The following is a 57,671-nucleotide window of genomic DNA, read 5'->3' on the forward strand; positions in this document are numbered from 1 at the left end:
GAGTTCAAATCCATGGTCAAGGCCTACCACCGCGCAGGCATGGAAGTCATCCTCGACGTGGTCTACAACCACACCGCCGAAGGCAACCACATGGGCCCCACCCTAAGCTTCAAAGGCATCGACAACCAGGCCTACTACCGTCTCGTCGACAACGACCCATACCACTACTTCGACACCACAGGCACCGGCAACTCGCTGCTCATGCGCTCCCCGCACGCCCTGCAGCTCATCACCGACAGCCTGCGCTACTGGGTCACCGAAATGCACGTCGACGGCTTCCGCTTCGACCTTGCAGCCACCCTCGCACGCCAGTTCCAGGAAGTCGACAAACTCTCCGCCTTCTTCGACATCGTCGAACAAGATCCCGTCATCAGCCGCGTCAAACTCATCGCCGAACCATGGGACCTCGGCTCCGGCGGCTACCAGGTCGGCGGATTCCCCTCCAGCTGGTCCGAATGGAACGGCCGCTACCGCGACTGCGTACGCGACTTCTGGCGCTCGCAGCCGTCCACGCTGCCGGAGTTCGCGTCCCGCCTTATGGGCAGCTCCGACCTGTATGAGGTGAACGGCCGCCGACCGGTCGCGTCGGTGAATTTCATCACCGCGCACGACGGTTTCACGCTTAACGATCTGGTGAGCTACAACGAGAAGCACAATGATGCGAACGGTGAAGGCAACCGCGACGGTGAAAGCAACAACCGGTCGTGGAACTGCGGCGTGGAAGGCGAGACCACCATCCGCGATGTGAACGAGCTTCGCCAACGTCAGATGCGTAACATGTTCTCCACGCTGCTGTTCAGCCAGGGCATTCCGATGATCTGCGGCGGCGACGAGGTGGCGCGCACCCAGCAGGGCAACAACAACGCCTACTGCCAGGACAACGAGATCTCCTGGACGCACTGGGATCTGGATGACGACCGCAAGGATCTGCTCGCGTTCGTGTCGAAGCTGATCCACTTGCGTCTGGAACATCCGGTGCTGCACCGCCGTAGGTTCTTCACCGGGCGTACCAGCGGCGACGATCCGGATGCGATCCCGCAGATCGAATGGTTCGACCATACCGGTTCCATCATGGATATGAACGACTGGCAGAACACGCATGCGTTCTCGATGATGGTGTACCTGAACGGCGCCGACATTCCCGAGATGGATTATTACGGCAACGCCACGGTCGACAACGACTTCATCCTGATTTTCAACGCCCACTACGAGCCCATCCAGTTCACGCTGCCGGACGAAAGCTACGGCAGTCGGTGGAAGTTGGTGGTGGACACGCATAACCCGGATGGCCCCGAGCTCAACTACGAGGCCGGGTTCGCGATCACCGCCCAGTCCAGGAGTTTCATGCTGCTCATGAGCGAGGACAAGCCGGAGCAGCGTCACCTGTTCTGATCTTCGTTTCTCCGGTTGGATATCGGCGTGTTGCCGGTCCGGGAGCACTCCCGGACCGGCAACACGCCGTTTTTGCATGTTTTTGCATGTTTGCGCGTATGTTTGTGTGAACGTCTATAGGCGTAACTTGACGGTTTTAGATGCGTCCTGCCGCTTTGCCGACGCGAATCCGTATGCTTTCGTGGTATGGCGCGCGGGCTGCTCCGGCTTGAATTGTCGCGGTTTTGCATGCCGGTTATTGACATAATACATTGAAGTGTTCATTTCACGACAGCTTATGTGAAGATTCTGTGAAGGGGGCGTAGGGATTGACGTTTTGTCCAGTTCTCTCTGAACGTCGTGATAAAAGGCGATTTGACGTCTTTCGGACGGCAAACGTTCACACCCCTCTGCTCTGTGGGGACGCGCGGTATATATCCCGTGTCGGTTTAGTGATTCGATAAACAGATAAACCATGTCATGATGTTCAGTATCGTCCGGATTATCGCCGGACTTTGAGCCATCGGTCTTTTGCTACGTTGGGAGCGTCCATACAAGGGACAAGGGATTGCCGACACCGGACAAAATCGGGATCAGCGTAATCATCATAATCATCACAATTCGGGTATTCATGGGAGAAGACTATCCAGACAGGCATTGCAGCCTGCAAGGACACGGTTCTCCGGTGGCCGCCGGCATGCCCATTACGAATAAGAAGTCGTCCGGAACGGATTCCGACCATGATGGCACGGCCGTCCCGGGTGACACACAACGGAAGGAGGAGATCATGGCGAAGCTGAGGAACACGGGCTTCGGCAGAGCCGAAAACGGTCCGAGAACGGCCGGAACGGTACGACGAAGGTCCCTCAGAACCTACGTGGGAGTCGTGATCACGCTGGGCATGATCGTGGGATTCCTCGCACCCACTTGCGCGTATGCCGTCGGTAACGGCACCGTGGGCACCGCGCAATACGACGACGAATCCGTTTCGGAGGTGTCCATCCAACAGGGGGGAGGGGAATGTCGCGGCAACGCCCCAAGGCTCCGGCCCCATCGACGGTACGAGCGGTGTGAACGCCGTAATCAGCACGAACGGCACAAACAATGGCGCCATCAAGGAAGACGGCGCAAGCGATACGCCCGTCGCAGGCAAATCCGAGGAGAACGGCGGAACCGCCGATAGCCAACGGAACAACGCCACCGGGGAAACGGTCAACGCCGCGACGAATGAGGTGGCCAGCGGCACGCAGGCCGGTGAAGCGGACAAGAAAAACGATGACATGAAAACTGCCAGCACGGTAGTCATCGATAACACGAAAATCATGTTGGCCCCACGCATCACCACGGCCGCCCAGGCCAATGCCGTCAATGGCGAGGTCATCCTGCCTCCCAGCTGGGATGATGACATGAACCACATCTTCTATGACCGGGTGCTGCGCTTCCTGATCGATCAGGAAATCAAGAGGGAATTTAGGGGTGTGGATCTGTCCGACAGTGCAACCTTGGATATTCTCTCCTGGATGACCGGCGATGACAATGCCAACAATACGTGGGACCTGTACAGTGCCTATGATGCATGGAGGAAACAGAAGATAGCCGCGGGGACGTTCAATGAGAAGGAAGACCGCATCAAGCTCCTTAACGGCATCCAGCACCTGACCAATCTGGAAACGATCACCGCGAAGAACACCCCCAGAGGGGAAGGTGTAGGCTTACAGACGTTCGCCTTCCCTGGCATCGATGCCGGGGCCAGCATTCCTGATTTGGAATTGACGTATAACAACCTTCACATTTTCCCGAGCATCATTTTCCCGGAGAGGCAGGGGAGATCCTACAATTTGCCAAAAACCCGACGTAGTCCTATTCCGTCACGCAGGATATGTGCCATCACGCAACGGTCACCTATGTGCGTGACGGCGAAGGTGGCAAGAAAGTGAAATTCCTCGGAGACATCTACAAGCTGTGCAATGATAACGGCTCGGCGAATGACATGGACGCGTGTACGGTGCCGATTTTCGACGAGTCTGCCGACAAGGATAAGGAAAACTACAATACCGTCAACGGGCTGACCGTGGGAAGCAAAACCCAGATAGGCTTCACCGCCACCGCTGGAGGCAACGAAGCGGCGGACGGCCAATTGTACCGGCAAGTAGGTTATGAATACATAGTCATCAATGCCGATAGCCAGCATAACCGCGATGTTTACTCCTTCAGCTACGGCTATCACCTATCGGTGAACTATCTGAGCACGGTCAAGCAGAGCGGCACCACCAAGGTACTGGGCGATTTCAAATTCAAGAAAACCAGCTCCGGCAATCCCGCCGTCGTTCTGAAGAACGCTGAATACGTGTTGAAGACCACCGACGGCAAGTATCTCACCGGCACACACCGTGATGATGCCTATTGGATCGACACCGACGACAATGGCGCATTGGTCACCACCACCGACAAGTCCAAGGCCCTGCGACTCGTCACCAACAGGGAAGGCACCTTCACCGTGCGTGGCGTGCCCGGATCCAAGGACGGTGTGGACTCTACCTGCTCGAAGAGACCAAGGCCCCGGCAGGCTACACGCCGTCCAACAGCGACGTGCACGTCAAGGTGCGCGTGGCGGCCGACCTCGTCACCCAGGTGACCGGCGGTGAAGGCGCGCAGCAGACCGTTACCGCCGATTCCATCAAGGCCGATGCCTCCGACAGCGACGAATGGGTGCATTCCACCAGACGCCTGACGCTGCCCAGAGGCCAAGCCAACCCGAATGCAAATCGCAGTCAATACGATTACGCCAGATCGGGCGATCCGATGCTTCTCAGAGGCACGGATGGCAGCACCGCAAGCGCGCAATCCACCAGAAACGCCTCCGACTACGACGGCGGCGCCGACCTGTTCATGAAGAACGGCGGCAACCAGGTGACCTTCTCCGCCGTCGCAAGCGAAGGCGCCACGCTGCCCGAAGGCTATCAACTGGAACGACAGGAATCCACACTCACCGACGGCACCGGCACAACACTGCTGAAAAGCAGCGACGCCAACGCCCTCGGTAAGGTAAGCGACTACGTCAACGACATCATCGACAACTCGAAGATGACCAAGACCACCGACTACTACAACGTCAACACCGTCGCCATCTACCACGATTCCACCAGCGCCGACACCCTCAACAACTTCATCGTCTCCAACGACGGAAACGGCGACCAGAACGTCCAACGAGACGAAGTGAAACCGCTCCAAGTCACGTTCAACGCCACCAAGAAACTGCTCAGGAACGGCGAGAAGCAACAGGTGAAAGCCGGCGAATTCAAGTTCAACTTGGAACCGGACGCCGCCTCCGCGGCAAAGGGCGCCACCACGTTCAGCCAGGCCACCGTCGAGGTGGGAGCCGACGGCACCGCCACATGGTCGCCGCTCACCTTCACCGCCGACTGGTGGAAGAGCCTGAGCGAACAAGCGAGAAAGAACCCCGAGGGAGTCCTCTACACCTATAAGATGAGCGAAGTCAACACCGGCAACCCGCGGTACGACTACGACACCACGACCTACAGCATCCGTTTGCGTATCACCGAAAAAGAGGAATACCAATACGGCATAACCAACGGTCTGACCTTGCGCGTCTACGTGAACGGAATAGAGAAACTGCACGCCTACAGCGCCGAAACCGACCCGGAGAACGTGCCCGTCGTGGCAGTACGATCGCAAACCGACCGCGACGCCACCTTCACCAACACCGAGAAGACAACCGACTTCGAATTTACCAAGAAAGACGGCGAAAGCGGCGACGCGCTCGCCGGTGCCGAATTCCAGCTGTACCGCTACGACGGCGACTGCGATGAGACCTGCAAGGCCACACCACTCGACCGGCTCAGCCCCGGCAAGTGGCAGCGCATCGACATACAGACCAGCGGTGGCGACGGCAAGGTGAAATTCGGCGGGCTCATGGAAGGCGACTACCGTCTCCTCGAGACCAAGACCCCAGACGGTTGCCTCAAGCCCAAGGGCCAATGGAACGTCGTCATTGATATGAGCAAAACCGAAAAGGAACAGCTCGTCATTACCGCGGTCACGGACGGCGCCAAACCGCCGGCATTCGAGACCAGTGAGGAGCAGGGCCTTTCCGTGGTGAACTATCATGCTACGTCCGTTCCGTCGACGGGCGGACGAGGGCTGATGATCTTCACTCTGGCAGGTGCGACGCTTGTGCTTGCCGGAACCGTGATAACAGTCAGGAGGATGCGCGACTCGCAGGAACCGGCTGCCACGGTGTAAGCCGATACACCAGTCGACGCGGGCCCGGTCCGCCTCGGTGCGGCTCGTGCACCGGTCGGACCCGCGTCGACCGAACCACCATCAAACAACCATCATCGACAGAAGCCGGCGGGAGAAACGCCGGGTGCAATAACCACGAATACAAGTCCGAAGGAGGGCATCATGCCAGTAGAACAGTTGAGAAAAGGCATCGTCGCCGCAGTAGCCATCGTCACCGCAGCAACGGTAGGTGGTCTCGGAATCACCTCTGCCGCGAGCGCTTTGGAGGAAACCTCCACCGGCAGCATCACCGTCAGCAACCTTGCCGACTCCGGTGAGAGCGTTGACGTGACCGCCAAGGCGTACAAGATCATCGACGTGAACTATGACTACGACACCGATCAGCCGGAGACCCCGGAGTTCACCTGGAACTTCGCTATCACTGGATGGGTCAAGAGCAACTTCCCCGAGTACATCGGAGCCGATAACTCCGTGACCGGGGAATATGAAGGTCTGCCGAATGTCGAAGGCGAAACCACCTCCGGCATCGCCAACAACGAGACCACCGGCGAAATCGCCGAGTTCTTCGACAAGCTGGGCGCCAGCGGCAAGCTGGCCACCGTTGCCGGAAGCGCGAAGAACACGGGCAACAGCGTCACCATCAACGGTCTTGCCATCGGCGGCTACTACGTCGAGGTCACCAACAACAGCGACGAGTCCACAACCGCCAACGGTCTGTACGTGTATCGTGCGGTTGACGCGAACGTGCTCCCGAAGTACGTCGACAAGCAGTGGGTCGTGGACAACGCGACCATCGTCGCCAAGCGTTCCAAGCCGAGCATGGATAAGTCCATCAACGAATAGCGCACCAGCAGCGAGATCAACACCGGTCTCGACAAGCGCGACCAAGGTTCCGACACCGCATACATCGGCGAGAACGTCAAGTTCGACCTGCGCACCGACGTGCCCGCCTACCCGTCCAATGCCATCAGCAAGTCGTATTGGATCTCCGATGCGATGGATGAGGCGCTGACCTTCAACGACGACATCACGGTCGAAGGTGTCAAGGCCGACGGTTCCACCGTGGACCTGACCGGCACGGACGCGTATGTCAAGATCCTGAACACCAAGGACATGGGCGACCATGACGTCACCTTCCTGCTCAAGTTCGACTACGACAAGATCCGCGCGTACTCCAAGATCCACGTGAGCTACTCCGCCATCGTGAACGAGAAGGCCGTGGTCGGCACCGCCATCGTCAACCACGCCGAGCTGCAGTACAACAACAACCCATACAACGGCAACGACTACACCACCATACCGGACGATACCAAGGTCTATGTCTTCGGCATCAAGGTGAACAAGATCGCCGCCGGCACGAAGACCCCGCTGTCCGGCGCCGAGTTCAAGCTGCAGCGCAACGGCGAGACCTCCAAGTTCGTGGAAGTGAGCACCGGCGTGTACCGCAAGGCCCTGAACACCGAAACCGGCAGCGAGACCCTGGTGACGGATGCCAACGGCAAGCTCACCGTGTACGGTCTGAAGGGCGCCGACGATGACGGCAACCAGCTGACCTACCAGCTGGTGGAAACCAAGGCTCCCGGCGGCTACAACAAGCTGGGCGCGCCGATCGACGTCACCCTCACCCCGATCCAGGACGAGGCCAAGGACTACACCGGCCACCTCGAGGGCGAAAGCGAAATCGGCTACGTGGCCAAGGACGTGGAGAACAAGACCGGCAAGCTGCCGAAGACCGGTGGCATCGGCACCATCGTATTCAGCGTGTTGGGCGTACTGATGATCGCCGGTGGCGTGATGCTGGCCGCCTCCCGCAAGAAGGCGTGAATCGCATCGCATAAGCCGAAGCCGCACGGGCATGGCATGCGAAAAGCATGACATACGAAGTGCGGCGCCGGCATCGGCGAAACGGATGACGCTCCCACAGGAAAACGGGGGATGATTTCAGCAGAGTGGATCGGGTCGCATACCTGCAGCGTATGCGACCCGATTTTCTACATTCGACGGCATGTCGGTCCGGCGATATTCGCCGGGCCCGTGAAGGAACGAACAGAGGCTTTCCATCATGGCAGACAACGAATCAGGGCACACAGGTACAGGCGAGCGCGCAGGCGAGCGCGGCGGCGGAACCGGCGGCAAGCTCGGCAAGGCTCGCGACAAGGATCGCGCTAAGGGACGAGGTAAGGCCGGCCGTGTGTGGACCAACATCCTGGCCGTACTGCTCGTCATCGGCGGCATCGCGATATTTGCATACCCGAGCGTCGCCGACCTGCTCGCATCGAGGGAACACACCGAGGTCATCGACTCATACCAGAAGAAGACGGCCACCATGCCGTCGGATAAGGTCAAGGCGGAACTGGGTGCGGCGCGAACCTACAACGAGGACCTGAACGGCGATCCGGTGCACGATCCGTTCGTGAGCGACAGCGGGTACGTGCTGCCCACCAACTATTCCAACGTGCTCAACGTGAACCATGACGGGGTGATGGGATACCTGAGCATCAGCAGAATCTCGCTGAAACTACCAATCTACCACGGCACTTCGGAGGACGTGCTCGCCAAGGGCGTGGGACACATGAGCCAGACATCGTTGCCAATCGGTGGCAAGGGGACGCACGCCGTGCTGACCGGCCATAGGGGGCTTCCCTCGGGCGAGCTATTCACAAGACTCGGGGAAATGCGCAAGGGCGGCCTGTTCCGCATCGAAGTGCTGAACCGGACGATCACATACAAGGTGACGGATATCCGCGTGGTGGAACCGGATGAAGTGAATGAGCTGGTGATTGAACCGGGACGGGATCTGGTGACGCTGCTGACGTGCACGCCGTATGGCGTGAACACGCACCGTCTGCTGGTGACGGGGGAGCGCACCGCGAATGTGCCGGAAGGCGAAAGCGTGGGGGATTCCGCGGCGATCCCGACCTCACCGGACTGGTGGGTGAGCACCTGCCCGCTCGTCGGCGGGGCGGTGCTGGTGGGAACGCTGGGATTCGCCGCATGGCGCAGACGCCGTCGCAAACGTGCCGTGCGGGAACGCTGATACGCGCACAGCGGTAAAATCAGGCAATCGAATCGCAAACGTACGCGCCGAACGTAGAATCGAAGAAGCGTGGTTCCCGAGCATGCGCGACGGCGCATGCGTTCGCGGAAGGCGCCGCACCGAATCCGAAACACGGGTCCGGGATACGCGCATGGCGTTGGCGGAGGGAGAAACATCATGGTTCAGGGACGCCATCAACGTGCGGAAACCGGCGGCTTGATCTCATTCATCATCTGCGCAGCCGTGGGTGCCATCTCCATGAACGTCTACCTCGAATACGCGCCCGCCATCTGGCAGCTCATGCTGCGCCGCTTCATCGTCTGCTCCGGCATCGGCGCCGCCTGCGCCGTCGTCTCCTTCCTCATCGGCTACCTGAGCCAGTCGCGATCCATGAACCTGAAGCACGGTTGGCTCGTCATGCTGCGCAGGCTCATCGAATCCCTCGCGCTATCCGCGGTGTACGCGGCCACCACGTTCCTGACCTCGTTCGCATTGTTTAGCGTGATCAACGAAGTCATGGGTCCGAAGATCTTCGTAGGCTATATGTCCGCCATTTGCGCCGCGGTCTCCGGCGTGGTCGGCTATATGACCTTCGTGCAAGCGCGCATGATGAACGCGAAGACGCTGGCATCACTGCTCCCGTTCTTCATCATCTCCGGCGTATGCGTGGCCGGACTGACCACCGATGACCCCTACTGGTATCACAACAACTTCTCGCAACTGGGCGATCGCACCACTTTCGCCGCCACCATGTTCAACTCCACGCTCATGCTCGGCGGACTGTGCATCATCATTATCAGCTACTTCGCGGTCTCCGAACTCGTAACCACGGAACGGCTCACGCGCCTGCGCGGCAACGGCACGGGCGCAGGCGCGGGCGCAGACGAAGATGCCAGCGAAACGTCCGTCGGCGATTCCGGCAGGAATACCGGCAAGCGATTCAGAAGAACTCCCCGCAAAGCCGATGATCCGAACCATGGGTTCCTCATCCCGCATTACCGGTTGCGCACCGGCATCCTCAGCGTCATGCTCACGCTTTCCGGTATCGCCTTCGTCGGCATAGGCGCGTTTCGTTACACGCCGCACCCGATCCTGCACAACGTATTCGCGCGCGGCCTGCCGGTGCTCATGCTCATCCTGTTCCTGCTGCTGCCATGGCTCGCGCCGCGCCTGATCCGCACCGTGATGGTGATCTCCGACCTGATGCTCATGGTGTGCGCCGCGTTCGGCGTCGACTGGCTGATGGGCAACGTCACGCTCACTGACGTGGAAGCCTTAGCATGCATGGTGTATCTGGGATGGTTCATCGTGTTCTCCAGGCAGATCGCCGCACTCGAGGCGGACCGCATCGCATTGCAGGTCACGCAAACGCAGATTCGCCCAGAAACGAGCGAACAGGTACGCAAACTCGAATCGCGCATCGCCTCGGACCGATAAGTCACCGTTACCGAACGGTTTCTTCTGCTATCAGTTCGACGGGCCACGGCCGGGACGCGGATCGTACCGGTAAACCCGAGGATCGGCGTGGGACACGATATCGATCACCTGATTCTGCGTGCGTACGCCGTAATGCCTCCACCGGTACGGGAAGAACCCGCCATCATCCCACTGCTGCGCATCGGTCGAAACCGAAAGATAATCGAGCAGAGCCGACTTCTCGAACACAACCAGATACTTCCCGGTGCGGCTCTCAGGCGGATCGGGAGCGCAGTAGGACTCGTTGCGCACCTGGTAAATGATGTAATCCTCGAATACGAGCTCGATCCACGGACCGTCGCCCGGCTCTATAGGCCTGCAATCCCGAAGTATGCCCTCAAGCGCCGCATTGCCGCCATGCGAAGGCGAGGGATGCGGGGCAGCGGCGTCGCCGTCAACGTTGCCGAGTCTCGAACCGTTGATGACGATGCGCAGCTCGTTATCCCCTTACTCACCAAGCCCGCACAGAAAGGGAGCATGATCGTCCCGATCAACCAAACGGGCGGCATCCGAAAACGATATGCGTGCCTTCTTTCCTTCTGTCGTTTCTTTTGCCATTTCTTTTCCTATCGCGACCGCAGCTCCGATTTCCCTCTAGCATAATGGCGAAGTGGGCAAGGGCGTAGTTGTCGTGCCGATTCCGACAGGGCAACCTAGTGAATTCGCCGACAAAGCCGTTGTCGTCGGATACGACGCTTGCACCCCGACATCGAAGCCGGAACGCCGGATGGAAAAATAGGAGGAGGGGACATGTCGAAGAAGGGCAGGAAGCCGCATTGGACAAGTTCAACGTGATTAAGAAACCAAACTTCCAGGAGAGCCTGATATGAACAGCGAGTGCATCAAGCCTGACAAGCTCATCGAAGAGTACGGTGAATGGCTCAAGCGTGAGGCGTCCGCCAAGGACCTTGGAGATTGGAAGGAGATCACGCTCCCGATGCTCGACGGCTCCAACGACGGCCTGATCTTCTACGCCAAGACCGACGGCCACGGCATCATGTTCACCGATGACGGGTACGCGCTCGAATCGTTCCACCAGAACGGCGTCACACTCACGGATGCGAGGCGTGAGCGCATGGAGCGCATCGCGCACAAATACGGCGCCGGCATCAGGAACGGGCAGATCGTGCTCGAGTCCGAGGGGAGCTGCGCGGACGCGATGAACCGGTACGCGCAGGCGCTCCTCGGCGTCGGCTCCATGATGGAGGCCGTGCAGCACAGGGTGGCAGAGTACTTCGCCGACGACGTGGCCGCCGTGCTCGACGAATGCAACGTGTTCTACACTGCGAGCGTTGGAATCCGCGGCGTGTCCAAATACGAGCACAACTTCGACTTCATCTTCCAGCGTAGCGCAAACCATCCGACGCGCTTTTGCCAGGCGCCGAACAAGTTCGACAAGAACGCGGTGAGGGACATCATGTGGGGATGGGAGGACACCCGCAAGGCCAAGGAGCGTGCAGGGGCGAGGCTCGTGGTGATCGGCGATGACAGGGAAGGCCCGTTGCAGGACGGCGCGCTCGACGCGTTCACGAACTGCGGGGTGAGCGTGATCCCGTATTCGAAGCTCGCCGAGAGGGCGCCGCGGGAGCTCGCCGCGTGACGGACGAAAACACGGAACCGTCGCGAGGAAACCACGGAAACTGGGGGAAATATGTGAAAAACAGGATTCCCGACATGAAAACACGAATCGGCAATCGTCAAAGAATCTTCGACAACCCAAAAACGTTGGAAACACTAGGAAATGAACATTTTGCTGACGCCAGCAAAATGTTCGCAGCGAGAAAGAAGGAAATATGGACAAGGAAACCATCGCACAGCGGTCGTCACAGCTCGACTCCATGTCGAATATGGATCCGAACGGTGTTGAATTCTGGTACGCCAGAGACCTTATGAGGCCGTGTAACCATCGCCAACGGCGGAATCCGTTCCATCGACGATGTGAGGCTGACCCGTTATGCCTGCTATCTGGTGGCTCAGAACGGCGACCCGCGTAAGGAGGAGGTCGCACTGTTGCAAAGTTATTTCGCGGTACAGACGCGCACCGCAGAACTTCTGGAACAGCGCATGGGCGAGATTCTGCGCATCGCGGGCAGGCACGCATTGACCGCCGAGGAGAAACAGCTCAGCTCGCTTGCTTACAAGCGCGGAGTCGGGGAGAAGGATTTCGGTGTGATTCGCTCGCGTGGCGATCAGGCGCTGTTCGGTATAAGCACGACGGAGATGAAATTCAAACTCGATGTGCCGAAGGGGCGTCCGTTGGCCGACAAACTCCATCCGATCGCGGTAACCGCGAAGCAACTTGCCACACAGATGACGAACTATGGAATCCAGGAACGTGACTTGCATGGGGCTCCATCGATCACCAATGAGCATGTGAGCAACAACAAAGCGGTGCGGAGGAGTCTTATCGACCGCGGCATCGCACCGGAGGACCTTCCGGCGATGGAAGACATCAAGAAGGTCGAGCGCAGGGCGAAGCGCGACGAGAAACGTATCGAGGGGACCGGCTTCAGGAACGAGGACACTGAAGCCGGTGAATGAAGCATCCGGTATGCGAGCGTCTATGTGGGCGAGTCTGTGCACAAAACATACAAGTTGTCCATGATTCTTTGACAACTGATGGAAGGCTTGGAATTTAGGGGAATCAACGAGAGAACCATATCCGGGTGTGGTAATCGGTATCGATTGTCGCGTACCGAACATGCTGTTGGCCGACGTGATGGATGTGTGCGTGGATGCAGCCGAGGTGCTGCGCGAGCACATGCTGGAGGACTGACCTTGCGGAAGGGAGAGGGAAGAGGCAGGAATTAGCGGGAGGTTGCTCCGTGTTTGTACGGTTTTGTACCGGAAAATACTTCAGGAACGGGTCAAACCGTTCGAAACGCCTTTGTTCCCAACGGTTTTCGTCGGGCTGACAGGATTTGAACCTGCGACATTCTGCTCCCAAAGCAGACGCGCTACCAAGCTGCGCTACAGCCCGTTGCAAAAAGCAACATCAGCCATTGTACATGAGCACCCGACCCAACCACGACGCACGACACCCAAACCCACACCACACAAACCACCACAACACCACGCCCAAACCAACCACCCACCACGAAAACCACCAACCCCCACGACAAACACACTGGTAGGGTAAACACCATGAAGCGCATCGTAACCGGAATCCTCGCACACGTCGACGCAGGCAAAACCACACTCTCCGAAGCCCTCCTCTACAAAACCGGACAACTGCGCAAACCAGGCCGCGTCGACCATGGCGACGCCTTCCTTGACACCAACACCATGGAACGCGCCCGCGGCATCACCATCTTCACCGAACCAGCCATCATCCACACCAACGACACCACCATCACCCTCCTCGACACCCCAGGCCACGTCGACTTCTCCGCCGAAACCGAACGCACCATACGCGCCCTCGACTACGCCGTCTTCGTCATCTCCGCCACCGACGGCATCCAAGGCCACACCGAAACTCTCTGGCGACTCCTCACACGTTACAACGTGCCAACCATCCTCTTCGTCAACAAAATGGATGCACCAGGCGCCAACGCAACCACCATCCTCAACCAACTCCAACACCGCTTCCACGACGCCTGCATCGACTTCACCAACCCCGCGCTCGCCGACACCATGGAAAGCATCGCCATGCAGTCGGAACAGGCCATGGACGAATATCTCGACACGGGAACCGTGAACACCGCCACCATCCGCAACATGATTGAACGGCGTGAACTGTTCCCATGCTTTTTCGGATCCGCGCTCAAAATGGAAGGCATCGACGAATTCATCCACGGCTTCGCGACATACACGCAGGAACCGCAGTACGCCGACGAATTCGGTGCCCGTATTTACAAGATCTCCCACGATGCCCAAGGCAACCGCCTGACATGGTTGAAAGTGACCGGCGGGGAACTGCACGCGAAGACAATGCTGAACGGCGGCAGCGGTGAACTGGCCTGGAACGAGAAGGCCGACCAAATCAGAGTCTATTCCGGCGCGAAATACTCCACGGTCGGATCCGTCCCCGCGGGAACAGTATGCGCGGTGACCGGCCTGACCCGCACCTTCCCCGGCGAAGGCTTGGGATTCGAACAGTCGGCAGAAAACCCGATCCTGCAACCCGTCCTCACCTACACGCTGCTGCCCGGTGGCAATGACACCCACAAATGCCTGCTCGCCTTGCGTGAACTGGAAGACGAAGACCCGCTGCTGCACGTCGTATGGCATGCGCGCCTGCAGGAAATCCACCTGCAGCTCATGGGAGCCGTGCAACTCGAGATCATCCAGCAGATGATGCATGACCGGTTCGGTTTGGACGTTGAATTCGGCCCCGGCGCGATTCTGTACAAGGAAACCATCACGGAACCGGTCGAAGGCGTGGGGCATTACGAACCGTTGCGCCACTATGCCGAAGCCCATGTTCTGCTTGAACCGTTGCCGGCCGGCAGTGGTATGCAATACGCGACTGATTGCAGTGAGGACATCCTCGACCGCAACTGGCAACGACTCATCCTCTCGCATTTCCAGGAACGCGAACACCTCGGCGTGCTCACCGGCTCACCCATCACCGATATCAGACTCACGCTGCTCACCGGGCGTGCACACCTGAAGCATACGGAGGGCGGTGATTTCAGACAGGCAACCTACCGGGCGATCCGACAAGGGCTCATGGAAGCACGTGCCGGTGTACCAGATGAGACAGGAGCGTTCGATGTCGCGCAACGATTCGCGGGCGACGGCGACGATCACGACATCGAAACCGCTGACATCGACAGTATCGGCAGCGCCGATGCCGATAGCATCGATAACATTGGCGAAACACCGCAATGCCGCATCCAAGGCATGGGCAACTGCCGTCTGCTGGAACCTTGGTATCGGTTCCGTCTGGAAGTCCCGCAAGACATGCTCGGACGCGCCATGAGCGACATCCAACGCATGAGCGGCGAATTCGACCCGCCGCAGAACGACGCCGACGGCGAATACGCCGTACTGAACGGTACCGCGCCGGTCAGCGAAATGCGCGACTACGCCATGGATGTGAACGCCTACACGCACGGACGTGGCCATCTCGGCTGCACATTCGCGGGATACCGTCCCTGCCATGACGCCGAAACCATTATCAAGCAAGCGAACTACAATCCCGAATCCGATCTCGACCACACCACGGACTCCGTACTCTGCGCGCACGGTGCAGGTTATCCGGTGAAATGGTACAAGGTGCCCGAATTCATGCATCTGGACTACGCATGGGACGGCATGAGCTCACCTGATCAGCGCTCTTGAGTAGTGAGAAAAACCGGACGTTTATCGCACGCAGGCAATAAGGTGAAACGCAGCCGAACCGTGGCATGCTGGGCGGCGCTTTACGCCTGAAACACCTGACACCGTGCCACGGCGCAACACGCGACATTTACGACAACAGACAGAGGAAACACCCATGAGCGAAACCACCGCCACCGTCTGGCCCGCGCCCACGGCCGCCAAGCCGCTCGACGCCACCGTCGAAATCCCCGGCAGCAAATCCCTGTCGAACCGTTACCTCATCCTCGCCGCACTTGGCGGCACTCCCATCACCCTTACGGGTCTGCTGCGATCCCGCGACACCGACCTCATGATGGACGCGCTTACGGCGCTTGGCGTCAGCTGCGACATCGACCCTCATGTTCCCACCACCGTGCGCGTCACCCCGCCCGCGACGGGTCGGTTCACCGGCAACACCAGCGTCTACTGCGGTCTGGCGGGCACCGTCATGCGTTTCGTCCCCGGCCTCGCGTTGTTCGCGGACGGTCCGGTTCGGTTCGACGGCGACCGTCAGGCGTACGCGCGTCCTATGAAGCCCGTGCTCGACGGCTTGGAACAGCTCGGCGCGACCGTCGAATACCACGGCGAAACCGGCGGACTGCCCTTCACTATCACGTCGCCCGCCGAACTTGTGACAGAGCGCTGTGGCGTCACCATCGACTCCTCCGGCTCCTCCCAGTTCATCTCCGGACTGCTGCTGATCGCCTCCCGTCTGCCGGGCGGCATGACGCTCACGCATGTGGGCGGGAAGACCCCGAGCCTGCCGCATATCCGCATGACCGTCGCCGACGTGACCGCGGCCGGTGGCAGCATCACCGCCGACGAGAATGCACATACGTGGACTGTTGAGCCGCGCCCGCTGCAGCTGCCCGAACACATCACCGTGGAACCCGATTTGTCGAACGCGGCCCCGTTCTTGGGTGCGGCGCTGATTGCGGGCGGTACCGTGCGCGTGCCGAACTGGCCGGAAACCACCACGCAGCCGGGCGGACTGCTGCCCGGATACTTGGAACGCATGGGTGCGAAGGTGACGTTCTCCGTGGAGAACGGTGTGCGCTACTGCAATGTGACCGGTGGGGACGTGATTCATGGTCTGGGTGATTTCGACCTGACCGCCGCGGGTGAGATTGCGCCTTCGCTGGCCGCGATTCTGGTGTTCGCGGACGCACCGACCAACATGATCGGTATCGGGCATCTGCGCGGGCATGAGACGAACCGTCTGGAAGCGTTGGTCAACGAGATCACGCGCGTCGGGGGAAAGGCTTGCGAACTGGCGGACGGCATCCGTATCGAACCGGTGGCGGAGGCCGCGTTGCACGGTGCCGAAATGGAAACGTATGCGGATCATCGTATGGCGACCTTCGCGGCGATGCTCGGCCTGCGCATCGACGGCGTGACCGTGCGCGACGTGGAGACCACGCGCAAGACGCTGCCCGACTTCGTGGGCATGTGGACCGGCATGCTGGGCTGATATATCTGATACATCGGCTGGCTCGGCTGGTTCGCTTATTGCGATCGGTGCCCGCTACTCCGCGGCTGTGAACGGCTACGGAGCAGCGGGCACCGTCATACGGGTGTCGCCGTATCGCTGATGTCCGCATAGTGGTCTCGACATGTGAAACGCTGAATGCCATGGAACCTTGCAACGGCGCAATCGTTCCCTCGCGGTAACCAAGGCACAATAATGTGCCGTCCTTACAAACCGGGGCCACGGTGATACGGTGAAGCCAAAGTCGGTGGGAACGCCGGTACGGAGAAAGAGGTGCGGCATGAATCAGGATGAGCGCAGGCGACTGCTGCTTCAAGGCCTGCTGGACGAGCGTCGGTCCTGGATGGGCGATGATTCCGCTGATGACGCTTCGGGCATCAGCATCCCGAACGATCCGGACCAGCAGCGCATACTGCTGCGCGCCCTGATGAACGTGCGCGAGCCGTACCCCGTCGACGAACGTCTTCTGCGCATTCAAGACGACTATCTGCATGCGGAAACCGCAGTCAAAGGCATCACCGACATCGCCGATCTCACACCGATCCGGACGGTGCCGAGTGCCGGGACGCAGACGGAACTCTACCTTTGGCAAGGTGACATCACGACACTCAGGTGTGATGCCATCGTCAACGCGGCGAACAGCGGCATGACCGGCTGTTACGCGCCGAACCACCGGTGCATCGACAATGCGATCCACACCTATGCCGGCATGGAACTGCGGTTGGCGTGCGCGGAACTGATGGAACGGCAAGGGTACCCGGAGCCGACCGGGCAGGCGAAGATCTCGCCGGCGTTCAACCTGCCGTGCCGATACGTGCTGCACACGATCGGACCAATCGTGGACGGGCGCGTGACCGCCGAGCACGATCGGCTGTTGGCATCCTGCTACCGTTCCTGCCTGAGGCTGGCGGCGGAACATGGGTTGGAAAGCGTGGTGTTCTGCTGCATCTCGACCGGCGAATTCCATTTCCCCAACGAGCGGGCGGCAGCAATCGCCATACATACCGTTGAGGAATTCACGGCAGAACGAACCAGCGTGAGGAAAGTGGTGTTCAATGTTTTCAAGGATACGGATTACGAAATCTACGAACGGCTGCTCCGAACCGAGCGATCAGCCGACCGGCCAACCGGCTGACAAGCCGACCGGCAGATGGGCTGATCGGCAGATGGGCTGATCGGCTTGGTTTGACCAACGGATTCGGCCGGAACGAGTCGATGAATCGGTTTGAAGTGTCGAACGACCCTGATTTCGCCCTACGACTTGACCTGCTGAAAACGGCGTGGCATGAGGCCGACGCCGTGATCATCGGTGCGGGATCGGGACTGTCCACGGCGGCGGGCTTCACCTATGCTGGCGAACGATTCGAACGGTACTTCTCCGATTTCGCCGCGACCTACGGCATTCGCGACATGTATTCGGGAGGCTTCTACCCGTTCGCCTCGCTGGAGGAATACTGGGCGTATTGGAGCCGATTCATAACCGTCAACCGCTACCACGACGTGCCGAAACCGGTGTACGCCGATCTGCTGAAACTCGTGGCGGGCAAGGACTATTTCGTCATCACGACCAATGTGGACCACTGCTTCCAGAAAGCTGGGTTCGCCCGCGAACGCCTGTTCTACACGCAGGGCGACTATAGCCTGTTCCAATGCAGCGTGCCATGCCGACAGGAAACCTTCGACAATGAGGCGGTTGTGCGGGCCATGGTCGAACGGCAGGAACATATGCGGATTCCGACGGAACTCGTGCCATCCTGCCCGTACTGCGGCAGGCCCATGACGATGAACCTGCGTTGCGACGATACGTTCGTGGAGGACGAAGGCTGGCATAAGGCCGCGGAACGATACGATGATTTCCTGCGCACACGAGTCCGCGCAGAGCGCAAGGTGCTGTTCCTGGAACTGGGTGTGGGCGGCAATACGCCCGTCATCATCAAATACCCGTTCTGGCAGATGACGGCGAGCAGCACCGACGCCGTCTACGCCTGCAGCAACCTGGGCGAGGCGAACTGCCCGGCCGACATCCGGCGGCAGTCCATCTGCATCAACGCGGACATCGGCGACGTGCTGGCGCGACTGCGGTAGGGGAGAAGCGCTCTTCCATATACGTTGAGGCCCCTGTGCGGTTCAGTTTGCTGAACCGCACAGGGGCCTCAACATCAGCGTTTGGTTACACGCTATGACATCTTCGCCAACAGGGCAATCACTCGAACTCTACAACAGGACCCATTTCTTAAACAGTTTTGTTTAGAAGATATGTATTCCTGTTCTTCTGATTATTTGTGGTATCCATATTATCCTGAGTATCACAGCTATTGTTATCAAAATGTTATCAGCCGTGATAACACGGGATTGTCCCCTGCGGATAATATCAATTGGCTTGGGTGTATTATAGCATCCAGAGGGGTAAATCTCAACATCCGATTTGATCCGGATGAGCGATTAAACTGAAATTTATCGAAGTTTCGCTTCAATTTCTTTATCTGGCCAATAGCCCCATGATTCAACAATCTTGCCGTCCACAACCCTAAAGTTCTCCAATGCCTCAAAGCTAATATGCTTTCCGGTAGCCGGTATTCCCATACAAGTTCCGGCATGAATACCCTGATAGAGAATTCTGGTTGCAACCATATCCTCCTCACCAAATACATCAAGCACCTCAATTTTCAGGTCAGAGAATTGTCCCTCCACAATTTTCAAGATGCCCACGGCATCAGCATTACTTCTTGCTCCGGCAGGACTGTGGTCTATGTAGTCCTCCGCCATACATTCCATGATAAAGTCGTAATTGTGATTGATATATCCTTCCACAAAAAAGTGACTTACCAGTTCTTTGTTATCCATAACTGTTGTTCCTCCTTGTCGTTAAGATTTATATGTTTATTATCATTGTAGACGCAAATTCAAATTTACTGCTGATTCTTCTTGCTTCTCCAATATAAAATTGCGGCTATACACAGTTCCAGTATTCCTATTGCCAGCCACACAATTCCCATGGCGATATTTCTGACCCATAAGAACCAGATCGCGGAACAAAGTATAAATGTTATTCCCAATATGATAAAAGTTTTGCCATTCGTTTTCATAACTCACATCTCCTTATCGTTACTCTTATGATTTGATTGCACAGATCAAGCGTAAAGACAGTGTTCTACGTAAGCCATCATCTGATTATTCTGATAGCCATATTCAACAAGTGCCAACAGGGGGACAAGTCCGACAAGCCACGACCTGTCAAATACGAACGGCAGCACAGCGGCTGCAATTAGAAGAAGCCCAAGCAAAACAAACAGCGCTGTATGTTCTTTGCGCCATTTCTTTTTGAAATAAGCTTTTCTTTCCTCGAGGGAAAACGCGCTCGATTTGGAAACAGCGATGACATTTTCATCCGCCTTTTTCCTGAATTCTTCATCCGATAGGAACTCGCCTGCCAGCAGCTCGTTAACGCTGACGTTCAGCTCTTTTGACAGCAGTTGGAGCATCTCAATGTCAGGCATATAATTTGCGTTTTCCCAGCGGGATACAGTCTTGTTGGTGACACCGAGTTTTTCGCCCAACGCCTCCTGTGTAAGGTTGTGCTGTTTACGTAGATAAGCGATAAATTTTCCTGTTTTAATCTGATCCATGTTGTTCACCTCCGTAAACAATATATCCCTACCGGTGTGAGAACTCTTCCCCACAAACAGCGAATTCGCCAAATGACACATTGTTTTGAATCTTGCAGTTACAAATTCAAATTTATCATCTCTTGCAGTTTGTCAACTTCTTCCGGTGTTAGCTGGAGACTGCTCTTATAAATACAAAATCCATGAACCAATAACTCTCCGTTTATATATGGATTGTTTCTATAAAGTCGCGAATAATTGCGTTGACTTTGTCCGGTTGATCGTCATTTGCATTATGCGCTGCCCCCTGAATCATGATGAGTGGAAAACCGGTGCGCTGCTCCCATCTCTTGGGATGTTTCTCCCTCTGCGCTGGCAGTTCCCGATATAGACACCAATATTGGCCTGATGCATACATTGTTTGCCCTGGAAGATCTGAGAGGTCTTAAAGTAGGTCAGATTGACGGAGAGCTTTGCCTCCGACTCGACAAACACAAAGGTCTCGAATACATTTCCATGTTTGATATGCTTTCTGCCTGGTATGAGCAGGAAGAGAAGTACCGTAATGGTGAGATCACCAAGGAAGAGTACGACCAGTGGAGATACAACTATCCAAAGTATGACACCTATAGCCGCCGGGCAAAGGTTCCTTCTCAGGAGATTTCAGATCTGTTCACCAAGTAAAACTCTATAGACGCAAAAAATCCCTTGCCGAGATTTCTCTCAGCAAGGGATTGCTTTTTAATATGGATACCTTTCGAACACCTTTTGAAATCATTCTTTACTCCAAAACCACTTGGTACGAAGAATGATGCTCCTTCAGAGTTCTGTTATCAAATTGTTATCAGAAGAGATTTTCAAATTCAGAAACCCCAGTGTTTTTCAAGGCTTCCGGGCTTTTCGCTATTATTCCCACTCAATGATTCCCGCGCTTGCGGGAATTGCATTCTCGTATTGTTTCATATCGTCTCGTCTCACTCGTTGCTTCTCGTGCATGGTGAGTATTTACATTGTAGCCTAGTTGTTGGAACTCACTTGGAACTCAGTCGGGTGAGTTCCAGTTGGAACTCACTTATGGGGAGTATTTTGCCCGACATGGGGAGTATTGCCCCTGACCTGCGGTTTTGCCGCTCCATCGTGATGGAGTGAGTTCCAGTCGGGTTTTCGGCCCTTCCGGCTGATATGGGGAGTATTGTTTTTCGACATGGGGAGTATTGCGGTTTACCTGCGGAAACGCCATCTTCTCCCCTAGCGGGTGAGTTCCAATCGATTGCGTGCAATGAATAGCAACACTTCAAGGATCGCTCGCAAAGCTAATTGCAACGCATGATTGCTTGACGTGCCCGTCTTGCGAAGTCCAAAGGTAAAATGTCGAAAAGCAAGGACAGTTCATTGGAGAGCAAAATGGCCGAAGGCGAAATACTAATCAACCAACTCTTCGCTGGCAGGTATTTGAGCGAAGGTGGCAACATCGGCCATGAGGTTATCAATCTGTTTGAAGACGACAATGGAGACAGGTACCTCTATGTCACGCCAAGCGGGATAGTGAAGGGTCACGACGTCGACACGGTTATCTTCGTCCGGAATGTACGGGCCAGAAAGACCGTCGAGGTAATCGCTATAGGTCTTGGCTTATCAACTGTCTCCGACAGAGACGTCGAGAGGATTACCTACGGCGGGGCAACGCTGGACCAGATCTTCCGGGGCAATACGTATCACGGTGGCCAGGACGTATTCTCTGGCAACGTGACATACAAGGCCGAACAGGTGCTCGTGCCCGCCGGAGAAAAGCGAGTGTTCATAACCATCGACCCCGAAAACGAAATCTCCATTCGGGAGGGTTTGACGCAACTCGACTCTACCAGGAAAGTCATCATCCCCCAGGGAATGCGTACGTACTACTCTCAATCCAACGACCCCAAGGCGTATGGGCAACTGCGCAGCATGGTTGACAACGCGTCGCTCTGGCAGCAAGCCGCGCCCGGAAAGCTCGTCGCCGACAGCGCCGAGAGCTCCATGGCACCGACTTTCCTTGAGATAATCGGCAAGGAAGATGACGAGCTGGCGTTCTCGAACCTTTTGGCGCACTACTTCGACTACAGCCACGCCTCCTTCAGAGAGTTCGCAGAATCCGACGATCTTCTCGGTATAAGCGGAATGGACCCCGACTTCGAAATCGTGCGCGAAACGAACCACAACATCGATCTTTGGATCGAAAGCGCGGCCCATGTCATCGTCATCGAGAACAAGGTCCGCTCCGGTGTCAACGGGATCGACGAAAACGGGAAATCACAGCTGGACAAGTACCGGTCTAAGGCGGAGGAATACGCACGCGAGGCGGGCAAGTCGCCCCACTTCTACATTTTCGCGCCGGATTACAGTGGCATAGATTTTGCTCAATACGACCCTGAGGGCGCCTACAAAGTCATCCCCTACAGCGCAATACACGCGTTCTTCGCACGGAACTGCTCGGCCTACATCGCCGATAGGTATTTCCCGGAGTTCCTGCGTGGGCTCGAGAGACAGGCAATGACGATGTCCGAGCTCAATTTCAGGACGATGCGCTCGCGCTTCATGAGGAAGATTTCGGAAGCGCAGTAGCAGGCGATCCCAAAAGCAAAAAAGGCTTAGACGGGCTTAGCAGGGCTTAAGTCCTGACGACACGTTGCACCGCGTCAAATCCACCGATATAAGCATCCCCATCGCCGTCGACTCGGCGGCAATGCAGGGAAAGCAGGCGCTTCGGTGCCAAGAGGTGCGATTCGCGGGGTGCGCAATGATTGACGAAATTCTCGAGATGACCCGTTCGGTGGGACAAACACGGGACACACGTTTTGACAAATCGGAAGATAATGAAAACCTGGTTCACCAGATTTACGAGACGGTGGCGATTGGAGATGCTGGAGAAGCAGGCGAACAGGGCACCGAGGGAGAGGCCAGGCTCCTTGACGCGGCCGAGGTCGCCGAGCGCCTCCACGTCTCCCGATCCCTCGTCTACAAGATGATAGAGCGCCGCCAAATCCCCGCCATCAAGATAGGTCGTTGCGTGCGAGTGGACCCGCGCGCCCTAGAGGCGGTCCTTCAAAGTCAAAGCTGGGCAAGGTAGGCGGATGGCCATGCTCAACGCAGCAGAACCACGTCCCGCCGCCGAAACCGAGCAGGCCCCCTCCGACAGCCCGCAGGAAGTACCAACTGCGAGCAAGAAGAGGAGTGAGACGGCGATGACGAACAACAAACGCACGACGCCGCAAGTTCCCATGAAGGACTATTACACGGTTCAAGACGTAGCGGCCCTGCTCGGCACGAGCCAGGACCGTATAAGGGAGTACGCGAGCAGGCCGGTCGACCCGATGCCGTTCAGGCTGCTCCCGGGCCTCACGAGAGGCATGTTCATCAACAGGATGGACCTTGCCGACTGGGTTTGGAAGAACACCGTGCTGGCATACAAGGCGAAGGCCAAGGGGCCCGAGGATGACAGCCGATGAGGAGAACGCCAGGGGCAAGGAGTTCGTAATAGCGCACCGCTTCATGTGGCGCGATCTAAGCCTCTCGGGCGTGACCCTGCTGGTATATGCGCGCATCTACGGGTTCTGCCGCGACGGCGGCGGGTTCTACGAGTCGCGCGCCTCGACCGCGGAATTCCTGGGCACGACTCCCAGGACGGTCACGCGCGCCATAGACGAGCTCCTGGCCGCAGGCCTCATCCGAGAGGCCGGCTCCCACGAGACGGGGACAGGCCGGAAGACCAGACGCTACGTGCTCGCGGGCGCATCGCCCCCTGAAGACCCCCATGACGACGCGTCACCTGACGAGCCGTCACCCGACGAAACGTCACCCCAAGCATCCGCTTCCCCTGACAAACGGTCGGGGGAAGCGGCCCTCAACCCTGACGGATCGTCAGGTCTACCGGTGACGGGTTGTCACCCAATAAGAAAGGTGGATAACAAATGGTTCTGAAAGGAAAGGCCGGCGACGGGCTCGTGACGCCCGCGGAGGCCCGCGCGGCAGGCCTATCCTTCGAGGAGCCGAAGCCCGTCGCCTGCCATTTCTGCGGGAGGGAGCTCGAGCCTTTGGGCGCGGTGCTGCTCGGGCAGGTGCGCTGGGTCTCGCACGCGCCGTGCGGGTGCGACGGCGAGCTCGAGGCGGAGCGCGAGCGCGAGCACCGTGAGCGCGAGGAGGCCGAGGCCGAGATGGCGCGCAGAATCGCCGCATCGGGCATCAAGAGGCGCTTCAGAAACGCCCAGACCTCGATACCGGCGGCGGTGAGCTACCTCGGCCGCTTCGGCGACATACAGGGCCGCGGGCTCTACTTCCGGGGCGGCGTGGGCGCGGGCAAAACCACGGCGGCGTGCGCCATCGCGCGCGCCCTCGTCTACTCGGGATACTCGGTCGTGGTCACGACGACGCTGGAGATGCTCGACTCGATCCAGGACACGTACGGCACCGGCGCCAAGAGCGCCGAGGGCGTGGGGCGATACGGGAGGTGCGACCTGCTCGTGCTCGACGACCTCGGCAAGGAGGGAGCCAACAGTTGGGCCATGACCACGCTCTTCCAGGTGGTGAACCGCCGCTACGAGGAGATGCTGCCCACCATCGCCACGTCTCAGTACGGCATCGACGAGATCGAACGCCGGCTCGCCCGGGGCGGCGAGCGCGAGACGGCCGCCGCCATTGCGTCGCGCCTGCGCGAGACGTGCGAGGTCGTGGACCTCGGCAACAGGGACCGAAGACGCAGGGGCTAGGGGTAATTCGGCTTCCTGGGGCTTAGGAGGGCTTAGCGGCCATCGCCGAAAGAAAGCACCGCTTAGATGCGCGTATAAACGCCCCAGCGGGCCGCCGGAGGCGAAAACACGAACCCCGAAACGATGGCCGTCGCGGCCCGCGCAATCCGTTAGACACGAAGGAGGCGCGATGCTGCCCGGTTCCAGGGAAACGCTCTTTAGCGCAATCAGGGAGAACCCGTGGATCGCCGAGAAGGCCGACGTGTGCAGGATCCACGAGGCCGTCGGGCCCAAGGGCCTGAAGAAGCTCCTGCACGACCGCTGCGAGACCGGCGACTGCGCCGTGCTCGACGACGTCGCTTTCGCGAAGCAGTCCGCCGGAGAGCTCTGGCTCGCCCTCAAGCGCGACGGCGACACATGGCACGGCTTCGAGTCGATGCCCGCCGCGCGCATCGCCGAGGAGGACCCGGCCCGCTTCGACGCGCTGGTCGAATCCATGAGGTACGCGACCCCCGAGCAGTGCAGGCGCCTCCAGTACAGGCCGCTATCCGACAGGTCGGAGTCCGCGCGCGCCGCCGCCGACCGCGGCGGCGAGGCCAGGCCCCTGCCCGGCGAAGCGCGCTAGGGACCGGGAGGCACAGCCATGGCAAGCGACTTCGGCGACGAGTCCGGCGAGAAGATGCTCGACTCCAACGCGCGCATCGTGGAGAGATGGGGCGAGAGCGCCCTGAGGCGTCGCGCCTGGGAACTCAAGGGCGCCTGCGAGCAGGCGTCGGAGCAGGCGGAAACCGCAGCGAGCGCAATCGAAGTAAGCGACGAGGATCCCACGCCCGCATGGGCCAGACTCGACATGTCCGAGTTCAAGGACGCGGGCGACTGGGAGGAAACCAGGCCGCGGATCGAGGAGGCGCTCCGTGCGCACCGCATCGAGCCCGTGTGGCTCGACGACGCCGAGGCCGGCCGCACCGAGCTGCTCTTCCGCATCGAGGACGCCAGGCAGGTTTCCGACGCCTTCGACGAGCTGGGAGACAGAATCGGCCGCGATGCCCCGCACCCCATAGATGACCGCCCGCTCGACGAGCGCGCCAGGCAGGCAAGGCAGGCCTCAGAGGCTCTCGAGGCGCAGCGCACCGCAACCCGCGAGCGCGAGATCGGCGAGGTCGCCCGAGAGGTCGGCACCCGATGAGCGCCCGCCCATCCGGCACCGTCGCCGCAACAGTGCTGTCCGTCGCCGCGTTCGCCGCGGCCGACGCGTACGCCGCGTGCCTCATGTCGCTTCCCGGCAACGCCGCCATGAACCTCATGGCGGCCGCCGAGGCTCTGCCCGCATACGTCGCCTCGCACGGCCTGTCCTCAGAGCCCGCAGCGCTGGCCACGGGGCTCGTTGCCGCATGCGCGGTCTGGGTCGCCTGGGCCTACGCGATAAGCCACGGGCGCGCGGAGAGGAGCGGCGAGGAGCACGGGTCTGCCAGGTGGGGCACCCGCCGCGAGGGGCGCAGGTTCATGGACCTCAAGGACCCCCGGAACAACATCATCCTCACCGAGCACTACGGCATGGCCATGGGCAGGCCCGACCACGACAGGCGCTACGAGCGCAACCGGAACGTGCTCGTCGTCGGCGGCTCCGGATCCGGCAAGACCCGCGGCTACGTGGAGCCCAACATCATGCAGATGAACGCGAGCTACCTCGTCACCGACCCCAAAGGCGAGACGCTGCCCAGGATGGGGCGGATGCTCGAGGCGAACGGCTACGAGGTGGCCTCGTTCAACACCGTGGACTTCTCGGCGTCGATGCACTACAACCCGCTCGCCTACATAGAGGACGAGGCCGACATCCTCGAGTTCGTCACCTGCCTCATCGAGAACACCACAGGCGAGGGCAGGCAGGCGCAGGACCCGTTCTGGGAGAACGCGGAGCGGCTGCTCTACGTGGCGCTCATCGGCTACCTCGTGTACCACTGCCCGGCGCGGGACCGGTCGCTCTCGGGCCTGGTGACGCTGCTGTCGCTCGCGAAGGCCAAGGAGTCCGACGAGGACTACAGGAGCCCGCTCGACCTGCTATTCGAGGAGATCGAGACCGGCGTGCGGCTCGTGGCGTCCGACGAAGGCGGACAGGCGGGCTTCGACCCGGCGAGGCGGGGGTCCTTCTCCCCTAGCGGGGCGGGCGTGAGGCGCGTGCGCGTGGCGGACCCCGTCGACGTCGACTCCGACTTCTGCCTGCTGCACTACAAGATGTTCAAGGACGCGGCCGGCAAGACCCTGAAGTCGATCCTCGTGTCGTGCAACACGCGCATGGAGCCCTTCGCCATACCGCAGGTGCGCGAGCTCGTCTCCTACGACGAGATGGCGCTCGACCGGCTCGGCGACCCCGGCGCCAGGCGCGCCGTCTTCGCCGTGATGTCGGACACCTCCAGCCTCTACTCGTTCCTGTTCGCCATCATGCTCTGGCAGACCATGAACATGCTCTGCGAGCGGGCGCTCAAGGAGTACGGGGGCTCGCTGCCGACGCCGGTCCACCTCGTGCTCGACGAGTTCGCCAACATCGGCAAGCTCCCCGACGTCGAGCGCATGGTGGCGGTCATCCGCAGCCGCAACATCTCCATGTCGGTGATCCTGCAGTCGCTCTCGCAGCTCAAGGCCCGCTACGAGGACGACGCCGCGACCATCGTCGACTGCTGCGACACGACGCTCTTCCTGGGAGGCAAGTCCACCGAGACCGTCAAGGAGATCTCCGAGACGGTCGGCAAGGAGACCGTGGGCACCGTCACCTGGAACGAGAGCCGCGGCGCCATGCCCTCGTCCACCCGCAACTGGAACACCATCGAGCGCGACCTGGTGCAGGGCGCCGAGGTCGCCAAGCTGCCGCGCGACGAGGCCATCGTCCTCATCACCGGCACGGACCCCCTGAAAGACAAGAAGTACGACATCGCATCGCACCCCATGTGGCCGCAGGCGTACCCGGGGCATCCGGGCGCGCTCTTCGCGGAGCCCTACGACTTCGCCGCGCGCCTCGAAGAGATGCGCGAGGGACGTGGAGACGGCGGCGACGATGCCGCCTCGGACGCATAGAGAGAAAGGAACCGGATGCTTCAGAACATCATCAGCCTCGTGTCGGGGTGCGTCACCTTCCTGGGCGGCTTCCTCATCGTGTGGGGCGCCGTGAGCCTGGGCCTGGCCATCCGCGAGCAGCAGGGCGGCGCGCAGATCGCGAGCGCCATCTCGACCATCGCGGGCGGCGCGATCATCGTCGCCGCGGCGGTCTACTTCGGCATGCTCGACACCTCCTGGCTCCCGGCGTAAGGGGCCCCGAGATGCTCAGCGTGACCGTCCACAAGGACATCGGCGAGTACACGGAGAAGGTCGTCGGCAAGCTCTCGGCCCGCACGCTCGCGTGCACGGCCGGGGGGCTCGCCGCCTCGGTCGGCGCCGCCGCCGCGGTCCACCTCGGCCTCGGCGTCGAGGTGGCCGACGCGACGCTGCCCGTCATGGCGGCGTCCATGCCGTTCTGGCTCATGGGCTTCTGGCGCCCGAAAGGGCTGAAGGCCGAGGAGTACGTGCCCATGAGGCTCTCGCACGCGCTCTCCGACGGCGTGCTCGCATACGAGACCGGGGGCGGACTCATGGCGGCCGTCCTCCCCGACGAGAGACCCAAGGCAGACAGGCGCGCGAGGCGCGCCGCGAAGAGGAAGGGAGCCGAGATTGCTGAACCCTCTAGGCAAGAAGGCGAAGAATAAGGCCGACGACGCGGAGGCGCCCGCGAGGCGCAGGCCGCGGTCGGTGGAGAGGCGCATCCGCGAGCAGGAGAAGCAGCTCACGGACCAGACGGCCGCGCAGAGGCGCAAAAGGCGCGCGGCGCGCGACGTCTACTCGGCCGTCGGATTCGACCTCATGTACAAGGACGGCATCTGCCAGGTCGAGGAGGGCCTCTTCTCCCAGACCATCGCCTTCGACGACATCAGCTACCAGTCCGCGCGCGAGGAGAGCCAGCAGGCCATCTTCAGCGGGTGGTGCCAGCTGTTCGACTACTTCGGCGCGGAGACCTGCGTGCAGCTCACCGTGACCAACACCCCCATACCGGCGTCCGAGATCGGGCGCATGAAGTTCTTCGAGGAGGGCGCGCCCGAGACGGCGGAGTACGCCCGCGAATACAACCGCATCCTCAACGACAAGATGCGCGAGGGCGTCTCCAACCTCGTGCGCGAGCGCTACCTGACCTTCAGCACGCTCGCGCCCGACGTCGACGCCGCCGTGCCCAAGCTCGCCCGCATGCGCTCCGACGCCGTGCAGACGCTGAACAAGATCCGCAGCTCTGCGAGGCCGCTTTCCGGCGAGGAGAGGCTGCGCGCCATCCACAGCCAGCTGAGGCCGGGGAAGCCCTTCAGCTTCTCCTGGGACGCCGTGGGCGCCACACGCGGCCTCACCGCGAAGGACCTCGTGTGCCCGATGTCGCTCGACTTCAAGCCGGAGGGCTCCGGCACCTGCTACAGGAGCGAGGGCGTCTGGTGCCAGGTGCTCTCCCTGCACCGGTTCGGGAGCGAGCTTTCCGACCGCTGCCTCGCCGAGATCATCGACCTACCCATACCGCTCAACGTGACGCTGCACGTGCAGGCCATGGACAAGGCCAAGGCCGTCGCCTACGTGAAGAAGCGCCTGGCGTGGATGGACAAGGAGATCATCGACGAGCAGATGGGCGCCGTGAAGAAGGGCTACGACTTCCAGATCCTGCCCAGCGAGCTCAAGTATTCCAAGGAGGAGGCCGAGGACCTGCTCGACCACCTGCAGAACAAGAACCAGCGCCTGTTCGTCTACACGGGACTCGTGTTCACCTACGCGGCGACGCGCGAGGAGCTCGACGACCAGGTCATGCAGATCGTGTCGACCGCCCGCCGCAACTCCATCGAGTGCGACACGCTCGACTACCGCCAGCGCGAGGGCATGAACTCGATCCTGCCGCTCGGCCACAACCACGTGCAGGTGTGCCGCATGATGACGACCGCGCAGGTCGCCATCCAGATGCCCTTCGCGACCCAGGAGCTCGCCCAGGAGGGCGGCGGCTACTACGGCCAGAACAAGCAGTCCTCGAACCTGGTGCTCTGCAACAGGAAGCGCCTCGCGAGCCCCATGGGGTTCGTGGCAGGCAAGCCGGGCTCGGGCAAGTCCTTCTCCGTGAAGCGCGAGATCGAGAACACGATCCTTGCTTACCCCGACGACGAGGTCATCATCCTCGACCCCGCGGGCGAGTACGCGCCGGTCGTGGAGGGCAACGGCGGCGAGTGCATACGGTTCGCCCCCGACTCCGGCACGCACCTGAACCCCTTCGACCTCTCCGACGTGGCGCACCAGTCGACGGCGGCGCAGATGGCGTTCAAGATCGACGCGTTCCTAGCGCTGTCGTCGGCCACCATGGCGGAGGGCAGCCAGGGGCTTCCCGAGGCGGACAAGTCCATCATCAGCAGGTGCGTGGAGCTCGCGTACTCCGAGTGCGCCGACGAGGGGCGCCTGCCGCTTCTGGGCGACTTCCACCGCATCCTCTCGGAACAGCCCGAGCGCGAGGCCCGCGACATCGCGCTGCGCTACGAGCGCTACGTGAAGGGGGCGCTCTCGTTCTTCAACCACGAGTCCAACGTCACCTTCGAGAAGCGCGTGACCAACGTCGACTTCAAGGACCTCTCGGAGAACATGCGGGCTTTCGGCATCGTCGCCGTCCTGGAGACGGTGCGCAACCGCATGTACTACAACTTCGAGCGCGGCGTGACCACCTGGCTCTACATCGACGAGGTGCAGAGCCTGTTCGGGCACCCGGCGGTAATCACGTACTTCTCGAAGTTCTGGGCGGAGGGCCGCAAGTTCAACCTCGTCTGCACCGGCATCACGCAGAACAGCGTCTACATGCTGGAGCACGAGGAGGCCCGCAACATGGTGCTCAACTCCGACTTCATCCTGCTACACAAGCAGTCCCCGCTCGACCGCAAGGCATGGGTCGACCTGCTGGACCTCTCCGCACAGGAGGCCGGGTACATCGACGAGTCGATACGCGCCGGCGAGGGCCTGCTCGTCGCCGGCGGCGCGCGCATCCCCATAAAAGACGACTTCCCCAAGGGCGCGCTCTACGACCTCTTCAACACCAAGCCCGAGGAGATCGCCGCAATGAAGAAGGCCTCCGAGTTCGCCGCGAGGGCGCGCGAGCGCAAGGGGCCGGCGGCCCACGCAACGCTCGCGGAGCGCTGCGCGCGGCTCGCGAGGGAGTCCGGAGGCGCCTGGCGGGGCACGGCGACCGAGCTCGCCAACGCCCTCGGCATGGCGGGCGCCAACCCCTCGAAGCTCTCCAAGGACGTCGCTGCATGCGGCCTGGAGTCCGCAGGCGCGTCCATGAGGCGCGAGGCGCGCGGAAAGCGCACGACGATCGTCATCTCCGCGAAGGCGTGATCCGACCATGCCTGCGAAGGACGTCGCATACGAGACCCACGCGCCGACGCTCGCGTCCGACGCCGCATCGGCGGCAAGGGACGCGGGAGAGGCAGCGCGCACGGGCAGGACAGACGCCGTATCCGCGGGCATCGTCCGCGCGTCCGAAAGGCGCGGGTTCGGGGCGAAAACGGCCGGCAGGTCGCCCGCAACTCCATCGAAACAGCAGGTCGGCGCTGCAAAGGCGTCGAAGTCAAAGCTGGATTTGACCTCAGAGGAGCAATCCAGGACGGCATTGCACAGGGCGACCGGGGCGGCATATGCGGGCGCCGCATCGGTCGCGAGGGCGGCCGACGGGGCAGACGACGGCGACGAGGACGAGAGCGTCGCCTACCCGCCGTCGAGGAGGCCGGCATCGGCCAGGGCGGCGGAGCACGCGGCAGACGCCAAGGAAGCAGCAGTGGCTGATCAGCAACAAGCCGCCCGGGCCTCCGCCGCGAAGCACGCCGACAAGGCGTGGTCCGCGGGCAAGGCGGGAAAGGCCGCCAAGGCCGACCGCGAGCGAAGGAGGGCATCGGCCGCGAAGGCGCGCATGCAGTCGAGGCGGACGTGGCTCAAGGCGCGCGCGTCCCAGGAGGCGCAGGCGAAGGCAGCGGGCGCCGTCGCGAAGAAGGGGGTGCGGGCCAGGCTCGCCGTCGCGGCGTCGTCGATGGCGGCGCCGGCTGCGGGCGCGCTCGCGGGGATCCTGTTCTTCGTGCTCGCCGCGATCCTCGTCTCGCAGCTCGTGAGCGCGCTGTTCGGCTTCTGGGACAACGAGGCCAGGGCCCAGGCGGTCGAGGGCCTTCCTCCCTACATAACCGCCGACATGGTCGAGGCGGCGCTCGAGTGCCAGGAGCAGTACGGCCACCCGGCCGGGTGCACGCTCGCGCAGATCATCTGCGAGTCGGGGCAGGGAGACCACCTGTCGGGGCTCGCCACCCAGGACAACAACCTCTTCGGCATCAAGTGGGCGGCGAGCTTCGCCTCGTGCCCCGAGGTGTCGGGCAAGTCGTCATGGTCGACCGGCGAGGAGTACGGCGGCGAGTACGTGACCATCATGGCCGACTTCACGAGCTTCAGGTCCCACAGGGACTGCATCGTCTTCCGCTCCCGCGTGCTGCTGCAGAGCGACCGATACGCCGGAAACGAGCTCATTCAGCGGGCGATCGCCGAGCACGACTCGGACCTCATGGCCGAGGGCCTCAAGGACGCCGGCTACGCGACGAGCTCGAGCTACGTCGAGTCGCTGAAGTCGGTCATGGACACGTACGGCCTGCGGCGCTTCGACGGCATGAGCGTCGAGGACTGGAAGAGCGGCACCGCCTCCGGCAACGCCGTCGTCGCCGCGGCCACGAGCCAGCTCGGCGTTCCCTACGTCTGGGGCGGCTCCACGCCGGGCGTGGGCCTGGACTGCTCCGGGCTCACGCAGTGGTGCTACGCGCAGGCCGGCATCGCGATCCCGCGCACGGCCGACGCGCAGGCCGCGGCGGGCACGCACGTGCCGCTGTCCGAGGCGAGGCCCGGCGACATCCTCTGGCGCCCGGGCCATGTCGCCATCTACGCCGGCGGAGACGAGTACATACACGAGCCCCACTCGGGGGCCGTCTGCGAGAGGTCGAGCGGCATCGCGTACTTCACCTGCGCGGTCCGGTTCCGATGAGAAGGGAGATACGAGATGGACAGGAAGAACAGGGTGATGCTCGCCGCCGCGATCGGCGCCGTGGTCGTGCTCGTCGCGAGCAGCGCGGTTAGATGCGCGGTGTCGAGGTCGGCGGACACGGCGCCCGAGCAGCCCGCCGCGGAACAGTCCCAGGAGGCCGACATGGGCGCCCGGGAGAAGGCCATGGGGGCGCTGCGCGGCCACGCGTGGCGCTCGGAGACGGACGCATCCGCGTCCGTTGAGTTCCGCGAGGGCAGCTTCGTCGAGACCAGGGGCGGGCAGGCAACCGTGACCGCGTTCGAGGTGACGGGCTCCTCGGAGGGAGACGACTGGGCGAGCCTGGACGTCTCCTTCGTGCGCGACGGCGCCTCCGGCGACGCCGTCGTCATGCTCGAGGGGCGCGAGGGGTCGCTGCGCGTCGCGAGCGACGCCTTCGCCAACGCCGACGCCTACGTCGAGGGCAAGGCCTCGGCGGGCCCCGTGGCGGTCTCCGGCGTCACCGAGCCCTACGCGTCCCTCATCGACGGCAGGACCGACGAGCTCGCGGGCGCCGTCGCCGACCACTGCCGCAAGAAGGTGCCCGCCGCGACGCGGGCGGACTTCGACGGCGAGGTCTTCGTCGACGTCAAGGGAGGGCGCGTGAGCGCGACCTTCACCTGCGACGACCCGGCCCGCACGATCCTCAACGTCACCTACGACGGCGCGACCTTCAATGTGGAGGGCTAGCCGTGGGCGCGATAAGACAGGCCCTCTCCGACTGGCGCTTCGCGTACGGCTTCGCCGCGGCCGTCGTGCTCCTGACGGCCGCGCTGGCGCTGCCGGAGCCCGCGTTCGCGGGCATAGCCGAGGACATCAACGCGTGGATCTGCGGCGTGCTGCGGGACACCTGCAACTGGATCTTCAACAGCCAGGTGGACATGCTGCGCGGCATCGGCGTTGACGGCGTCCTGTCGGCCGACTTCACGCAGATGCTCGGGTCCGCAGGCTCCGTCACGATGTACGACGTCGTCCGCGCGGTGTGGCAGAACGCGATCCTGCCCATCGGATGCGGCGTGCTGTCGTTCGTGTTCACCGTGCAGCTCATCAAGGTGAGCCAGCGCATGGACGGAAACGCCAGCATGCCCGGCGTCAAGGAGGTCGTGTTCCTGCTGGTTTTCTTCGCGGTGTTCCTTTTCCTCGTGCAGAACAGCTTCGAGATCATGCAGGGCATCTACGGCATAGCCAAGATCGCCATATCCCGCACCGCGGGGCTGTTCGGCACGGGCGGCGAGCTCGACCTCTCCACGGTCTCGATCGCCACCACCGACGACGACGTGGCGGCGCTGCTCGCGATGCTCGTCATCGCGCTCATCAGCTGGGTCGTCGTAATCGTCGCCTACGTGGTGGCGCTCGTCGTGAGCTGGGCGCGTGCGCTGCAGATCTACATCATGGCCGCCTTCGCGCCGATCCCGATATCGCTCCTGGCGCTCGACGAGACGCGCCAGATGGGCGTGGGCTACCTCAAGAACTTCGCGGCCGTGTGCCTGGCGGGCGTGATCATCCTCGTGCTCCTCGTGAGCTTCCCGATCGTGCTCGGGGGCCTGAACGCCGCCACCGTGGGCGTGCCCGTCGTCGACTCGGTCGTAGGGGGCCTCAGCTACGCACTGCAGTACCTGGCCATGTGCATCCTGCTCATCATCTCGCTCGTCAAGAGCGGCTCGTGGGCGCGCGACGTCATGGGCGGCTAGGGAGAGGAGGCCTGCGATGGCGAGGGGCCCATAGGGGTCCCGGCCGCCGACGGCGGCCGGCCCCATCCGTAACAAGCCAACCCGAAAGGAGGAGGAAATGGCCGACAAGGCTGAGAAGAGGAACGTCTACATCTCGCTGCACAAGCTCTACGTGCGCGAGGGCATCGAGTACGCGGACCCCGCGACCGGCGAGGCAAAGTCGTTCAACATGGCGACGCTGCCCAGGGGCACCGTCATCGACGGCAAGGACGTGAGCGGCTACCAGTTCAGCCCGCTGTACGTGAACCCGTCGAGGTTCAAGGGAGAGGACTGGCGCGACATACCGCTCCTGGCGGACCGGGAGGTGTGGCTCCAGAAATCGGTCCTCGACCCCGAGGGCAACCCCGTCATCGGCGAGGACGGGCGCCGCCAGAGGGACACCATCGTGGTGACGCCCCAGCAGATCAAGGACGCGATAGCGGAGTCGAGGCGCGCATGGCTCGCCGAGCACTCGCGCGACGACCGGGGGCTCGCCGACAGGGCGCAGCAGGCGCGGCACGCGTCCGAGGTGGCCTCGAAGGAGGCCCCCGAGCGCCCTTTGTCCCGCGACGCGGCGAGGGGGTGAGCGGCCATGAGGACAGCGGCTCGTGAGGCTTCCGCCTCCAAGCTCTTCAGGGTCGTCATGGCGGCCGTGCTCGCGGTATCCATGTGCATCCCCGCGACCGCGCTGCAGGCGCAGCGCGCATTCGCGGCCTCGGACTCGCTCTCCCAGGTCACCTGGGAGGAGGCCAAGCCGCAGATCGAGCAGTACATGGGCGTGCCCTACGTGTGGGGCGGCCGTTCGACCGACGGCTGGGACTGCTCGGGCTTCGTGTCGTTCGTGATGCACGACATCTACGGCACCGACTGGCCGGGCGGCACCTGGGGCGACTCGGGCACGGGCTCGATCTACAACTACTGCGAGCCCTACCAGGTGTTCTCGGGCGACTCGGCGGAAGACTACAACTCGGCGTTCGACAACGGCACCGTGAAGCCCGGCGACATCATCATCTTCCTGAACTCGCAGGTCGTGACGGTCCACGCCGCAATCGCAGGCGAGGACGCCACGGTCTACCACGCCTGGCACGAGGGCTTCGGAACCGGCAACTGCCGCTTCGACTACATGTGGGGCATCAACGGCGGGCATGGCAAGGTCTACAGCTCCTTCGTCGTCTACCGCGGCCTCACCGAGGGCGGCTACGTGACCATGGACAAGTCGTCCGCAGACGTGAAGGTCACGGGCGGCAACGCGCAGTACTCGCTCGCGGGGGCCGTCTTCGGCGTGTACCGCGACGGCGCGCAGGTGGCCACCATCACCACCGACGGGGACGGCCACGGCTCCACATCCGACAAGCTCCCGAACGGCTCCTACACCGTGAGGGAGATCGAGGCGCCGGCCGGATACGCGCTCGACGGCCGCACCTTCCCGGTCACGGTCTCCGGCTCCGACGCCGGGGCGGAGATGGCCGAGCAGCCCGTGACCGTCACCCTCACCGTCGCGAAGTTCGACGACGGCACGGGGCGCCGCGAGGCGCAGGGCGACGCCACGCTTGACGGGGCGGTCTACGAGGCGAGCTACGCCTACGACGGCGGCACGAAGACCGTCACGGGCACGACGAGCAACGGCACCGTGACCTTCGAGGGCATCCCGCTCGGCGACGTCACCGTGCGCGAGCTTGAGGCGCCCGAGGGCTACCTTCCCGACGCCGAGAAACACACCCTGACCGTGAGCGCCGGCATGGCCGGCCACGACCCCGTCTTCTACTACGAGCCGGCCGACGAGTTCGCGGAAACCGTCATCCGTGGCGGCATCACTGTGGGCAAGGCCGACTCAGAGGAGTACGACCACAGGGACGGCGACTACGCCAACTACGCCCAGGGCGACGCGACCTTCGCGGGCGCGGAGTTCGCGATCGTTAACCGCTCCGAGGGATTCATCTGGTACGACGCCAACAAGGACGGGAAGCACCAGACTGAAGAGGACTTCGAACCCGGCGCCGAGGTGCTTCGCATGACCACCTCCTACGACAAGGCGCTCGACGCCTACGTCGCCAAGACCGGCGAGCGGGCCCTGCCGTACGGCACCTACGGGGTCGTCGAGACCAAGTCGCCCGAGGGCTACACCGAGCGCGGCAAGGTCGACGTCACCTGCGAGATCCGCGAGGACGGCCAGGTGGTGGAGCTCACACGGGACTCCGGCATCGAGAACGAGGTGATCCGCGGCGGCGTGCAGGTCGAGAAGGACGACTGGGAGCTCGGCAAGTCCGAGGCCATCGGCGGCGCGGGCCACTCCGCGCTCGACGCGCAGGGCTACCTCGGGACGTCGCTCGAGGGCATCGAGTTCACGGTCACGAACGCCTCCAGGCACGGCGTGATGGTCGACGGCGAGTACGTTGGCAAGGGCGAGGTCGCGGCGACCATCTACACGTCCTGGAACGAGGAGCTCGGCGCCTACACGGCCCAGACCGGACCCGACGCGCTCCCGTACGGCACCTACACCATCATGGAGACGGCCACGAACGACTCATACATGCTCACCGACGGGAAGGCCCGCACCTTCGAGGTCCGCACCGACGGCGAGACCGTGACCTTCGACAAATCCGGCGCGGACCTCACGTGGCGCGACCGCGTCGTGCGCAACGACGTCCACCTGCAGAAGAAGGGCGCCGACGACTCGCACAAGTTCGCCTACGTGCCGTTCCTCATCACCAACGTCACCACGGGCGAGGCGCACGTGGCAGTGACCGACCGCAACGGGGCGCTGAACACCTCCGCCGGCTGGAACAGCCACATCCGCGACGCTAACGCCAACGACTCGCTCATCGGCAAGGAAACCATCACGGCCTCCGACGTCGACGAGTCCTGCGGCGTGTGGTTCGGCCTTGCCGAGGACGGCTCGGTCTCCGAGCCCGACGACCGGTTCGGCGCGCTGCCGTACGGCGAGTACACCATCGAGGAGCTGCGCTGCGAGTCCAACGAGGGCTACGGCCTTTGGAGCGACAGCTTCAACGTATCGCGCGACTCCACGACGACCAAGTTCGACGTCGACCTCGGCACGGTCGACGACCAGCCCGGCCCGCGCATCGGCACGACTGCGACCGACGCCGCAGACGGCGACCACGAGGCCTACGCCGGCAAGGTCGAGATCGTCGACACCGTCGCGTACCGCAACCTCGAGCCCGGACGTGAGTACACCGTCACGGGCACGCTCATGGACAAGGCCACGGGCGAGCCCGTCAAGGACGGCGGCAAAGAGGTGACCGCCAACGCGACCTTCACCGCCAAGGACGCCAACGGCACAGTAGACGTCACCTTCTCGTTCGACGCGTCCGCGCTCGCCGGCCACGACGTCGTAGCCTTCGAGACGCTCACGCATGAGAGCCGCGAGGTCGCCGTGCACGCGGAGATCGAGGACGAGGGCCAGACCGTGAGCATCGTCCCCAAGCCCGAAATCGGCACCACGGCGGTCGACGCCGACGACCTTGACCACGAGGCGGAGGCCGACTCCAAGGTCGAGATCCGCGACGTGGTGGCCTACAAGGGGCTCACCCCCGGCAAGGCCTACACCCTCACCGGCAGCCTCATAGACAAGGAGACCGGCGAGCCCGTGCAGTCCGGAGGTAAGGACGTGACCTCGACCGTGACGTTCACGCCCGAAAAGGCCGACGGGTCGGCCGCGGTGACGTTCTCGTTCGACGGCAGAGCCCTAGCGGGCCACGACGTCGTCGCATTCGAGTCGCTTAAGTCCGGTGGCGCAGAGATCGCCTCGCACATGGACATCGAGGACGGCGGCCAAACTGTCAAGCTGGTCAAGCCCGAGGAGCCGCAGAAGCCCGAAGAGCCCTCCATCGGCACCATGGCCACCGACGCCGACGACGGCGACCACGAGGCCGTCGCGGACGCAGAGGTGACCATCGTCGACGAGGTCGCCTACAAGGGCCTCACCCCCGGGGAGGAGTACACCGTCACCGGCACGCTCATGGACAAGCAGACTGGCAAGCCCGTACAGTCGGACGGAAAGGACGTGACAGCCACAGCCTCGTTCGTCCCCGACAAGGCGTCCGGCTCCGTGAGCCTGAGCTTCACGTTCGACGGGAGCGCGCTCAAGGGCCACGACATCGTGGCGTTCGAGACGGTCTCCAAGGACGGCGCCGAGGTAGCGGTCCACGCCGACATCGACGACGTCGGACAGACCGTGAGCCTGGTCGACGAACCCGTCACGCCTTCGAACCCGACGCCTAAAGGCGGATTGCCCAAGACGGGAGACTCGGTACCCTGGATCCCGCTCGCATGCCTGGCTGCCGCCGCAGCATGTGGCATCGCAATCCTCGCGTTGATGCGCAGGAAGGGAAACTGGGTTGAAGCGGACGACTTCGATGACGAGAACGAGCTTCAGAGATAGACGTTAGGGAGACGGCAGGTTAAGTCGGGGGTTCTTTTCTGATGAGGAAAGAACCCCCGAATACTTAATCGGGGGTTCAACCACTTATAATCGAAGCACCAAACTTACATGCAATGAGTATGTTGAGCGGAAGGTAGAGATCATGGGATTATTCGGTGACATTTTAAGCGGCATCGCATCGTCTTTTGGAGAGTCGAATGTCACGTGGTACTGCGACGGCTGCCATTCCGTCCTGAACGAGCAGCCCGGATTCACGACCTCTAGGGGGACGTGGGAATGCACCGAATGCGGTGAGTTGAACGACGTCACCGATGCTAATGTTTTCAATAGCGAGGAAGAATACCAGTCTCATATGGGTATACCGAGATGTCCGAGCTGCGGAGGCATGGTTGTCGGAGATGCCCCCGATGCTACATACTGGTTCAACTGCACCAGCTGCGGCGAACGTTTTTATTTAGAAGATGGCGAGCTGATAAGCCCGTTCGATCGGAGCAGAAGCAGGTCTAGTCGGACGTGCGAGAATTGCGGCGAATCACTTTCTGGCGGAGAATATACAGCGCCATGGGAGAATGGCTATAATCCAGATGGATATATCAAATGCCCTCATTGCCGCCATGTGAACTTCATTTATGAGGACTAATTATTCCGTAAGACTTTGATTCATATCCTTGGCGGCGCGTCCGGAACCTCGAATCCACAGAGGACCTTCTCCCACCACTCGCGAGACTCCACGCCGGACTCGGCGAGCATGTCGAGCATCTTCACTTTTGCCTCGGGCGGTAGCGACTCGAAGTCGGCGCGCATGGCAGCATCGACCTTGTCGGTGCTCGCGTCCATGGCGGCGGAGATCTCCTTCATCTCCTCGAGCGTGTAGCTCTCGGGCGAGCTCGTCGCGAGGTCGCCCCTGAAGTAGGCCATCTCGTGCTCCTCCATGAGCCTCTTGTATTCGTCCTCGCGCATCGCGCACCCACCTTCGTTACGACCTTGCCCGATTTGTTGATTATAGTTCGGGAACGCCTCTCTGAACCCGCCAAGCCGGGTTTTGCAAAACCGCAGGTAGACGAGGCGCTGTAATCGATTCTAAGGCCCGTTTAGCACTCGGGTCGACCCAGAACACCTCGGAAACGCGGTTAATCGTCGAGTTCCTCGCCTTCATGGATGCGGGATGCGGCGATCGCAGCCTGCGCGGCCTCGATTTCGCGCCAGGTCTCGACGGTCATGCCCATCCTGCGGCAGATCTCCTCCTCGGGGTCCCCGGTACCACCGTCACCGAGCAACGCCTCGAGGTATGCGTGCGCCGAGACGGCCCTGGGGCCGAGATCGTCGGCGGCGTCGTAGGCTCGCATGAGCACCGAGGCGTCGACGAGGGCGCCGTCGATCCTCTCAAGCACGATCTCCCCGTCGAGGGTGAGCCGCTCGAGCATCGCGACGTCTCCTGCGTCGGCCAGAAGGAAGCTCCATCCGTCGCGCCGACGGGCCACGGGGAGGCCTGCGTCGTCAACGACGCTGCGGTACTCGTCGGCGGTCTCGTGCCAGTAGGCGCGCATCCAGATTCCGCCGCCTGCAAGCGCGGCGGACCAGTCGAGCGCGTAGTTTGTGAGAAGGTTGCCGCGCAGGGGTAGCGCCTCGGTGAAGTGGTCGGTGTCGAAAACGTCGATGAGCCCTCCCGGGTAGTAAGCCTTCATGATCATCTCATCGGTCCTCCCTGGGGCCCGGGCGGCCCCTTTCGTCGCGCCTCTGCTGCTGCGGTGGCGCGCTCCTCTGCCTCTGCCGCTCGGCACCGCGCCTTTCGGCGGGACCCGATCTGGACCCTTGTGACCTGGCGCCGGCGGGCCTCCTGGCCGGCGGCGCCTGCGTTCGCTCGGGAAGCATTTCCGTGCGCTCGGCAACGGCCAAAACCTTCTCCCCCATCGCGGGGGAGGCCTCCGCCGCGCGCCTCAGCTCCTCCATGCTCCTGATTCTCCGGGAGTCGACGAACGAGACGGCCTCGGCGAGGTCGCGGAGCTCGTCGATTCCGCCGACCCTCACGGCCTCCGCGGCAGCTGCGGCCAAGGCGCGGCCGCCATCCGTCGCGAGCGCCAACGCGCCGGACGAGAACCTCGCGAGCAGACGGTCCCGTCCGTAGGAGAGCCCGAGGCTCTCGCCGGATATGCGCCTCGTGGGGGCGTCGGCAAGCGAGTAGACCCAGTCGCGCCTCTGCGCCCTGGGCGAGTTGTCCGCAACTGCGACGCCCATCTCGGAGAGCAGCGACCGGAAGTCGGCCTCGTCGCGGGCCACGGCGCGGGCGATCTCAATGCGCATGCGGATGTCGGCGACCCACGAGTAGAGGCCCCTACGCGAAAGCTCCGCCTCCGCGCGCCTCACGTAGGTCCTCTGCAGCGTGCGGCGGGGCGGGGCCGCGGTGCCTTTCGGTGCGTCCTTCAGGTACGACAGCCCCATCTCCTTCGCGAACCTCTGCGCCGACCGCTTCAGGGCACGCGGGTCGGGGTCCTGAAGCCGGCGCAGGTTGCTCACGTTGGTGTTATTCACGACGACGTGCGCGTGCGGGATGCGCCCGGCGTTGTCGTCGTGGTAGACGACGGCGACCTCGAAGTCGGCGAAGTTCTCGCGCACCCACGCCATCGTGAGACGCCTGAGGTCGGCGAGATCGATGCGGTCGCCCGGGTCGGGAGAGAGGACGTAGTGCTTGTAGGTCCGTGCGGGCTTGCCCTTCCACGGTGTGTCGTTACCAGCATCCTTCCTGGTCGCGTCCATGTCGCGGGCCCAGTCGTAGGGCGCGTACTCGGGAAGCTCCTCTGCGGGCTCGAGGGCCGGCGCCGGCAAGTTGAGGTAGTCGAACGCGAGCGCGCGTCCGTCCTTCGTCAGGTAGCGGAACACGCCGCCGCAGCCCGTGTGCCCGCTTATTGGCTTGACGATGGGCACGGCGTCACTTCTTCACGTTGAACATGGCAGCCATGCGCTGAGCCTCGGCGCGTAGTACTGCGATGTCGGCGTTGGCGCGATCGACTTTCTCCTCGACGACCTGCAGCTGCTCGAGCGCGTCGGCGGCGTCGCACATGTCGCGGCGCAGGTACATGGCGATCCGGTTCAGCGCGTGCGCGATCTGGTTGTACTGGTAGCCCCACCATCGGGTCTCGCGGGCGAGCTTGCGGGCGGAAACGGCGTCGACCACGAGCACGGGGCGTGTCTCCTTGCCATCGAAGTAGCCGCGGGGCAACCGGAGCAGGATGCGGACAAGCTCGGAAACGGTGAGCCCGAGCTCTTCGGCAAGGGTCATTGCGGCCTCATGCTCGTCGTCGGTGACGCGTACGAACAGCCGCGGCTCCTTCTTCGTCATCCTGCTCCTTCGCCAGGTGGTGGGAGTTCCGAGCCGTCGCATGCGCGACGGCCCAGGGGCGCGGGGCATCCCCCGCATGGCGTAGTCTACGACCGGAGCGAAGCGCAGGCGGAGACGGAGCAGGCCGAAGCCCCTGCAAGCCCTCGGAAGCCCTCATAACTTCCGAGGGACGTGCGAAACTCGCAGGGCATGGGTGACCTTCGGCCACAAGCTCTATTCTGGCGCCTTGTGCGCACAGAATAGGCAGCTTGCTAGCAACCAGAAAATCCCGTCAAGAGTCCCATATGGTGTACACCCGTTTCACACCGGGGTCATAAGATGAGAATTGGAGGTGTTTGCTCGGATTTGGGTGTCCTTGCGTTCCTTCGCAGGTCGCGGTTGCAGTAAAATGATTTGTATTGCAACCGTCAAGCACATGGAGGATGCGAAATGGGCTACTCGGACCTCATCGCGAAGGGCGCTTCCAAACAGGAGCTCAAGGAGTTCTTCGCCGGAGGCGGGCAGACTGCGATAACGATCCGCATCCCAGCGAATCTGCGTGACGCCTTCAAGGAAGAGGCGGAGCTTCGTGGGATGAACTTCTCCGCGTTCCTGCGTATGTGCATGATTCAAGAGTTGAGCAAGAGAGGCTAATGAGCGTATGGCTGACATCAAGAAACTCGAAAAGGAACTGTGGGAGGCGGCGGACAACCTGCGCGCTAACTCCAAGCTCACGAGCCAGCAATATTGCATGCCCGTGCTCGGGCTAATCTTCCTGCGCTACGCTTGGGGCCGCTTCAAGATGGCCGACGCCCAGATCAGGGAATCACGCACACAGTCTACCGGGCGCCAGATCCCCATTGAGGCCGCCGACTATACGAAGCGCGGCGCAATGTTCATTCCCGAGGAAGCTCGCTACGACTTCCTCCTGAACCTGCCCGAGAGCGAGAAGAACCTCGGCAAGCGTGTCGACGATGCCATGGCCGCCATCGAGAAGCAGAACCCGCAGCTCGCGGGGGTGCTGCCGCGCAACTACACCGACCTCGGAGACGACCTCCTCGCGGAGACGCTGCGCATCTTCAACAACCCGGCGCTCGACGAGGACGGCGACGACATCATCGGGCGCATCTACGAGTACTTCCTCGGCAAGTTCGCCCCCGCCGTGGCCTCCGACGACGGCGTGTTCTTCACGCCCAAGTCGCTCGTGCGCATGATCATGAACGTCATCGAGCCGGAGCGCGGCGTGATGCTCGACCCGGCTTGTGGCTCGGGCGGCATGTTCGTATCAGCCAGCGACTACGTGCGCGAGCACGGCGGCAACCCCGCAGACCTCATGACCTACTACGGCCAGGAGAAGGTTGAGTACAACGCCAAGCTCTGCCTGATGAACATGGCTGTGCATGGCATGAACGGGCGCATCGTCTCCGGCGACGAAGCGAACACGTTCTACCATGACGCTCACTCCCTCGACGGATCCTGCGACTACGTCGCTGCTAACCCGCCCTTCAACGTCGACAAGGTGAAGTCCGAGGACGCTATCAACGCGGGTAGGATGCCGCTGGGCATCTCCGGCATCAACAAGGCCGGCGAGTTCAGCAACGCGAACTACCTGTGGATCAACTACTTCTACAGCTACCTAAACCCGACCGGGCGCGCGGGTTTCGTCATGGCGAGCTCGGCGACCGACAGCTCCGGTAAGGACCGGGCGCTGCGCGAGAAGCTGGTGAAGAGCGGCCACGTGGACGCGATGCTCTACGTGGGCAACAACTTCTTCTACACCAAGAGCCTGCCGTGCACGCTGTGGTTCCTTGACAAAGGCAAGCCGCAGGAGCTGCGCGACAAGGTTCTCTTCATCGACGCGCAGAGCTACCACACTGCCATCGACACGACGCACAACGAGTGGAGCCCCTGGCAGCTCAAGAACCTGTCCGCCATCGTGTGGCTCTACCGTGGCGAGGCGGACAAGTATGCCACCCTGCTCGACGAGTACAGCGCCGCGATTCGTGAAATGGCCGAGCTCGCGGACGGCGACACCAAAGCCGTCCTGGCGGGCGTGACGATGCTGGACGACTTCGCCGGCGCCCGCGACTCGCTGGCCGCATACATCGAGAAGCGGAGGGCGAAGGCCAAGGCTGACGTGGAAGCCGCCAAGCAGCGTGAGCGCAAGCGCCTGCGCGCCGCCTACGACGAGGAGATCGCCGAGCTCGAGGACGCGCTGACCGTCGTGGATGAGGCCCTTTGGCTGACCGACAGGTTCGGAGCCGGCGAGTACGCCGACGTCCCTGGCCTCTGCAAGATCGCAACGCTGCAGGATATCGAGGAGAAGAACTGGAGCCTGACGCCCGGCGCTCATGTTGGCGTGCCGCCCCAGGAGGATGACGGCGTCGACTTTCACGAGCGCATGGGCGAGATCCACGAGGAACTGCTGCGCCTGCAGGCCGAGAGCAACGATCTCATGGCGACCATCTCCCGCAACTTCGAGGAGCTTGGGCTATGAAATGGAACGCGGTTAAGCTCGGCGACATTTGTATAGACGGTGGTATTCAGACCGGGCCTTTTGGCTCGCAGCTGCACCAATCAGACTACTCGGACGAAGGAACACCCGTCGTCATGCCCGTTGACCTCATCGATGGCGGCATCTCAACGGAGCGTATAGCACGCGTTAACGACGATCATGTACAGCGGCTCAGCAGGCATATGCTAGAGCCGGGTGATGTTGTCTATGCGCGGCGAGGCGATGTCGGACGATGCTCCAGAGTTACCCAGAGCGAGGCAGGATGGCTATGCGGTACTGGCTGTCTACGACTAAGGGCGGACTCCAATCTTGTGGATAAGACCTTTCTCTACTATGCGCTTTCAAATCCAGTGGTTGTAGGATGGGTGCGTAATCATGCCATAGGCGCAACAATGCCCAACCTCAATACGACGATTCTGGGCGATGTGCCCCTTTGCATTCCAGATAGTCTTGGAGCCCAACGAAGCATCGCATCCATCCTGATGGCCTACGATAACCTCATCGAGAACAACCGCAGGCAGATCTCGCTACTCGAGGAGACCGCCCAGCGTCTCTACAGGGAATGGTTCGTCGACCTGCGCTTCCCTGGACACGAGAATACTGAAATATCCGAGGGCTTGCCGAGCGGGTGGGCTGAGAAAAGCTTGGCGGAAATCGCCGATGTCGTCATGGGGCAGAGTCCTAAATCTGAATACTATAACGACGCGGGCGAAGGGCTGCCGTTTCACCAAGGGGTTAGCAGTTATGGCCTGCGATTCGTTCGAGACGAAACATACACCACATCCGTTACGCGAATCGGCAAGGCGGGAAGCATCCTGTTTAGTGTCCGTGCGCCAGTTGGGCGATTGAACTACACGAAAAACGAGATTGTTCTTGGGCGTGGCCTTGCCGCAATGAACCATAGGCAAGGATTGCAGAGCTACTTGTACTACATGCTCAAAGAGCGGTTCTTCAAAGAGGACATGATTGGCAATGGATCGATCTTCGCATCGATTTCAAAGGGCGATTTGCTTGCCCAGAAATTCGTTGTACCGGATAGCGACCTCGCCGAGAGGTTTGACTTGCTTTGTCGACCTATCGACAAGCAAATCGCGAGGTGTGACGACGCGATTAAAGCTGCAACCGAAGCCCGAGATCGCCTACTACCCAAGCTCATGTCAGGCGAGGTAGAGGTGTAGGTCATGCAAGAACGGGTTTTCAAAATCAGCCTTGATCCTGGTATTGTTGACAGCTTTGACGAAGCTTTGGATGAGCAGGAGCACATTTCCGCGCAGCAGGTGTTCTCCGAGAAACGCTACAGGGGGCTTAATGCTTGGGACTGCATTTGCTCATGCGTGCATCGAATACGTGACACCGTCGGCTACCTAAACGACATGGAGCTCGGGCATATGGCCCACGGGAATGCGTTCGACTTCATGGAGTTCATGAATAACGCAGCGGTCGTGATTGACAGCGTGAACATGCTCGCCAGCATTTTCGCAGTCAGTCTCGATGAGGAAAATGCAAGGAGCGAGGTGTTCGAAGAGCCCGGCTCGGACGGTAAAGGAACGGACAAGGACTATTTCGAGTTCATACGATCCCTCTGCGTCGTTCATCCGACCGACACGAGCAGACATCCGAGATATCAAGGGTCAAAGCTCGTCACCTGCCCGTATATCACATGGACCGACTCTCTTACCAGACCGGCCTTCGGAAACTGCGATCTCCATGCCAATGCGTTCGTAAACGAGGCGAGCTCATGGGGCGACAGCGTGAACATCCACATCGATCAGGTTTTCAACTACGTCGAGTATAGATACGGATTACTTGAAAAGGTCAAAGACGGCCTGGTGCGGTTCCAGGATGATACGATAGCGCGGTTCCGAGAGAGGCCTATAGAGGCGCAGGGCGCGGAAGAGAGCCTAAGTGATTATATAGACAGGTTGAAGCAAGAGGAAATTGAGCGTTTTGGCAATGCGAACGACTACATATTCGATATGGCTGATGACCTGCTCTCCTTCGAGCCGACAGACGAGAAGAACAAGGCAGCGGTCGACAGATACAAGAACGCCTGGCTTTTCGCCCTCGGTCTCGAGTTGAACTCCCTGCGGAACATGTCTCGCGTCGGTCCCGAGAACGGCGGATTAGAGGACGATGCGTCGGGTTGGACTCTATTCGAAAATCTCTGGCATTGCCATAGCGGACATCCAGACTTGAGGGGATACGGATACCAACTCGAAAAGCTCCATTATCTTGACGGAGCGCACGGGCCAAGCGATGCTCGTTGGGGCCGCAGGAAGCTGTTCGAGATGGAGGACGTTCTAACGGAGCATGTTCGCATCAACCCCGAGCTGTCAGACAAGGAGCTGTATTATCTCGCGCTCACGTGCTTGTACGAGCTCGCATTAGAAACTCCGTGCAGGATAAACGAAGCGGTTCCGAACGACCCCAGCTATCGGCGCACCGCAAACACTTCGACGGAGGTGGTTCAGGATGGCTAGTCGCTATTCAGAGGAAGAGGCTGTCCAGAAGCCGGCAGGAAATCGGTTGCGCTCGCTTGGCTGGGATCTTGTCTACGCCTGGAACGAAGAAGTGCTTGGGCAGTACGGCACGCTTGGGCGCACGAGCTACCGTGAGGTCGTGCTGCGCCCCCAGTTGCTCGATGCACTCGCCGAGTTGAACGATTGGCTTGATTCGGAGCAGTGCGAGGAGGCCGCCGATACCCTTCTGGCGACGCTCGCTACCGACTCGCCCTTGCAGACCAACGAGAAGAAGTACGGGATGTTGCGCGACGGTATCCCTGTGGAGCTGACTCGCGAAGACGGCAGCACCTACACCGAGAAGGCGCAGGTCTTCGACTTCGAGCATCCGGAGTACAACCGCTTCACCGCCGTCGAGGAGATGTGGGTGCACAGCGCCGACGGCGTCTACCACAAGCGGCCCGACCTGATGGGCTTCGTCAACGGCATACCGCTGCTTTTCGTCGAGTTCAAGCGTCACGACAAGGACGTGCGCCGCGCATATGAGGACAACTACTCCGACTACCAGGACACCGTCCCGCAGCTCTTCCACTTCAACGCGTTCGTTATGCTCTCGAACGGGCTCGAGGCCAGGGTCGGGACGCTCGGCAGCAAGTACGAGTTCTTCCACGAGTGGAAGCGCCTCGCCGAGGGCGAGCCGGGCGCGATCGACCTGGACACGATGCTCTTGGGCATGTGCAACAAGCGGACGTTCATGGACCTGTTCGAGAACTTCATCCTGTTCGACCACTCCGGGTCCAAGACGGCCAAGATTCTTGCCCGCAACCACCAGTACCTCGGCGTGAACCAGGCGATCGAGTCGTATCGTCAGCGCGAGCTTCGAAACGGCAAGCTTGGCGTGTTTTGGCACACACAGGGCTCGGGCAAGAGCTATTCGATGGTTTTCTTCGCGCAGAAGGTGCGCCGAGCCTTCGAGGGGTCGCCCACGTTCGTCGTGGTGACGGACCGCGAGGAGCTGAATAAGCAGATAGCCGGCACGTTCGCCGGGTGCGGCCTTCTGGGCGGCACCGACGCCAAGCAGTACATCGCCACGAGCGGCAAGAACCTCCACACGCGCCTGGAGGGCAACCCCAGCTTCGTCTTCACGCTCATCCACAAGTTCAACGACCCCCACGCGGAGCCGATCGTGCCGGACCACGACATCGTAATCCTCTCTGACGAGGCGCACCGAACCAACAACGGCACGCTCGCCCAGAACATGGTGCGCATGCTGCCCACCGCGTCGCGCCTGGGCTTCACGGGGACGCCGCTGTTCAGCTACGACAACATAACCGAACGCACCTTCGGCGGCTACGTGTCGGTCTACGACTTCGCGACCGCCGTGGAGGACGGCGCCACGGTGCCGCTGTTCTACGAGAACCGAAGCGACCTCCTGGAGATCGACAACCCCGAGATCAACGACGAGCTGGCCGAGGCCGTGGAGGCCGCCGACGTCGACGAGAACCAGCGCGAGAAGCTGGAGCGCGACCTTGCCCGCGAGTACCACGTGATAACCTCAGAAAAGCGCCTGGACAAGATTGCGCGGGACTTCGTGAGGCACTACTCGGGCATCTGGGAGTGCGGCAAGGCGATGTTCATCAGCGTGGACAAGGTGACGGCCGCCCGCATGCACGGGTTGGTGCAGAAGTACTGGGCCGAGGAGATCGCCGCGCAGGAGGCCGCCCTCAAGCACGACACCCAGCAGGAGGCGCAGGAGCGCCAGCGCAAGATCGACTGGATGCGCGAGACCGAGATGTGCCTGGTCGTGAGCGAGGAGCAGAACGAGATCGCCACCTTCGCCAAGTGGGGCATCGACATCGCGCCGCACCGCAAGAAGATGGCGACGCGGGAGCTGGACAAGGAGTTCCGCGACGCGGACAACCCCTTCCGCGTGGTATTCGTGTGCGCGATGTGGCTCACCGGCTTTGACGTGAAGCCGCTCGCCGCCATGTACTTCGACAAGCCCATGAAGGCCCACACGCTGATGCAGGCCATAGCCCGCGCGAACCGCGTCGCGGAGGGCAAGAGCAACGGCCTCATCGTCGACTACATCGGCGTGGTGAAGGCCCTGCGTCAGGCGCTCGCTGACTACACGCGCGACCCCGGCGAGGGCCGCGGTGACGACCCGGTGCTCGACAAGGACGAGCTCATTGCGCGCATATACGAGCTGCTCGTGGCCATCGAGACATTCTTGAACGACTGCGGGTTCTCCCTCAAGACGCTCATGGCAGCCGGCGAGTTCGAGCGGCTGGCGCTCGTTAAGGACGGGGCCGACGCGGTGAGCGTCAGCGACGAGACGCGCAAGCGCTACGGCATCATGGCCCGCGAGCTGTTCAAGTACTTCAAGTTCGTGGAGAAGGGCGACGTGGACGGCGGCGCCTGGGCGAGGCGCGACGCCATAGACGCCATCTACAAGCTGCTGACCAAGCGGCGCGACACCGCCGACACGACCGACATCATGGTGAGGCTGCAGCAAATCATCGACGAGTACATCGACGTTCGCGTCGCCGATGACAAGGGCGAGGGCCGGTTTGACATATCGCGCATCGACTTCGACCTGCTGCACCGTGAGTTCGAGAAGGCCAAGCAGAAGAACCTGCTCGTCGGGGAGCTGCGCGACGTGATCGAGGATCGGCTGGTGAAGGCCCTGAAAGAGAACCCGCGCCGCGCCGACTTCTACGAGCGCTACCAGAAGATCATCAACGAGTACAACCAGGAGCAGGACTGAGCGAGCATCGAGGCGACCTTCGAGAAGCTGATGAAGCTCTCGGAGGACCTGTCCGAGGAGGAGCAGCGCTTCGTGCGCGAGGGCTTCACCAACGCAGAGGTAGACTAATAACAAGCGAAAGGACAAACCATGGCAGCGCTTCGTGCGCGAGGGCTTCACCAACGAGCGGCAGCTGGCCGTGTTCGACATGTTGTACAAGGAGTCCCTCACCAAGGATGAGATCGCGCAGGTGAAGGAGCTGGCTCGTGAGCTTGTGGACAAGATACAGGAGCGGCTTGCGCAGATGACGAGGTGGACCGAGAAGCCCGAGACAAGGGCCGAGGTGGACACCATCATACGCAACGAGCTCTACCGCCTACTGCCCGCGAGTTACCCGGACGAGTCGATAGCCGCATATCGGGCCGAGATATACGAGTACTTCTACGCCAGGGCGGCGTAAGCCAAATGAACGATATGGAGCAAGACAGATGAACGCAAACGATGCACAATTCCTCCCATTCCTGGGTACGGCAAACGCCCAGTTCGTCATCCCCGTATACCAGCGCCTTTACTCATGGACGACCAAGGACTGCGAAACGCTCTGGGTCGACATCATGCGCGCTGGCAAGTTCGGGCACACGCATTTCATCGGCTCCATGCTCTACGCCCCTGAGGCCGGAGGCACCCTGACCGGCGTGAACAGGTACCTCCTCATTGATGGCCAGCAGCGCATGACGACACTCACGCTACTGCTCTCCGCATTCATCGAATACCTGAAGGAAGACGAGTCGCGCGCCGATTTCCTAGAGACGACCATCGGCGGCATCCGCCGCATGTACCTGTTCAACGACGAACAAAAGGGCGATGCCCGCTACAAGCTTGTTCTCTCGCAGGACGACCAGACGACGCTTTTCAGCATCGTAGGTGACGTGGCGCAACCTGAGCAGCCTTCTCAGCTCATCGTGGACAACTACCAGTATTTCAAGGACAAGATGCACGAGAAGGGCTTCGACGCCCAGCAGCTGTGGGTCGGACTCAAGATGCTGCTCATCGTCGACACGAAACTCGGCGAAGGTGATAACGCGCAGCTCATCTTCGAGTCGATGAACTCCAAGGGAAAGCCGCTCACCGCAATAGACCTTATCCGCAACTTCATGCTTATGTCGCTTCCCAGCAAGGAGCAGACGCGACTGTACGAATCCTACTGGCATCCCATGGAGCAGATGTTTGGCATGGGCAACGAGCGCGTCATCAACGAGTTCTTCTGGAACTGGCTTTGGCTCAAGATTCCCAACAGACAGCCGAAGTTCGACGAGGTGTACGACGAGTTCAAGCTTTACATTGGTGGCAACCCGCAGCTCAAGGTCGAGGAGGTGCTCGTCGACCTCAAGGATGGCGCCGACCACTACACGAAGATCTTCCTCGATCGCGAGAAGGACCCCGAGCTGGCAGCCGCGTTCCGAAGCTTCAACAGGCTGGGCATCAACGCTGCGCGCCTGCTGCTGATGGAGCTCTACGCCCAGTACGAAGCCGACAACCTGACAAAGGACGAGTACATCGGGCTCATCAGAATGCTCGAATCGTTCCTGTTCAGGCGCTCCGTCTGCGGAAGGCTCACGACTGGCCTCAACCACTACTTCTCGAACCTCGCGAAGCAGCTGGAATCGCAGGACATCGTGGAGTACATCACGGCGAACCTGCTACTCCAAGACGAGAACAAGACTGCATATTTCCCGACGGACGAGTATTTCGAGGAGCAGTTCAAGGCGCGCGACTGCTACAACCGCTTTCGCGACAAGTGCGTCTACTACCTCGAGAGAATCGAGAACTGGCATCATCCGAAGGAGCCTATCTCGGGCTACTCGTATCAAGTCGAACACGTTCTTCCACAGACCATCGACAGCGTGCCCGAATGGCAGGAGGCGCTCGGTGACAACTGGGAGCAGCTCCACGAACGCTACTGCAACTCGCTCGGAAACCTGACCCTCACCGGATACAATCAGGAGTACTCGAACAAGCCCTACGAGGAGAAGCTTCATAAAGAGGATGATGGCCTGCTCTGCAGTCCGCTCTACCTGAACAGCGCATTCGCTTCCGAACCCGTTTGGAATGTCGAGGCGATTGAACGCCGGGCGGACAAGCTCATGGCAGATGCTCTGAAGATTTGGCCGAGGCCGCAGCTGGATGAGGCAACTCTGGCTAAGTACACGCCCTCCAAGCGCAAAGATGGAACGGAGTGGACTATCGAGGAGCACCACACCTGGCTCGCGAACGGGGGTCCCGCACACGATCTCTTCGAGACGCTTCGCGCCCGCATCGCCGAGGAGTTCCCCTCGTGGACCGAATACGTGAAGAAGTACTATGTTGGCTACAGAGTTGGCAAGAGGAAGCAGACGCTCAGCATCCAGGCTAGGAAGAGCGGGCACCTGGTGCTCGGCGTACGCAAGACCGTCGACGAGCTGAACGACCCGAATGGGATTTGCGTAGACAAGCGTGCTGTACAGGGCATAGGGCCAGGCATGCCGACTATGATTATTCTAGAGGGAGCATCCGACATCGATGGCTGCATCGAAATTTTGCGTCAAATCTAACTCATAGAGAAAGCTACTTGGCGAAATGCTAAGCCCCTCGGCGCTAGCATCTTGGTATACCTTGCGCCGAGGGGCTGCCCGTGGCCGCCAGGCCCCGGGCCGTCAAGCCTTGGGGCGAGGTCCTACCCCAGCGGCGTGATCGCGTTGATGTGGTGGCGGATGAGCGCTCGGTTCTCTCCGAGGATGAGCACGCCCACGATGTCGTATCGGACCTCGGTGTTGCTCAGGTCAGCCTCGGCCAGGTAAGCCGCGGCGATGCGCTCGAAGGCCTTGCGGTCCGGAGCCTCCTCCGGGATGCCCTCGCCGGCGTTCTCGCTGACCTCGCAGTCGATGAAGACCAGCGCATCGTCCTCGTCGGTGGCGATGAAGTCGACGGAGTCCCTGCCGTGGCACCAGCCGTCCTCGAGGATCTCGTAGCCCTTGAGCTCCAGGTAGCGCCTGACGCCCTGCTTCGCCCTCTGAATCGTTGCCTCCATGATTGACCTCCTTTGGTGTTGCGGCCCGCCCCTGTGGCGAACCTTGTGGCGCCTCGTCCGCTCCGGTTCCCGGAGGCTGCAAGGGAGGAAGCGAAACCCGGAGGGCTCGAGTTTTTCTGGCGCCTTCTTGGGATTCCCCGGAAAAAGTTTTCGCGGCCCTTGCGGCCGTGAGGGGTTCGGTGCGAACGTGAGCGTCCAAGGAGAGCGCAGGGCGGGAAAGCGGCCCTCAGGAGGGCTTCTGGAGGCTCAGAGGGTGCTGCAGGTCGTCCGGGGCGTGCAATCATGGCGAGATTTCGAGCACGGTGGTTCGATGCGGGCTTCATGTTCCGTCGCCCGACTGTCGCGACTGGCTTTCTGCTGAGGCCAGTGCCGCCGGGGTTTTCCGAAAGGCATCAGGTCCGCATGGTCATCGAAGCGCTGTGGCCTCCTGCCATATGAGGCTGCGCTTTCCGAGGCTGCGGCGCCGCGGGAATGTCATTTTCGGAGAACGCGCCTCCTCACCACGCTGCAATCGCGTTGCTGGGGTTCTCGCCCCAAGGCTTGACCGGAGCTACTGCACCGCGCCCGCAGAGCCCTCGGCGCTCGAAATGGATTCGCTCCGAAGCCCGTCGGGTTTGCCCTCTGCGATCGAGAGCACCTCTTGGAGCGACTCGTCCGCGAAATCGAGCGCCTTCAAGATGACGAAGCCCGCGTTGGGGCTGTCGCCGAGGTCGAATACGCCGGCCACGATGATGTCCTGAACACCCTTCACGATGCACTGGGCGTCGTAGGCGCGGTCGTACAGATTCGTTTCCATGTGATCACCCCCTTTCGAACGTAATCGTGCGAGCATGTCGTGACTCGAACGTGACCATTCGCGCACGGATGCGTGACATGAGAAAGAAAAGACCGGCGCCCCAGTTCGGGACGCCGGCCTGAGCGGCTGTTATGCGGATGCGGCTATCCGCGCGGCTTTATCCTCGCCATCGGTCCATGGACGTAGTTGTTGGAGTTCCAGGAGAAGTCCCCACCGTGGTCCATCCAGGCGACGTAGGGCAGGTCCGGGTAGGTGACCTCGGTCTTGCCGTCTTCGCCCTCGACCCACACCGAGATGCGGTTGAACTCGGGCTGGCCGAAGCCCACGACCGGATACGCCTTCCAGTCGTCGTAGTGCGAGAACATCCAGACCTCGTCGCCAATCCGAAGCTCGCTCACCGGAACCTCGACGGAGTCCAGGAACTCTCCGAGGCGCTCCTCTACGGGCATCGAGCGGTCGAAGTCGCGAAGCATCTGATCGAAGTCGTACTCCTGCTGCTCGACGAACCCGTCGTAGAGTCCGATGCGGTCGACGATCTTCCAGCCATCCACGACGTAGATGCCGTTGTCGCCGGGGTCCATGCGCTCGTCGTCGCTGTAGGGCATGATGCCGACGGAGTTGGTGCCTCCGAAGAAGTTGCCCATGACCTGGCACATGCGCGCCCAGCCGTAGTCGTCCTTGGCGGGGTCCCGGTAGCCCTTGAGCTCGCAGTAGCGTAGCAGCGGCTCAACGGTGTCGCGTCCTCCGTTCCAGTGCAGGTAGAGACCCATCTTGCGCTCCGGCGTGGTGATGACGGCCCTGTTTCCCATGATTGACCTCCTTAAGCCTTGGACCCGCCCCTTGCGGGCCCTGTGGCTCCGACGCCGCCGGGGTTCGCGGAGGGCGCAAGGGAGGAAAGCGGAAACCCGGAGGGCCCTGAGTTTCCGTGCATCCGGCTTGGTTGTCTCCACGGAAAGTTTTCCGCGCCCTTGCGCGCGTGAGCGGTTCTCGGCGAAGCTCGGGGAGCGCATGGCCTGCAAGGGACGGGCCTGGCTTCGGAGGGCAGTGGGAAGCGGGTTCACCGTCTCGCGGAAAGAGGGCTCAACTGGGATGTGACGACTATGACGGCTGTGACGGGTATACCCCTAGTTGCCGTCACATGAACGCGAATACGGACCTGAAGAGCCATCTGGCAAACCTGAGCAGCGCTTTGAGCAGCTTCATCGGCATCCTCCTTTCGTCACCTGCGAGCCATGTCGAGAAGCATCTCCTCGGCGGCGGGAACAGGGCTCGCTTCGCTGGTCCGGAAGCCGACGAACTCCTTCGATAGCAGCTCGGCAAGCGCAATGACGCGCTCGTCGGGGCAGCCTCCGTCGACGATGCGTGAGAGCTCGTCGGTAGACGAGGCCCATCCTGTCGCGCAGGGCTTTGTAGACGCGGCTGCTCGGCGTGACGACGATTTCCTCGCATTGAAGGCGCTTCACGATGTAGTCCTGTTTGGTCATCCCGCTCGCCGCCACGAGGTCGTTGATCCGTGCGCTCTGCTCGGGCGTCACACGGAATCCGATGGTTATTAACCTTTTGCGATGGTCGTTCGGGCAGGGCATCAGACAGACCTCCTTCTGGCATCGAGCGCATTTGCCATGTCGCGCTGCTTGTTGGGGAACATGTGCGCATATCGATATGTGATGTTGGCGCTCTCGTGGCCGACGCGGTCCGCAATCGCTACCGCGGAGAACCCCATGTCGATGAGCAGCGACACGTGGCTGTGCCGCAGGTCATGGATGCGGATTCTCTTGACTCCTGAGGCCTTGCAACCTCGGTCCATCTCGTGGTGCATGCGGATCTTGGTGAACGGGAAGAGCCGATCGTGTTCTCCGATTTCGAGCGAAGCCATATACTCCGCAAGCTCCTCTGCGAGGAACTTCGGCATCGTGACCAACCTGACCGACTTCTTGGTTTTCGGGTCGGTGATGGCGTCTCTTCCGTGAATGCGCTGATAGGACTTCGTCACCGAAATCGTTGAGCGCTCCAGGTTGATGTCCGACGGCGTAAGGGCCAGCATCTCTCCGAGGCGAAGTCCGCACCAGTAGAGCACCTCGAACGCCGTGAACGAATCGGGCTTGTCCATGATGGCCTCTGCGAACTTGAGATACTCCTCTTTGGTCCAGAACTTCATCTCGTCACCTTGTTTGGACCCCATCTTCTCTACGCGCGCGCAGGGGCTCTTGGGAAGCCCGTAGAACCTTACGGCGTGGTTGAATATGGCGTTGAGCTGATTGTTGACAGAGCGGAGATACGTCTCCGAATACCCCTTACCCGTTGGGCCCTTCTCGGACATGATTTCGTTCTGCCAGCGTATGACGTCGATGGTCGTAATCTCGTCCATGCTCATGTCGCCGAAGAAGGGCATGATCTTCTTGTCAATCATGTGCTGCTTGGTGTTCCATGTGGTCTCGCGCAGGCGCGGCTTCATGTCCTCGGCGTACAGATCCATGAATTGCGAGAACGTCATGCTCATGTTCTCGGAGTCGGCCTTCGAAAACGAAGCCTCCCACTCGCATGCTTCCGCCTCGCTCCTGAAGCCGCGCTTTATGGTGTGGCGCCTGTGGTTGCGGGTGTCCCTGTACCAGACCTGCGCAGTCCAAGTACCGTTTTCCTCACGCCTAACGCTCATCGCCCGCGCCCCTATCTGGGAGGTCCGCGAAGTAGGTCAGCATGAACTTGCCCTCGTCCACCTTACCCGGAATGGTCTTCTTGCCCTCGGCCTCCATGTCAGCGTTGAGATCTCTGATGATGCGGTACGCAGTACCCTTGGACACGCCAAGCTTGCTGGCGACTTCCTCCGCTCCGATGAGTCTGTACTCGTGCATATGCATTCTCCTTGTCTCTGATACCGCACGATATCGTGCTGTTTCATTACGAACCATAACAGCACGTTTGTGTGCTGTCAATGCATTGCGCACGATTTCGTGCTGTTGTATGATTTGCCGTGTTGTTTGATGGCTCCTGATGCCACTGATTCGGGAAGGGAAGGCATGGGCGTAGGGGATCGCATAAGGGCGCTGCGGAAGTCCGCTGGTCTTACTCAGAAAGAACTTGCGGCATCCATCGGGCTCACTGAGTCCGCGGTCCGCAATTACGAGCTCGGGCTTCGTACTCCCAGTGAGGAACAGCTTGCCGCCATGGCGGAGTCGATCGGCGTCGCTCCTGAAGCGCTTATGGACATCCGTGTTGAGAGCGCCCGGGAGGCCCTCGAGGTTCTATTCAGGATGG

At 61.3% G+C, this 57,671-nt stretch carries 53 protein-coding genes and 1 tRNA gene (2 of these 54 running past the window's edge); 39 read left to right on the forward strand and 15 right to left on the reverse strand.

Features of this window, described 5'->3' with window-relative positions; all coding sequences use genetic code 11:
- The 8 genes from glgX to BUB29_RS03790 form a co-directional block, all read left to right on the forward strand.
- On the forward strand, positions 1 to 1,392 hold the 3' portion of the coding sequence (gene glgX, locus BUB29_RS03755) for a glycogen debranching protein GlgX (RefSeq protein ID WP_107315230.1). It extends 750 nt beyond the left edge of the window; the window shows 1,392 of its 2,142 coding nt (coding positions 751–2,142); the start codon falls outside the window, past its left edge; its stop codon occupies positions 1,390 to 1,392.
- 1,049 nt (positions 1,393 to 2,441) lie between these two features.
- On the forward strand, positions 2,442 to 3,308 hold the full coding sequence (locus BUB29_RS03760; RefSeq protein WP_033521695.1) for a hypothetical protein: 867 nt from the start codon (positions 2,442 to 2,444) through the stop codon (positions 3,306 to 3,308).
- Positions 3,305 to 4,006, forward strand: a complete 702-nt coding sequence (locus BUB29_RS03765) for a hypothetical protein (protein WP_143155142.1) — start codon at positions 3,305 to 3,307, stop codon at positions 4,004 to 4,006. Before BUB29_RS03760 ends, BUB29_RS03765 begins: the two co-directional genes overlap by 4 nt.
- Positions 3,979 to 5,634, forward strand: a complete 1,656-nt coding sequence (locus tag BUB29_RS03770) for a SpaA isopeptide-forming pilin-related protein (protein WP_033521691.1) — start codon at positions 3,979 to 3,981, stop codon at positions 5,632 to 5,634. Before BUB29_RS03765 ends, BUB29_RS03770 begins: the two co-directional genes overlap by 28 nt.
- A gap of 162 nt (positions 5,635 to 5,796) precedes the next feature.
- Complete coding sequence (locus BUB29_RS03775; RefSeq protein WP_143155143.1) at positions 5,797 to 6,477, forward strand: hypothetical protein; 681 nt, start codon at positions 5,797 to 5,799, stop codon at positions 6,475 to 6,477.
- A gap of 15 nt (positions 6,478 to 6,492) precedes the next feature.
- The gene (locus BUB29_RS03780) at positions 6,493 to 7,458 is read left to right on the forward strand and encodes a SpaH/EbpB family LPXTG-anchored major pilin (RefSeq protein WP_152571757.1); all 966 of its coding nucleotides are present in this window, start codon (positions 6,493 to 6,495) and stop codon (positions 7,456 to 7,458) included.
- 238 nt (positions 7,459 to 7,696) lie between these two features.
- Positions 7,697 to 8,671, forward strand: coding sequence for a class C sortase (locus tag BUB29_RS03785; protein ID WP_081888363.1), 975 nt, complete (start codon positions 7,697 to 7,699; stop codon positions 8,669 to 8,671).
- Between the two features lie 177 nt (positions 8,672 to 8,848).
- Positions 8,849 to 10,108, forward strand: a complete 1,260-nt coding sequence (locus BUB29_RS03790; protein WP_033521684.1) for a hypothetical protein — start codon at positions 8,849 to 8,851, stop codon at positions 10,106 to 10,108.
- Between the two features lie 30 nt (positions 10,109 to 10,138).
- Here the strand turns inward: BUB29_RS03790 and BUB29_RS09670 are convergent, their stop codons facing one another.
- Entirely contained in the window at positions 10,139 to 10,399 is a 261-nt protein-coding gene (locus BUB29_RS09670; protein WP_033521683.1) for a hypothetical protein, read from the reverse strand.
- A 574-nt stretch (positions 10,400 to 10,973) separates the two neighbouring features.
- Here BUB29_RS09670 and BUB29_RS03800 point away from each other — a divergent pair.
- Entirely contained in the window at positions 10,974 to 11,747 is a 774-nt protein-coding gene (locus tag BUB29_RS03800; RefSeq protein ID WP_033521679.1) for a DUF1829 domain-containing protein, read from the forward strand.
- A gap of 338 nt (positions 11,748 to 12,085) precedes the next feature.
- Entirely contained in the window at positions 12,086 to 12,688 is a 603-nt protein-coding gene (locus BUB29_RS03805) for a hypothetical protein (protein ID WP_051914871.1), read from the forward strand.
- A gap of 365 nt (positions 12,689 to 13,053) precedes the next feature.
- Here the strand turns inward: BUB29_RS03805 and BUB29_RS03810 are convergent.
- A tRNA-Pro gene (locus BUB29_RS03810) sits at positions 13,054 to 13,127 on the reverse strand.
- Positions 13,128 to 13,291: 164 nt separating this feature from the next.
- On the opposite strand from BUB29_RS03810, the gene BUB29_RS03815 reads away from it, so the two are divergent.
- The 4 genes from BUB29_RS03815 to BUB29_RS03830 all read left to right on the forward strand — a co-directional run bounded on the left by BUB29_RS03815 (position 13,292) and on the right by BUB29_RS03830 (position 19,025).
- Positions 13,292 to 15,433 (forward strand): elongation factor G, encoded by a 2,142-nt coding sequence (locus BUB29_RS03815; protein WP_033521677.1) that lies wholly within the window; start codon positions 13,292 to 13,294, stop codon positions 15,431 to 15,433.
- 154 nt (positions 15,434 to 15,587) lie between these two features.
- A complete protein-coding gene (aroA, locus tag BUB29_RS03820) occupies positions 15,588 to 16,922 on the forward strand; it encodes a 3-phosphoshikimate 1-carboxyvinyltransferase (RefSeq protein WP_033521675.1) in 1,335 nt (444 codons plus the stop codon).
- A gap of 298 nt (positions 16,923 to 17,220) precedes the next feature.
- On the forward strand, positions 17,221 to 18,075 hold the full coding sequence (locus BUB29_RS03825; RefSeq protein WP_033521673.1) for a protein-ADP-ribose hydrolase: 855 nt from the start codon (positions 17,221 to 17,223) through the stop codon (positions 18,073 to 18,075).
- Positions 18,076 to 18,155: 80 nt separating this feature from the next.
- Positions 18,156 to 19,025: an SIR2 family NAD-dependent protein deacylase gene (locus tag BUB29_RS03830; RefSeq protein WP_033521671.1), complete on the forward strand. Its 870-nt coding sequence runs from the start codon at positions 18,156 to 18,158 to the stop codon at positions 19,023 to 19,025.
- A 369-nt stretch (positions 19,026 to 19,394) separates the two neighbouring features.
- Here the strand turns inward: BUB29_RS03830 and BUB29_RS03835 are convergent, their stop codons facing one another.
- Genes BUB29_RS03835 through BUB29_RS03840 form a run of 3 tightly spaced genes read right to left on the reverse strand, consistent with a single transcriptional unit; the run spans position 19,395 to position 20,566 of the window.
- Positions 19,395 to 19,784 (reverse strand): ester cyclase, encoded by a 390-nt coding sequence (locus BUB29_RS03835; RefSeq protein ID WP_033521669.1) that lies wholly within the window; start codon positions 19,782 to 19,784, stop codon positions 19,395 to 19,397.
- 42 nt (positions 19,785 to 19,826) lie between these two features.
- Complete coding sequence (locus BUB29_RS09675) at positions 19,827 to 20,033, reverse strand: hypothetical protein (protein WP_143155144.1); 207 nt, start codon at positions 20,031 to 20,033, stop codon at positions 19,827 to 19,829.
- Between the two features lie 38 nt (positions 20,034 to 20,071).
- Positions 20,072 to 20,566, reverse strand: coding sequence for a helix-turn-helix domain-containing protein (locus tag BUB29_RS03840; RefSeq protein ID WP_033521667.1), 495 nt, complete (start codon positions 20,564 to 20,566; stop codon positions 20,072 to 20,074).
- Between the two features lie 300 nt (positions 20,567 to 20,866).
- On the opposite strand from BUB29_RS03840, the gene BUB29_RS03845 reads away from it, so the two are divergent.
- The 17 genes from BUB29_RS03845 to BUB29_RS03925 all read left to right on the forward strand — a co-directional run bounded on the left by BUB29_RS03845 (position 20,867) and on the right by BUB29_RS03925 (position 39,517).
- Entirely contained in the window at positions 20,867 to 21,229 is a 363-nt protein-coding gene (locus BUB29_RS03845; protein ID WP_199851188.1) for a hypothetical protein, read from the forward strand.
- A gap of 684 nt (positions 21,230 to 21,913) precedes the next feature.
- A complete protein-coding gene (locus BUB29_RS03850) occupies positions 21,914 to 23,146 on the forward strand; it encodes a PD-(D/E)XK nuclease family protein (RefSeq protein ID WP_033521665.1) in 1,233 nt (410 codons plus the stop codon).
- A 175-nt stretch (positions 23,147 to 23,321) separates the two neighbouring features.
- Positions 23,322 to 23,651 (forward strand): helix-turn-helix domain-containing protein, encoded by a 330-nt coding sequence (locus BUB29_RS09520; protein ID WP_159430605.1) that lies wholly within the window; start codon positions 23,322 to 23,324, stop codon positions 23,649 to 23,651.
- A gap of 4 nt (positions 23,652 to 23,655) precedes the next feature.
- Positions 23,656 to 24,030, forward strand: a complete 375-nt coding sequence (locus BUB29_RS03860) for a helix-turn-helix domain-containing protein (RefSeq protein ID WP_033521663.1) — start codon at positions 23,656 to 23,658, stop codon at positions 24,028 to 24,030.
- On the forward strand, positions 24,017 to 24,502 hold the full coding sequence (locus BUB29_RS03865; protein WP_052109160.1) for a helix-turn-helix domain-containing protein: 486 nt from the start codon (positions 24,017 to 24,019) through the stop codon (positions 24,500 to 24,502). The genes BUB29_RS03860 and BUB29_RS03865 overlap by 14 nt, the downstream gene beginning before the upstream one ends.
- Complete coding sequence (locus tag BUB29_RS03870) at positions 24,493 to 25,287, forward strand: ATP-binding protein (protein WP_033521660.1); 795 nt, start codon at positions 24,493 to 24,495, stop codon at positions 25,285 to 25,287. The genes BUB29_RS03865 and BUB29_RS03870 overlap by 10 nt, the downstream gene beginning before the upstream one ends.
- A gap of 169 nt (positions 25,288 to 25,456) precedes the next feature.
- Positions 25,457 to 25,891, forward strand: a complete 435-nt coding sequence (locus tag BUB29_RS03875) for a hypothetical protein (RefSeq protein ID WP_051915306.1) — start codon at positions 25,457 to 25,459, stop codon at positions 25,889 to 25,891.
- An 18-nt stretch (positions 25,892 to 25,909) separates the two neighbouring features.
- Complete coding sequence (locus tag BUB29_RS03880) at positions 25,910 to 26,452, forward strand: hypothetical protein (RefSeq protein WP_033521658.1); 543 nt, start codon at positions 25,910 to 25,912, stop codon at positions 26,450 to 26,452.
- Entirely contained in the window at positions 26,449 to 28,335 is a 1,887-nt protein-coding gene (locus tag BUB29_RS03885; protein WP_033521656.1) for a VirD4-like conjugal transfer protein, CD1115 family, read from the forward strand. The genes BUB29_RS03880 and BUB29_RS03885 overlap by 4 nt, the downstream gene beginning before the upstream one ends.
- Positions 28,336 to 28,350: 15 nt before the next feature.
- On the forward strand, positions 28,351 to 28,566 hold the full coding sequence (locus tag BUB29_RS03890) for a hypothetical protein (RefSeq protein WP_012799010.1): 216 nt from the start codon (positions 28,351 to 28,353) through the stop codon (positions 28,564 to 28,566).
- 11 nt (positions 28,567 to 28,577) lie between these two features.
- Entirely contained in the window at positions 28,578 to 29,000 is a 423-nt protein-coding gene (locus tag BUB29_RS03895; RefSeq protein ID WP_033521649.1) for a PrgI family protein, read from the forward strand.
- A complete protein-coding gene (locus BUB29_RS03900) occupies positions 28,966 to 31,692 on the forward strand; it encodes a VirB4-like conjugal transfer ATPase, CD1110 family (protein ID WP_033521647.1) in 2,727 nt (908 codons plus the stop codon). The genes BUB29_RS03895 and BUB29_RS03900 overlap by 35 nt, the downstream gene beginning before the upstream one ends.
- Positions 31,693 to 32,131: 439 nt before the next feature.
- A complete protein-coding gene (locus BUB29_RS10095; RefSeq protein ID WP_275039758.1) occupies positions 32,132 to 33,370 on the forward strand; it encodes a glucosaminidase domain-containing protein in 1,239 nt (412 codons plus the stop codon).
- Between the two features lie 15 nt (positions 33,371 to 33,385).
- On the forward strand, positions 33,386 to 34,096 hold the full coding sequence (locus BUB29_RS03910; RefSeq protein WP_033521642.1) for a hypothetical protein: 711 nt from the start codon (positions 33,386 to 33,388) through the stop codon (positions 34,094 to 34,096).
- Between the two features lie 2 nt (positions 34,097 to 34,098).
- The gene (locus BUB29_RS03915; RefSeq protein ID WP_051915141.1) at positions 34,099 to 35,097 is read left to right on the forward strand and encodes a VirB6/TrbL-like conjugal transfer protein, CD1112 family; all 999 of its coding nucleotides are present in this window, start codon (positions 34,099 to 34,101) and stop codon (positions 35,095 to 35,097) included.
- 97 nt (positions 35,098 to 35,194) lie between these two features.
- Positions 35,195 to 35,701 (forward strand): hypothetical protein, encoded by a 507-nt coding sequence (locus tag BUB29_RS03920; RefSeq protein ID WP_033521640.1) that lies wholly within the window; start codon positions 35,195 to 35,197, stop codon positions 35,699 to 35,701.
- Between the two features lie 6 nt (positions 35,702 to 35,707).
- Entirely contained in the window at positions 35,708 to 39,517 is a 3,810-nt protein-coding gene (locus BUB29_RS03925; RefSeq protein WP_033521638.1) for a VaFE repeat-containing surface-anchored protein, read from the forward strand.
- Between the two features lie 660 nt (positions 39,518 to 40,177).
- Here BUB29_RS03925 and BUB29_RS03930 read toward each other — a convergent pair.
- The 4 genes from BUB29_RS03930 to BUB29_RS03945 form a co-directional block, all read right to left on the reverse strand.
- Complete coding sequence (locus BUB29_RS03930; RefSeq protein WP_033521636.1) at positions 40,178 to 40,477, reverse strand: hypothetical protein; 300 nt, start codon at positions 40,475 to 40,477, stop codon at positions 40,178 to 40,180.
- Positions 40,478 to 40,647: 170 nt separating this feature from the next.
- Entirely contained in the window at positions 40,648 to 41,208 is a 561-nt protein-coding gene (locus BUB29_RS03935; RefSeq protein ID WP_033521633.1) for a hypothetical protein, read from the reverse strand.
- Position 41,209: 1 nt separating this feature from the next.
- Positions 41,210 to 42,439 carry a relaxase/mobilization nuclease domain-containing protein gene (locus BUB29_RS03940; protein ID WP_033521631.1) on the reverse strand — a complete coding sequence of 410 codons (1,230 nt, stop codon included), beginning with the start codon at positions 42,437 to 42,439 and terminating at the stop codon, positions 41,210 to 41,212.
- Between the two features lie 4 nt (positions 42,440 to 42,443).
- Positions 42,444 to 42,854, reverse strand: a complete 411-nt coding sequence (locus tag BUB29_RS03945; RefSeq protein ID WP_051915139.1) for a hypothetical protein — start codon at positions 42,852 to 42,854, stop codon at positions 42,444 to 42,446.
- A gap of 429 nt (positions 42,855 to 43,283) precedes the next feature.
- Here BUB29_RS03945 and BUB29_RS03950 point away from each other — a divergent pair, with 429 nt between their 5' ends.
- The 7 genes from BUB29_RS03950 (at position 43,284) to BUB29_RS03975 (ending at position 53,144) form a co-directional block, all read left to right on the forward strand.
- Positions 43,284 to 43,487 (forward strand): hypothetical protein, encoded by a 204-nt coding sequence (locus tag BUB29_RS03950; RefSeq protein WP_033521629.1) that lies wholly within the window; start codon positions 43,284 to 43,286, stop codon positions 43,485 to 43,487.
- Positions 43,488 to 43,494: 7 nt separating this feature from the next.
- Positions 43,495 to 45,330, forward strand: coding sequence for an HsdM family class I SAM-dependent methyltransferase (locus BUB29_RS03955; protein WP_033521627.1), 1,836 nt, complete (start codon positions 43,495 to 43,497; stop codon positions 45,328 to 45,330).
- A complete protein-coding gene (locus BUB29_RS03960; protein WP_033521626.1) occupies positions 45,327 to 46,526 on the forward strand; it encodes a restriction endonuclease subunit S in 1,200 nt (399 codons plus the stop codon). The genes BUB29_RS03955 and BUB29_RS03960 overlap by 4 nt, the downstream gene beginning before the upstream one ends.
- Positions 46,527 to 46,529: 3 nt before the next feature.
- Entirely contained in the window at positions 46,530 to 47,828 is a 1,299-nt protein-coding gene (locus BUB29_RS03965; protein ID WP_033521624.1) for a hypothetical protein, read from the forward strand.
- Positions 47,821 to 50,574 carry a type I restriction endonuclease subunit R gene (locus BUB29_RS03970; RefSeq protein WP_200784144.1) on the forward strand — a complete coding sequence of 918 codons (2,754 nt, stop codon included), beginning with the start codon at positions 47,821 to 47,823 and terminating at the stop codon, positions 50,572 to 50,574. Before BUB29_RS03965 ends, BUB29_RS03970 begins: the two co-directional genes overlap by 8 nt.
- 142 nt (positions 50,575 to 50,716) lie before the next feature.
- The gene (locus tag BUB29_RS09925; RefSeq protein WP_200784145.1) at positions 50,717 to 51,013 is read left to right on the forward strand and encodes a hypothetical protein; all 297 of its coding nucleotides are present in this window, start codon (positions 50,717 to 50,719) and stop codon (positions 51,011 to 51,013) included.
- Positions 51,014 to 51,041: 28 nt separating this feature from the next.
- Positions 51,042 to 53,144: a DUF262 and DUF1524 domain-containing protein gene (locus BUB29_RS03975; protein ID WP_033521622.1), complete on the forward strand. Its 2,103-nt coding sequence runs from the start codon at positions 51,042 to 51,044 to the stop codon at positions 53,142 to 53,144.
- A gap of 122 nt (positions 53,145 to 53,266) precedes the next feature.
- Here BUB29_RS03975 and BUB29_RS03980 read toward each other — a convergent pair whose 3' ends face one another.
- The 6 genes from BUB29_RS03980 to BUB29_RS04005 all read right to left on the reverse strand — a co-directional run bounded on the left by BUB29_RS03980 (position 53,267) and on the right by BUB29_RS04005 (position 57,268).
- Positions 53,267 to 53,620 (reverse strand): YraN family protein, encoded by a 354-nt coding sequence (locus tag BUB29_RS03980; RefSeq protein ID WP_033521619.1) that lies wholly within the window; start codon positions 53,618 to 53,620, stop codon positions 53,267 to 53,269.
- Positions 53,621 to 54,170: 550 nt separating this feature from the next.
- On the reverse strand, positions 54,171 to 54,416 hold the full coding sequence (locus BUB29_RS03985; RefSeq protein ID WP_033521617.1) for a hypothetical protein: 246 nt from the start codon (positions 54,414 to 54,416) through the stop codon (positions 54,171 to 54,173).
- A gap of 143 nt (positions 54,417 to 54,559) precedes the next feature.
- Entirely contained in the window at positions 54,560 to 55,225 is a 666-nt protein-coding gene (locus BUB29_RS03990) for a hypothetical protein (RefSeq protein ID WP_033521615.1), read from the reverse strand.
- 390 nt (positions 55,226 to 55,615) lie between these two features.
- Positions 55,616 to 56,002 carry a plasmid mobilization protein gene (locus BUB29_RS10305; RefSeq protein WP_407640903.1) on the reverse strand — a complete coding sequence of 129 codons (387 nt, stop codon included), beginning with the start codon at positions 56,000 to 56,002 and terminating at the stop codon, positions 55,616 to 55,618.
- Positions 56,002 to 57,072, reverse strand: a complete 1,071-nt coding sequence (locus tag BUB29_RS04000; protein WP_033521613.1) for a site-specific integrase — start codon at positions 57,070 to 57,072, stop codon at positions 56,002 to 56,004. The genes BUB29_RS10305 and BUB29_RS04000 overlap by 1 nt, the downstream gene beginning before the upstream one ends.
- Positions 57,062 to 57,268: a hypothetical protein gene (locus tag BUB29_RS04005; protein ID WP_033521611.1), complete on the reverse strand. Its 207-nt coding sequence runs from the start codon at positions 57,266 to 57,268 to the stop codon at positions 57,062 to 57,064. The genes BUB29_RS04000 and BUB29_RS04005 overlap by 11 nt, the downstream gene beginning before the upstream one ends.
- Positions 57,269 to 57,433: 165 nt before the next feature.
- On the opposite strand from BUB29_RS04005, the gene BUB29_RS04010 reads away from it, so the two are divergent.
- Positions 57,434 to 57,671, forward strand: partial view of a helix-turn-helix domain-containing protein gene (locus BUB29_RS04010; protein ID WP_033521608.1) — the 5' portion only. Its footprint extends 188 nt past the window's final position; 238 of the gene's 426 nt are visible here — the first part of the coding sequence; it begins with the start codon at positions 57,434 to 57,436; the stop codon falls past the right edge of the window.

Source organism: Bifidobacterium merycicum DSM 6492, from assembly GCF_900129045.1.
Classification (GTDB): Bacteria; Actinomycetota; Actinomycetes; order Actinomycetales; family Bifidobacteriaceae; genus Bifidobacterium; species Bifidobacterium merycicum.

Coding starts and splice junctions, on each gene's coding strand:
- BUB29_RS03865 (WP_052109160.1), top strand. CDS start 24,017: ATGACAGCCGATGAGGAGAACGCCAGGGGCAAGGAGTTCGTAATAGCG.
- BUB29_RS03890 (WP_012799010.1), top strand. CDS start 28,351: ATGCTTCAGAACATCATCAGCCTCGTGTCGGGGTGCGTCACCTTCCTG.
- BUB29_RS03965 (WP_033521624.1), top strand. CDS start 46,530: ATGCAAGAACGGGTTTTCAAAATCAGCCTTGATCCTGGTATTGTTGAC.
- BUB29_RS03895 (WP_033521649.1), top strand. CDS start 28,578: ATGCTCAGCGTGACCGTCCACAAGGACATCGGCGAGTACACGGAGAAG.
- BUB29_RS03800 (WP_033521679.1), top strand. CDS start 10,974: ATGAACAGCGAGTGCATCAAGCCTGACAAGCTCATCGAAGAGTACGGT.
- BUB29_RS03875 (WP_051915306.1), top strand. CDS start 25,457: ATGCTGCCCGGTTCCAGGGAAACGCTCTTTAGCGCAATCAGGGAGAAC.
- BUB29_RS04005 (WP_033521611.1), bottom strand. CDS start 57,268: ATGCACGAGTACAGACTCATCGGAGCGGAGGAAGTCGCCAGCAAGCTT.
- BUB29_RS03950 (WP_033521629.1), top strand. CDS start 43,284: ATGGGCTACTCGGACCTCATCGCGAAGGGCGCTTCCAAACAGGAGCTC.
- BUB29_RS03945 (WP_051915139.1), bottom strand. CDS start 42,854: ATGACGAAGAAGGAGCCGCGGCTGTTCGTACGCGTCACCGACGACGAG.
- BUB29_RS03925 (WP_033521638.1), top strand. CDS start 35,708: ATGAGGACAGCGGCTCGTGAGGCTTCCGCCTCCAAGCTCTTCAGGGTC.
- BUB29_RS03880 (WP_033521658.1), top strand. CDS start 25,910: ATGGCAAGCGACTTCGGCGACGAGTCCGGCGAGAAGATGCTCGACTCC.
- BUB29_RS03850 (WP_033521665.1), top strand. CDS start 21,914: ATGTCGAAAAGCAAGGACAGTTCATTGGAGAGCAAAATGGCCGAAGGC.
- BUB29_RS03790 (WP_033521684.1), top strand. CDS start 8,849: ATGGTTCAGGGACGCCATCAACGTGCGGAAACCGGCGGCTTGATCTCA.
- BUB29_RS03835 (WP_033521669.1), bottom strand. CDS start 19,784: ATGGATAACAAAGAACTGGTAAGTCACTTTTTTGTGGAAGGATATATC.
- BUB29_RS04000 (WP_033521613.1), bottom strand. CDS start 57,072: ATGAGCGTTAGGCGTGAGGAAAACGGTACTTGGACTGCGCAGGTCTGG.
- aroA (WP_033521675.1), top strand. CDS start 15,588: ATGAGCGAAACCACCGCCACCGTCTGGCCCGCGCCCACGGCCGCCAAG.
- BUB29_RS03815 (WP_033521677.1), top strand. CDS start 13,292: ATGAAGCGCATCGTAACCGGAATCCTCGCACACGTCGACGCAGGCAAA.
- BUB29_RS03870 (WP_033521660.1), top strand. CDS start 24,493: ATGGTTCTGAAAGGAAAGGCCGGCGACGGGCTCGTGACGCCCGCGGAG.
- BUB29_RS10305 (WP_407640903.1), bottom strand. CDS start 56,002: ATGCCCTGCCCGAACGACCATCGCAAAAGGTTAATAACCATCGGATTC.
- BUB29_RS03910 (WP_033521642.1), top strand. CDS start 33,386: ATGGACAGGAAGAACAGGGTGATGCTCGCCGCCGCGATCGGCGCCGTG.
- BUB29_RS09520 (WP_159430605.1), top strand. CDS start 23,322: ATGATTGACGAAATTCTCGAGATGACCCGTTCGGTGGGACAAACACGG.
- BUB29_RS03785 (WP_081888363.1), top strand. CDS start 7,697: ATGGCAGACAACGAATCAGGGCACACAGGTACAGGCGAGCGCGCAGGC.
- BUB29_RS03960 (WP_033521626.1), top strand. CDS start 45,327: ATGAAATGGAACGCGGTTAAGCTCGGCGACATTTGTATAGACGGTGGT.
- BUB29_RS03825 (WP_033521673.1), top strand. CDS start 17,221: ATGAATCAGGATGAGCGCAGGCGACTGCTGCTTCAAGGCCTGCTGGAC.
- BUB29_RS03935 (WP_033521633.1), bottom strand. CDS start 41,208: ATGATCATGAAGGCTTACTACCCGGGAGGGCTCATCGACGTTTTCGAC.
- BUB29_RS03920 (WP_033521640.1), top strand. CDS start 35,195: ATGGCCGACAAGGCTGAGAAGAGGAACGTCTACATCTCGCTGCACAAG.
- BUB29_RS03830 (WP_033521671.1), top strand. CDS start 18,156: ATGAATCGGTTTGAAGTGTCGAACGACCCTGATTTCGCCCTACGACTT.
- BUB29_RS03775 (WP_143155143.1), top strand. CDS start 5,797: ATGCCAGTAGAACAGTTGAGAAAAGGCATCGTCGCCGCAGTAGCCATC.
- BUB29_RS03930 (WP_033521636.1), bottom strand. CDS start 40,477: ATGCGCGAGGACGAATACAAGAGGCTCATGGAGGAGCACGAGATGGCC.
- BUB29_RS03980 (WP_033521619.1), bottom strand. CDS start 53,620: ATGGAGGCAACGATTCAGAGGGCGAAGCAGGGCGTCAGGCGCTACCTG.
- BUB29_RS03985 (WP_033521617.1), bottom strand. CDS start 54,416: ATGGAAACGAATCTGTACGACCGCGCCTACGACGCCCAGTGCATCGTG.
- BUB29_RS03970 (WP_200784144.1), top strand. CDS start 47,821: ATGGCTAGTCGCTATTCAGAGGAAGAGGCTGTCCAGAAGCCGGCAGGA.
- BUB29_RS03975 (WP_033521622.1), top strand. CDS start 51,042: ATGAACGCAAACGATGCACAATTCCTCCCATTCCTGGGTACGGCAAAC.
- BUB29_RS03955 (WP_033521627.1), top strand. CDS start 43,495: ATGGCTGACATCAAGAAACTCGAAAAGGAACTGTGGGAGGCGGCGGAC.
- BUB29_RS03990 (WP_033521615.1), bottom strand. CDS start 55,225: ATGGGAAACAGGGCCGTCATCACCACGCCGGAGCGCAAGATGGGTCTC.
- BUB29_RS03840 (WP_033521667.1), bottom strand. CDS start 20,566: ATGGATCAGATTAAAACAGGAAAATTTATCGCTTATCTACGTAAACAG.
- BUB29_RS03860 (WP_033521663.1), top strand. CDS start 23,656: ATGGCCATGCTCAACGCAGCAGAACCACGTCCCGCCGCCGAAACCGAG.
- BUB29_RS03885 (WP_033521656.1), top strand. CDS start 26,449: ATGAGCGCCCGCCCATCCGGCACCGTCGCCGCAACAGTGCTGTCCGTC.